This is a genomic window from Pelotomaculum terephthalicicum JT, from assembly GCF_022410535.1.
GTDB lineage: Bacteria > Bacillota > Desulfotomaculia > Desulfotomaculales > Pelotomaculaceae > Pelotomaculum_D > Pelotomaculum_D terephthalicicum.
The window spans coordinates 1-46,086 of record NZ_JAKNBL010000024.1 but is presented as its reverse complement, the minus strand read 5'-3'; the positions used below and the strand labels follow the sequence as shown (position 1 = coordinate 46,086).

Here is a 46,086-nt window from a genome sequence, read left to right as displayed (position 1 = left end):
GCTTCTTTGCCATGCCCATTTTTAGGAATGTCGTGAAAAGGACAGTCTTTTTAGCCTGGCATGCCAGAATTTCCAGTTGCTTTATTCCAGATTTAATGATTCCTCCCATCTAATGCCGAGAGCCTATCTGAGGATAAAGGAGGTAAAACGGATGATTAAGGCAGAAAAGGTCAGCAAGAAATTCCAGGATGCGGAAGCGCTTAAAAGTGTAAGCCTGTCGGTGCAAAGAAGCTCTATTTATGGTCTGGTCGGTTCCAACGGAGCCGGGAAAACGACACTGTTAAAACTCCTGGCCGGTATTTACAGGCAGAATTCAGGTGAAATCACGATAGATGCGCAGCCGGTATTTGAAAATGACGCCGTCAAAGCGCGTACAGTTTTTATTCCTGATCTTCTGTATTTTTTTCCAAACTTCTCAATTCGAGATACAGCTGATTACTATGCCCAAATATACCCTCAATGGAACCAGGCGCGTTTTGAAAAGCTTGAGGGCGTTTTTAATATCGAGGCCAAGCGGCGCATAAAAACACTGTCCAAGGGGATGCAGCGCCAGGTCTCATTTTGGCTGAGCTTGGCCCTGACGCCGGAGGTTATGCTCTTGGATGAGCCTATTGACGGACTGGATCCGGTGATGCGGCAAAAAGTAAAGAACCTGATTATTCAGGATGTGGCTGAAAGAGAAATGACCGTCATGATTTCTTCCCACAATTTACGCGATCTGGAAGACATCTGCGATTATATCGGCATTTTGCATCAGGGGGAAATGTTGATGCAGAAGGATTTGGACGACCTGAAAGCGGACGTGCATAAAATTCAAGTCGCCTTCAGCGGAGAAACACCCCCCGCCCTGCTGCAGGACATGCAGCCGCTTTACCAGGAAAAGAGAGGCAGCGTGCTGATTTTAATCGTACGCGGCGCCTATGCAGATATAATCAAACGCGTGCGGTCTTATCAGCCAGCCGTCCTGGATATCCTGCCGCTCACCCTGGAGGAAATATTCATATACGAAATGGGGGACAATGGTTATGAAATCAAAAACATCCTTGATCAATAGAGGCATACTGCTCAACGATTTTAAAAGATTCGCCTGGCTAGGCGCCGGATATTTGCTGGTACTGCTCTTAAGTCTCCCGCTTAAAGTGCTTATGCTGCACGGCAAGCTGGAAGAGGTAAGAATACAGCATATATATACGCTAACCCGCATGTTTCAGTTTGATACCAATCAATCTTTTTTAAATGTTATGGCGTTGATCCTCGTCCCCGTATTGACCGGCCTGCTGTTGTTCCGTTATTTGCAGGACAGCCAGGCGGCTGATGCGGCACACGCTTTGCCCGTCAGGCGGGAAACCCTGTACAATACCCACATTGCCGCCGGGATACTGCTCCTGTTTGCGCCGCTTATCCTCACCGCCCTGATTTCCTGGGCGCTGGCTGCCGGACTGGGAATTAATGAAATAAACGGCGCCATACTTTCCTGGTTATATATCAGCCTGCTGATTAATCTGCTTTTCTTTATGACGAGTGCGGCCGTCGGCATGATTACCGGCATGACCACCCTGCAGGGCGTGTTAAGCTATATTCTGCTCCTCCTGCCCAGCGGGCTGTCCCTATTGCTCCTGCACAATATTAACAGGTACATTTACGGTTTCGCATATGATTACTATTTAGAGAAAATAGAAAAACTTTCGCCCCTGATCAGGCTGACCGAGATTTCCATACGGCCTGTTCCCAATGTTGAAATCGCGGTTTACCTGTTAAGCAGCATCGCGCTGTATTTTGCGGGCAGGCATCTCTATCAGCGGCGTCACATAGAAACGGCCGGCAATGCCATTACTTTCGAGGCGCTGCGCCCTCTTTTCAAGTATTCAGCCACCTTTTGCTTTATGCTGCTACTCGGCAGTTACTTTAACAGCGCCCAGGACAGTCCGGGCTGGACATATTTCGGTTACTTTCTGGGCTCCATACTGGCTTATATGCTGATCGAAATTTTGTTGAACAAATCCCTGCAGGTCTTTCAGTGGCGCAGCATCCGGGGGTATGGTGTTTACGCCCTGATTATGATCGGGCTGATTGGTCTGCTTCATTACGATTTTACCGGCTATGAAAAAAGGCTGCCTGCGCTGAGTGAAGTGAAAAGCATATACCTGGATAATTCCTTTTACGCTTTAAATTTTGTGCCTGCTCAGGATCCGCTGGCTTCTGAGCACAACACCTATAGTCCCCTGCCCGTTAAGCTCATATTTACCGAAAAGGACAACATAGCCCGTATTTATTCGCTGCATCAAAAAATACTGGCCAATCGATTGGCAGAAAAAGATTTCTTCTTGTCACAACGTACGAAAGATTATTCCGAAGGGATTTGTCTGGCCTACGAGATGAAAAACGGCAGCCATATTTACCGGCAGTACAAGATTGCCGCGCCGGAGTACGCGGACATATTAAAACCCTTATATGAATCACAGGAATACAAGGAAATGCGTTATAGCATTCTCGGCACAAACCCTGCCGATGTGGACATGATCGAAATTAGCGCGTTTTATGCAAATAAAAAAGTGCGCTTCGTCGACCCGGAGCTCATCGCGCAGGCCGTCGACGCCCTGCGCCGCGACATTTATGATCAGACCTACGAAGAGATGCAGGCCAACGCCAACAAGCAATCCTGGGCCGGCATCACCGTTTATTTGAAGAATAATCGCACAGTCGACCTGAGCTGGGAAAAATCATATGCTGATTTCGAACAGTGGCTTAAAGAAACCGGGAGATACAACCAGGCCCGGCTGCTGCCGGGTGATGATATCACCAGCGCGTTTGTGTACAGGATGACCGACTTGGACAAACAGGAGCCGGACAAGCCGGGGGTTGCCATAAACCGGGATATTCCGATTCCGGAATTAGAAAAAAAACCAGGCGTCCTAAAGATCACCGACCCGGATAAGTTGGAGCTGTGTTTGCGAAATTACAGCATAAGCGGTAAACAGGCGGTATATAAAGTGGTTTTCCCGCAAAACAACGGCGAGATTATTTCCGGATTCTTTTCCGAAGCTGACGCGCCATCTTTTGTTAAAGAGCATTTTACCCCGGCAAAAGAGCCGTTTTAAGGCTGTCAGATAAATAACTCAACTTTCTTACATGTATAATGGCTCTTAAGCCTTGATATAACTAAGTTATTTCGACTTTTATTTGCAGAGAAAACACAAAAGACACCCTTTTCTTGGTAAAATAGAGTTGCAAAGACTACCAAACCAAGAAGAAAGGAAAAACATTACGCTCTGCCAACTTTCATAACACCTATAAAGGGGAAAAGGTCACTCTTGACACCCTCTATAAGGAACTTCTCAAAAAACGCGGTAGAGCTAGGATTTTGGCAAATGCCATCGTTCAAATCGGTATTGATTTAGAGGGTAATCACTGATGAAGAAATCATTCGGATTTACGGAAAACGCTGGGACATAGAAGTGTTCTTCAAAACCACTAAATCCTTTTTGAACTCGGAAATCTGTGTTTATGATGTTATGTTTTTCAATAGTTAGTACAATAGTCTAATGCTAAAATAAGGTGGCCAACTAAATTTGATAAAACAGTTTTCCATCCTTGCAGCATTAAACCAAAAAGACCAGGATTTTTTAGAATTCCCTACGTATTATGATGTCAAAAAGGTCAATATCTAAAATAGATTAGCGAGTTACCTAAGGGTATACTTGACAAGCTACCGGTAATTTTAATATGATATTACTTGTTAAAAGGAAGTAGCTTCTATTATAAATTCGACATACTGGTAGATTCACCTGACTTTATAACCATTATTGGTAAAGAGACTTTTAACATGCTGCTTAAAATTTTTTATCATAATTTCTGGATGAAAAGTGATAAAGGAGATTTTATTAAATGAATAAATATGTTGCGCATCCATGGCATGGTATACCATTAGACGAAGAACATCCTTATATCGTAAACGCATATATCGAGGTAACTCCAAGTGATACACTAAAATATGAATTAGATAAAACAACAGGGCTATTAAAAATTGATAGGCCTCAATTATTTTCTAATATCTGTCCAACTTTATATGGGCTAATACCTCAAACTTACTGCGGTGAAAGGGTAGCAAAACACTGCAGAACCAAATTTGTTAGAAAAGATATAATCGGAGATAAAGATCCTTTAGATATATGTGTTTTGACTGAAAAAATAGTAACACATGGAAATATTTTATTAAAAGCAATACCAATCGGAGGTATAAAATTAATAGACAATAACGAGGCGGATGATAAAATAGTAGCTGTTTTAAAAGATGATGCACTTTATGGAGAGTGGGAAAATATTAATCAATGCCCTAGTCGAGTTTTAGAAAGACTTGAACATTATTTTTTAACATATAAAAAAGCTCCCAAAAGTCAAAATAATAAATGTGAAATTGTTGATGTATATGGAAAAGACGAGGCCCTAAACATAATTAAATTGGCCAATGAAGATTACAAAGAACAATTTATAAAATAATTTAACCTACACATACAAAAAAGCCCGCAGGGCCAGCACCACTGGCGGGTTAGTTGTTTACTGAATATTAAGCGGCCGAAATGCCAGTAGCATAACCCGCAGATGTTACTCCGCGGGTTAATCATTGGAAAAAGCAAACGTTGAAAGAACGGCAAAAATAAGTGTCGTTAGTTGTCCAGAGCTTTCTTCGGCAAACCTGTAGGACCCAGTAGTCCATAGTTTTTCAGAATGAACAATACTAAAGCTGCCATCGCTGTCCAGACCACCTTGCTCCATCTTGACTGTTTATCCATATACATTACACTCCCTTCAATATTAAAGCCGCCCTTTGAATCAGGAGAGCGGCTTATTCGCTTTCAATTTTTATCCCTGCGCTAAAACTAATCAAATAATATCCACCGTCATGGTTTCCTCATCCCAGGTAACCGTTTTGCCTAGAGCCTCAGCTATTGCCTTTTCATCGACAATCCCAGAGACGCGCAAAACTGAAATCCAGCACTGTGGCTTTTTCTGTAATAAAACCCATTGTTTGGATGTTTACATATCCCCTAGTATGGTCAAAATATTAAAAAAAAAAGAGTTTACTGAATTGAAGACTCTTATATTGGGTGTTCCAGAAATAACCATTATCAAAGGAGGACTAGAAATGCTTTTGGCAAGAAGTGAAATTATGTCCGTTGCCAAGGAAGTTATAAACCAATACATAATGTTTATTCTTAAGAAGCTTGGCATCTGGGAGAAACCTGAAAACCTCATCGTTAAGCTTGGTGATTCATGCGACGATATGTTTGGAACATGCCTCACCTATTTTAAAGACCAGAAAAAAAATGAACTCGCAGGGGCTGTGGTGGTATTGTATATCAACAACATAACCTGTATAAAAATTTTAGACTGGTTTAGGCTGCCAAGACTATGTATGTTTTCTAAAAAACTACTAAAAAGAAAAATTCTACATGTCCTTGCCCACGAACTGAGACACTTCTGGCAATATTACACTGGGGAGCACAAAAAATACCCCAGGATGACCAAAGGTATATCTCAGAAGGTATATCTGCTGGAGGTGGATGCGGAGAACTGGGCGGAGGAATTTTTATCCGCTTATGTTCTGAAGCCCAAAATAGCAAGGCTTTCAATGTGACAGCATCGCCGGCAGATACAATGCTACCAAGAGAACCACGAAGTAACACCACCATGAGGGGAACATTTTTCCAGTTGTGCTGGTTCAAGGGTTCAATGGTTTCCTTAATGACAGTTAAACTCGGGGCAAGTAAAAATTTTCGCCAATTGTACCGGAAAGAATTTAAAAAACGATAGATCGCATCTTTCTCTGGCATTTCGGGATCAGTTTCAGTTTGCAATATGCGATAAAGGTTCTCACCGTTAAAGACAAGCAAAAAAATGAACTTGAACATGTAAAAACAGGTAAATCCTTTTTCTTTATGAAAGTTGGCAGAGCGTAATGTTTTTCCTAATTCGTATTTAGTACTATATCTTTCTTGTATACCCAGGCGTTCCCCAGCGGGCGCTGAACATAAACACTTCTATCTATAGAAACATGATATCAAATTTGCAGCGGGTATTAAAATAACCTGTCCCATTAACGTGCCCAATAATTTTGTACCCATTAGCAGAACAACCAGAGTTTTTACATCACCGTAAGGTCTGTCTCCTCTAAAGGCTTGATCTGTAATTATCGCGGACCTGGGGTCAACGACCAGGGTCAGTAGAATTGTCGCTACTCCGTTAATCATTCCTGAAGACGATGAGGCCGCCAGCTGATACTCGGGCGCGACTAATGTCGCGGAATAAAAGGCGGACAGCACGCCAACAGTATACACCGCTGTCAGCAGCGTATTGAATAATAATAATCTTTTCGGTATATCGCGGCACCGGATATTTTGAAATGTTTGTTTGGAAGGCAATACGCCATTTTTCGCAATGAGTTTAATATTATTAACGCTGAGAGCCTGAATAATAAGAAGCGGCACTGAACCGGTTGACTCCAGCCTGGCAACGGCATAAAGGAAAATCCTCAGAAATGTCGGTGTCAGGACTATACCCGCCAGCGTGCCTCCGGTTGAAGCAAATACAACTTTACGGATATCATTAATTGGATCAATCCCTGTTGTAACGCTTGTACCGATTAATACACCGATTAACGGCCCCTGCAACATATTTGCCGTGCGGGAAAAAAGAACAAAAATATTAAAAAGAGAAACAGATAAGGCAAATTGCCCGCTCTTAACCGAACTTAATCTAACTGAGTAAGAAAGCGTATCTGTCGTGTGGATAATAAAAGTCAACGCCATTAATCCGTACAAGTACATTTCCATGTATATTAACCTCAATGTAAACCTGCCGTCACCGCATTGGAATGTTTCATCAGGATGTTTTTTAATTAGGAACATTTCAGGGAGTCAATTTATCCGGCAGCCTGACCACCTGATAGCGGGGATTCACCTGAGTGTCGTATAAAAAAGCGACATATGGGCCGGATATAAGGGGTTGGGACTGCTTGCTACCATTATATGTAAACTGTCCCGATGGTTCTTGCCGCATCGGGTCCCGCGTTTCATTGCGGAGGTCGGCCCAAACGACATTCGCGCCTTCGACATCAAAGCCGGAGATGTGTTTTCCGCTGGTGGAAACGGTATTCTCATGGCCCGTTTCAAAATTATACACGCTCAATTTTGCGGTAGAGTCTGCCGGTGAATAATTTTGCACGGCGAGGCAAGGCGAACTTAAGGCCGCCTCCCTCCCCCGGAACTCTGCCGTGACAGGCAATACTTGTTTCTTAATACCTTGCACGGATTCAAGTATTGATCTTTGAATATTGAATGTTATTATCTGAATGTTGTCAAATATTGCTCTTTGTATGGGGATCGTAGAATATATACGACCCATGACATTGATAATTATACCAACAATCATTATGAAAACAAGCGTTATAAAAAGAATTCTCCTTATCAACTGCATCATCCCCTGCTCGGTACAGCGTATCTCCCATCCTCTCATTGCCCAACAGGTTTCCACCTTTACTGCCAATAAAATCAAGCCGGTCCGGTCGTCGCTGATGACAAATATAAACATAAATATACCGGTAAGAACGGTAATCTAATCTATCAAGCCTCAATATTATAGACGGTGTTGGGAACTAACCGGTTCACCAAAACTAACCATGTAAATTTACATCGGATCCCACGTTCTCCTCTACATCCTTCAGCCGCCTGTCGATTTTTTCCCAGCATTCTGGAAAACTATCATTTTTTACAACGATTGGGGTTTCTACCTGTACACAATTTTTCCGGAATTCATTTTCCGCTGCTGCTTTCCAGGATATGAATAGCATTGCACAATTATTTGCTTTGGCAATAACTGAAGTAGTATAATAAGTAGGAGTAAGATTGTTGCCGGAGGTAAGATTAATGCATAAAGTTACCATTTCGGAAAAAGGTCAAATATCTATTCCTGTTTTTTTGCGAAAACGATATGGTTTAAAAAAAGGTGATAAACTGGCTGTCGAAGAAATTGATGGATCAATTATACTACGGCCCCTGCCCAGGAATCCTCTGTTGAGCATTAGGGGTAAATACATGAGCAAAGACGAAAAATTAACAGACATGTTGCTCAAAGAGCGCAGGACAGAAAGAAAGCAGGAGAAGTATTGAGCCCCAAAAGATATGTATTTGATACCTATGCCGTCCTCGCCTTAATTGAGGACGAACCTGGCGCGCAAACCGTGGCTGAAATCATCACCGCTCAAGAGCCGGAGATTTTCATGAGCATTATTAGTCTGGGAGAGATTTATTACATCCTTTTGCGCAGGAAGGGTGAGCAGGTGGCTGAGGAAGTGGTAAAAAATACTTTGGCTGAAGAATCACTCGTCCTTGTCGAAGCAACCTGGACGAAGGTAAGAGATGCCGCCCGGATTAAAGCGAAAGGGAGATTGTCCTATGCCGATTCCTTTGTGCTCTCGTTAGGCAAAGAGCTAGATGCGCCGGTGGTCACCGGAGATCCCGAAATTCTAGCCTCTGCCGGGGGAATCGGTGTAGAGATTATCTGGATCGGTAAATGAAACAATCCTGTCCGGTCATCGCTGATGATAGACATGAAGTAATCTCCTCATTTTCAAAAGATACTCTACTGATTAATCCCTCTGAACATGATATGGTATAGCAAGATTTTACTATATGCTTTCAACCAAAATTTGTTTTTCTTTTTTTAATCGGTCTAGTTCTTGCTGACTTTTTTCCAACGCGCTTTTTAAAATTCCCAGAACGTCAGCCACCTTGTCTTTCTGTAAAACTGCATTTGCCAGCGAATTTTTTATTCTAGATTGAACAACCCAATCTACTATGAGCCCGTATAATTATTAGTTTTACAATAAGAGGATCAGTATTGACAATATTGGATTACGAATGTAATATTAGAATCAAACTTACAAATGTAATCATATGGAGGGGGCCTGAATGAAAGGATTGCCGCAAATTTCAGGATCCGAGTTGGAGGTCATGAAGATACTATGGGAGCTTGGCCACGCGACAAGTGCACAGATTGTACATAGACTGACAACTACCTCAGAATGGAAGCCCAAAACTATTCAGACGCTGATCACCCGCCTTGCCGCAAAGGGGGCAATAAAAGCTGAAAAAACTGAAACCAAGGCGTTTTTGTATTCGCCGCTGGTCGGCCAGAGCGAATACCGGGCCTACGCCGGCAAATCCTTTCTGCAAAAGGTGTACGACGGCTCGTTAAATCTGATGTTCGCCAGTTTTATCAAGGAGCAGAAGATATCCCAGACGGAGATAGACAGCTTAAAAAAGCTGCTGGATGAGGAGTTATGATTATGGCTGAAATTTTTCACTACGTTCTAACAGCTTCTTTTTATGCCACCATTACGGGGCTGGTGATTATTTTAATCAAAGGGGTATTGAAAAACAGATTAAGCGCCAAGTGGCACTATCTCATTTGGATAGTTATGGTATTGAAGCTTTTGATACCGTTTGGCCCCGAAAGCGCGGTAAGCCTTTTTAACACGGTGCCGGAGGTGCCGCGGCAGAATATGAGCGGGATCGCGAATCAAATGGAACAGCGGCACGAGGCTTCTTGGGAAGCCGGGAATTCACTGCCATATCAGCCGCCTGCCCAACAGCAAGCCGAGGCTTTTAAAACGGCGGCAATGATTGAGAGCCTGCTGCCCTACGCCTGGGCCGCCGGTGCGGCGTTAACAATGCTGTGTCTTGTTTTCACCTGCTATTCGCTGCATAGAAAGTTGCGCCGGGGCTCGCCGGTGCAAGATGAAAGGATATTACATATTTTTGACGTCTGTAAGGTTAAAATGGGGCTCGACAGGAGCACCGACATCTCACTTATTATTCAGGACTCGGTTGGCACACCCTCCCTGTTTGGTCTGAGATCGCCTAAAATTCTTTTATCCCCGGCGGTGTTGAATTTAAGCGACAAAGAGCTTGAATATATCCTGCTGCACGAACTGGCGCATTATAAAAGAAAAGATGTGCCGGTAAACTATCTTCTGCTGGTTTTACAGACTGTGCACTGGTTCAATCCGGTTATCTGGTATTGCTTCCGGCGCATCCGGCAGGATATGGAAGTCGCTACCGACGAGCTGGTGCTCTCTGTTTTGGAGAGTACGGAATACAAAGATTACGGCCGGGCGCTGCTGGCCGCGCTGGAGGGTTTTGCCGCGCCGGAGCTTGCCCCGAAGCTGCTCGGCATGGTGGACGACCGGAAGAATATTGAGCGGAGGATAAACATGATCAAGATGGCCGACTTTTTCAAGAGCCGCAGGAGACTGGCGCTGGTAATAGGATTGCTTTGTTTAGCGGTGTTGGGCCCCGTACTGCTGACAGACGGTCTGGCCGGGCGGAACCCCTCATCAGGTTTTGCCGGTTATAACGCGGAAGCGCTTTTTAAATATAAAACCGCTTACGTGGGAGACAACAGCAGGGTGGTCAACCTGATCAGCAACCTGCCGTATGCTGCTCAGCGCCGGGCGGTTTCGCTGCAGACCCAATCCGCTCCTTATGGCGTTACGGTTGACTACGATTTTAGCGGTGTCAATTTGGACATCCGGCAAGTTGAAGCGGCTCTCCGCGATAATGCGGTGATAATGTTCGCGTTGATTGACAACGTTGATGTGATCACCTTTAATGTCAAAGGGGCGGACCAACCCTCTGCATACCAGTACCAGTATTCAAGAGATGAAGTGCAGAAAAGCTATGATAATGACCTGCGGGAATACGCAAAGGATATCAATGCGCTTGAGACATTGTTAAAGAGTCTGGCCTTCCGGCTGCACGTGTACCCTGAAAAATACGCGCTGATCATGTCCAGTACGCCGGGGATACGGATTGCGGCGGAATACCGCGGTTCCGCCACCAAAGCGCGCTATGCAACAGAAAGCGGGACGCTTCTTACCTGGGAGGTCACTACCGGCAAGGTGTCAAAAAACTTGTCAACGATTGAACTGCCCTTGGATACCCCGGTCTATTGGTCGCCCGTCGCTCCGGCCGGCCAGCTCCCTGCGGACAGCCAAAGCCAGGTGACTGTCACTCTGCTGGACGCACAGGGGCAAAGGATAGATGAAAAGCAGGTGACGATTGTTTACGACGGCTTGATGTATTATACTGTCCAGCCGGGGATGGGTATGGTTATCGGGGAAGAAACCTTGTACTTAAACCAAAAACCAGGAGATATGGATAGCGCGGCAGGCATGGCTATAAAATCTCGAAGTTACGCGTACGGTGCGGGAGAAACAGTAACTGAAGGACACATCATCCTGGATAGCGAAGAGAACAACGGGACGGTTAAGGTATACACAATAGCGAGCATCGGGATTTTCGGCTTTGAAAACGGCATTTTCACCAAGGTCAGCGGCAGTGGAGCCATTCCAACGGTAATGATATTTTCCAAGGATGAAAACGGCGCGTACTCTTTATTGGATTATAAAGAGCCGCAGGATGGAGCGGGGTACGTGGACTCGCTAAAAAAAATGTTTCCCGGAAAACTTCAGGACAGAGTACTGTCCTCCCAGGGAGACTATGCGGATCTTGCCAGGCAGCAGGAGGCGCAGGCGGCGGAGTACTTAAAAGGCATCGGGAGAGCGGCGGAGGTCAGCGCGGCTCATGTGGCCAGGAAGCTGCCGGATATCAATGTGGACGCATCCAACAAGCTTTTCTTCGGATATAATACCAAATACGATGCATTTCTTAACAACTGCCCGTATTGGCTCGGCACCAGAGAAAGGATTGAAAACGGGGTCAGATATATCTACGAGACCTCCCAGGACAAAACCGTTGACGGTTATGAGCTTATAGTTTTCAGGAAAACCAGGGAAGATGGGGCTGTAGTGGAAGAGCGCCGGTATAAGATTGCGGGGAGCGAGCCGCAGCTTATTGAAAACGCTGAAAACTAAAGGTTTCCACAAAAGGCCCACATAATTATTTTTTAAACCTGAATGGTCCCATTAAAAATCGAGTAGGGGCAGCTAAACTGCCCCTCTCACAGAGCCGTGCGCAGGCGGGTCATCGCACAACGGCTCCTCCAAACCCTTACTCTGACCTTTGAGACACGAATTTCCGGCAGATAGATTTTAGCGAAATCAGCCCGATCTCCCTTAGCCATTTATTATCCAAGGTTGCGTGGACACCTGCCGACCCCAGTTCACTTTCGCTTCGTTCAGAGGTTAGCCTTCAAGCCTTCCGAACCTTACCGCACGGTGACGCTCTGCCTGTCCGCTTGTGCTTCCGGTTGTCTTTATTTTATTTCAAAATCAACCCTGATACTCTGGTTTTCTGGCAATAGAAGTTCAAAAGCCATATTGCCGGCGGGTTCGTTGATAGCCGGGAAGTTGACCCGGCAGGCATCAACCAGCTTTTCTTCATTCATACTGCCATGCCGGCTGAAAGAACCGGGATTCAATTCAATGCCGTTGCCATTTATCAGTTTCACATCATAGTTATCACCACCATCTTCTTTTCTGTCCTCTAAAGGATGAGTATATTCATAGTCAACCACCGTGGAAACTGGAGTAAAAACTATCTTTTTCAGCAGAAGTGTCCTTTCCCCATTATCCGCAGCTTTCATCACCGGCAATTCCTTGGTCTTTGCATCCGCATTGCTGCGCAATAGGGGGATTTTAAAGCGGTAAGGGCTTTTATTAATTTTTTCCATATCATCGGCCAATATCACCTCAAGGTCGATACTATCAGGGAAAGAGAATTCAGGGCCAGGGTGGAATTGCGTTAAGCCAACGTAAAGTTTATCGGATATCTTCTCGTAACTGGCTCCACCTCCCCCGGAAATACCTTGCCCGTTATAATAAAAATTCGCATGGAAAACCGTCTCGTCGGAAAGCTCTGCGCCGCTGACCACATATCCGACAGTGAAACCTGACTGGTCATAATAGGCTTCCCGAATCGCCACAGTAACCCCATGGTCGGTAATCTGCAGATCATCCAGCTTAGTTATATCTTCGCCATCTACATTTTCCAGACCGCTCCAAACAAACTTCTCCCTTTCGAATACCGAGCCGACAAACGGTATGTTTACCAACACCCTGGCCACCGAAGTTGACACAAAGCCGCTGCCCAGGATGCAAACACAGAGCAAGGCCACCGACATGCTCACCATTATTCGTTTTTTTATTATTAGCCGCCTTTTTCCTTTGTTGACGGCCTTTTGGATGACCATGTCCACTTGTTCCTCAGGAACCACTATATGGTTGAAATCATCTTGATAATTTTTACTCATTAATATCCCTCCTTCAGTTCCCGTCTTAAATAACGCAGTGCTTTATTCAGCCTGGTTTTGACCGTTCCAACCGGGCATGCCAGCACCTCCGCGACTTGGGACAGGGTTAGATCCTGAAAGTATTTTAAAATAACTACAGTTCGCTGTTCTATGCTGAGCTTGTCTATGGCATTGAATAAGTCAATGTTGGAGATGATTAGCTCCCCGTGATTTTGACTGTCGTCAGCAATTTGTTCCAATGCTCCAGGATCGTCATATTTTATTTCGAAGCCGGCAATTTTCTTGCTCTTTCTCAATTGATCGATACAGCAGTTTACCGTGATTCTGATCAACCAGGCATTAAAAAACTCCGGGGTTTTAAGCTTTTTCAGGGATATATACAGCTTGTAAACGACATCATGAAGCACATCCAGGGCATCCTCTCTATTCTTTACATAGGTGTATATCAGCTTGTATATATCGTCCTTTCTCTCCTGAATAAGTTCTAAAAAAGCGTCGGAGTCACCCCGGCACGCCTTTCTAACCCTATCCGGATCTACAACAACCATAAAATTCCTCCCGTTTTTCCGCGTTCAAAGCTTTAACCGGTTAAAAAGCCTATCACTTTATATAGACTTTTAAAACATGTGAACGGTTTTGCAATAGATAAGAAAAACGTCTATGGCTTATTAATCCATAGACGTTTTCTTATCTATTGCCCTATTGTTTCACATTTCCCGCACAACATTTAAAAACGGTCTTTTTGTTACGGCCAGCCACAATCCTCCGCAAAGCAATCCGAATATAATGTTCAGCGCGCCGACAATCAGAACTAAATTACCCAGACCCAGGGAAACGATTATCATTCCCACACTTCCCATCACTGTCGCGCACGAACTCATCAGCGACGATGCCGAACCGGCATCGCCTTTCTGCTGTTCCAGCATAAGATATGTGCTCGGCGGGCGGGTGCAGCTTCCCACGATCGTCGCGGGCAGCAGCAATACCGCAAACACCCACGGTCCGAGCCTTCCCAGCGCGCAAACCAGAAACCCGCTCAAGATCATAGCGGCGAAGCAGGCGTTAATGATCGAAAATCGTTTAAATTGAGCTGAAAGTCTCATGTAGAGCAGCGGTCCGATCAGCATGCCCGCGGCGTTGAAGGCAAAATAATAGCTGTATACCTGGCTGCTCAACCTGAAAGTGTCCTGATAGATGTAAGAAGATGACGATATGAATGCCATCCCTGGTATGGCCGTCATTGAGAAAATAATAAGCAAGGAAGAAAACCCGGGGTTTTTGAGCACCACGACAAGCCGCCCTAATGTATTAATGAGGTTGCCCCTGCTTCGCAACTTCAGCGTTTCCTGAAACACGACCGCTCCGGTGAAGGCAATGACGCCGATAATTACCTGAGCGACAAAAACTCCTCTCCAGGAGGTAAATGTCAGCAACAGCGCCCCTATGACCGGCGCCACGGCAGGTGAGATCACTACCATTGACTGTACCAGCGCCAGAATTGATTCACGTTTTCTGCCCAAATACATGTCTTTGACAATAGCCGTTGCCAAAGCGTTGGCGGCACTTCCACCGGCAGCCTGCAGAATCCGGAAAAATATCAGTTGGTAGACGTTCAACGAAACGGCGCACAAAACGCTTGCAATAGTATAGCCGGTTAGACCAACAAGCAAAACGGGCCTGCGCCCGTATTTATCGCTCAACGGCCCCCAGACCAAAGTTCCGAGACTGAAAAAAATAAAAAACAGAATCAGGGTAAGATTTGTCTGGAATTCGTGCACCTGGAAATAATCCGTCATGGTGGGTAAGGCAGGGAGATATAGGTCGGTTGAAAGCGGCACAAAAGCGCTTAGCAGCGCTAAAAATACAACTATGCCTTTATTACCCAGGTATTTCTGTTTTATTGTTGTTTTTATGGCAGAATTATCTCTGTCGTTATTGTCGTTCATTTTTTCTCGTTTTTTCTCGTGCTCAACTTTTATTATTTTTTACAGTATGAATAAGTCCACCCATTCGTCCGATATGATTATTACTTACATTTTCGACATTATTGTGTTTACACCTTCTCGCTATTGGTATCCCATGCAAAAGCCGGCCGTTGCTTACTCTTTATTACCATACCCAATTTTTTCTATCCGCTTTAGCGTGAACCTTTTCATGTCTTCCGTCGTCCATAATTTAAATACAATTTAGAGAAAGAGGAGAAAAAAATGAGACGCGCTTTCCTTATGTTTTTTTTGTTATCAGCTCTTCTAATAGCCCCGCACGCCGGCTTTGCCCGGGCACCCTTTGACGACATTCAGTCGCATCAAGCCTCCGCCGATATTGAAGCCGTTTACGAAAAAGGGATAATGCTCGGCACGGGGGATAATAAATTCAGCCCGGACGAGTTTGTTGACCGGGCGCAACTGGCGGTATGTTTAGTGAAAACCTTTGATTTGAATATAGATGATTTACAGTTTATCAAAGCGCCTGTCCCCGCCGACCTGTATGACGACGTGGAGGATAATTCATGGTACGGCAAGGCTGCCATGATTACAGGCTATAAAAATATCTTTAATACCGCTGACAGAAAATTTAGGCCCCATGAAACTATTGCCAGAGCCGAAGCAGCCAGCGCGATAGTCGATTCTTTTACGGCCAAAAAGCTGTCGGTAGTTACCACGATGATGTGGCCGGATTATACCGACACGACAAATTTGACCCAAAAACAACAATCCGACATCAGCTTTGTCTTCAACACCGGCATAATGAGGTACACCGGCAATGAATTCAGGCCTGACGGGAAAATAACGCGTGCGGAACTGGCAACCATTTTAAATCAAACTTTAAAAACCCTGGCTGTCGCCACGCCTGTTCAAGCGGCGGAACCAGGAAGTTCACCGGCCTCCGGCGATCCGGCAGCGAATCCCCGGATGTAAATACGGCGGCCTTCAAGGATCAAGGCGATCTGGCTTTCGTCCGGCAGGGTCTGCTTTAGGTGACGGGCGACTGGCGCTCATCCCTAACCGCGGCCGGAACAGGCGTATGCCAGCCGCTCTGGGCTAAAGATGGGGACCGCATCCTGTACGCGCGGGACAACACGCTCTGGATAATCAGGGCTGACGGCGGGCAGCCGGAAAAATTAGCGGAACTGCTTCCTGTAGGGAGGATCTTTTCGGTTTTCACGGCTATACTTCGTGTTGGGATTTCATGGCATATTATGTCGGTGAATAACGTATGGGGATTAGTTCTCTTTTAGAGGTTTCGCATATTCAAAATTTAGCTCCCCTGCAAAAGCCGGTATCATAACTTCATTTCTTTCCTGCGTTTCAACAGAAATGCCATATTCGTTAAGGATGTCGACAAGGCCGCCTTTTAATTCCAGCCTGCTCTTTATAGCGGAGGCATTGCCGATGGCGGTGATATGGTAAGGAGGTGAAATGGGAGTCCCGTTAACGTTGATGTGGCTGCCGGCCAAGCGTATCTCGCTGATGGGCGTGATCCGCTGGCCATTTATGGCTATGGCTTCCGAGCCCGCTTTGTTTAATTCGTTAACAATTTTTAAAAGATGTTCGTCGGTGATATCTTTTGGGGGCTGGACAGTACCGGGCCCATCCTGCTCCGGGTGAATTTGCGCAACCAATTCCACTCCCGGCCCGGACACCGGGGCTAAGCCGGCAAATCGTCTTATTCTGGCCAGTTCCCTTTCCAGCGCTTGCTCAGCCTCTCTTTGCCCTACCCCGGCCTGGTCCAGCCTGGCTGACAGATCGGAAATTTCTACCCGCATTTCATACAAATCCTCTACCAGGCTTTTTTTCTCCAAAGCCAATTCCTGCTCTCTATCCAGGGGGACAACATTATTGCCGGCGCTGGTGGCGCGAAACTGGTAGCCCAGGATCACTCCCGACAAAACGGCAACGAAGGAAATTGACAAGAAAAAAATCCTTTTCTTCAAACTTAAAACCTCTCTCTGAGCTCTTTTTTAAGATTGATTTAACGCGTTAAACTCAGTGTCAATATCCGCTTCTATTATATAATCCGACTTGATGCTTCCCGAATAAGCCGGGATTGTTAGCTGCTCCAGCTTTTTAACCGAAACCTGGATGCCAAAAAACTGCAAGTAGTCAATTACACCGCCCCTCATCTTCAAGGCGCTTTCCATGGTTTCAGGGCTGCCGATGGCAGTTATGACAAAAGGAGGAGCAAGCGCTTTTTTATTGATTCTGATAGCGGGGCCGTTGCAGCTGATCTCGGTGGCGGCTATCACGCGCTGCCCATTAATCGCGACAGCCTCGGCTCCTGCCGCTTTAAGTTCGTTCACTACTTTTAATATGTCTTCATCGTGCACGAGATAGGCGTTTGGATTGTCTATGAATTTTTGTGAAGCGTTGCTGTCTCTTAAGGTCACTTCCACACCGCTGCCGGTAAGCTTGGTCAAACCTGCGAAAATCGTCGCGAGCTCCATCTCTTCTTTAATTTGCGGCGAGAGAGACTCATTGGACAAACCTTCCAGTTGCCCGCGCATTCTGAGTAATTGCGCTTGCAGAACTTCGTGTTCTTTTTTCATCTGTTCCACCTGGTCCGCCAATTCTTGTGCTCTCTGGATAGCCTTATTATGCTGCACATCCCTGGTAATACGGAATTGCACAGATAGCATTACTCCAAGAACAAGGCCGACCAGGACCACTGACCAATAGTAACTTTTAAACCTCAAGCTACTCATCTCCGCCCGCTCTCTACAATTACTGAACTGACTAAACTTTTGCGATCAACATTTTTAAATTCATGTTTTGACCTTTGATAATACTTGTCCGGCAGTCTAACAACCTTGCAACGGGAATTCCCCTTGGTGTCAATACTGTTCGTCTTGCCAAGCTATCGTTTCAACTAATCTATTTCTCATGAGCTCTATATATAAGACGTTGTGAGAAACAGACAGGTTCACAAAACTAATCATAATGAACCATTCTTTGGGGAGCATTGTTCTGCTCTTGATGTATTGATAATCATATACAGCAAACATTTATTATTCAAAGAACGCTGGGAACTTAGAGACAAAAACAATAGAATTTCTTGGGGGGGGGGCATTAAAAAGCCCCTCTTTTTTCTCTTTACATAGTAGAGAGTTAATAAAATGCGTTTGGATTTGTAAGCTAATACATGAAACGCTAGCGCCTAATGAGTTGATTACAGGACTGTATGTTCTTAAGTTCAAAAGGCTTTTCGGAACGTACGCTAATTATGGAGTTCTAATTCAAATCGGCCCAAGCTAGACAAAGGAAATCCGAAGTTTGTTTCGCGCTTCCATGGCTATGATCCGTGAGTAATGCCAGGAATAAGTGATGTTGTAGCCAAAGTATGGTAATTGAGTGACAAACTATTTTAGATCTGGTTGAAAAATATGTAGAACTATTTTTTGCTTATAATCGTCTATATTATAGAATACCAGTTAAATATAGGAAATAAGACAAAACCTGTCGAAAGATAGAAGTGTAAAACATTGGATCTAAGGTATGTAATACCTTATAACAGTCCCGCCAATGTTTTTTGATCTGCACGTTTCTATACATATAGATACTTTTTATCTTCGAGAGGTGGTGATGGAATGCAGGATTTGTTTACTTATGCTACTCTTGGCACCCTAGCTGGCGCGGTGGCCGCGACTGTTCTGGTGGTTGATTCCATTAAGGATCTTGGTTTTTTGAAGCGTTTTTCCACTCGCTGTCTTGTGGTGGTGGTAGCTGAAGGAATCGTTTTTCTGGCCGATATCGCCGCAGGGAGTTTTACGATAAAAAATGTTCCGCTTTGTGTTCTTAATGGTTTGCTGGTGGCGGCTTCCGCCATGGGAAGCTGGCAGGTGATTCATGATCGATTGTTTGGTGGTTCTGAAAGGTAAAGGGAGGTTGAGTGACTTGGAAAGAAAAACCAAGTTCCATGAGTTAGTTGCAAGGGCTAAGAGTGGTGATGAGAAGGCTTTTGTTCAAATGGTTTATCGATTAAATCCGGCAGTTAAAAAATATAGCCGCAGATCGGGTCATTATTTTGAATGTTATTCAGATCTGGTAATTTGGTTAATGAACGCGATTCATCAATATCCCGCTTAAAAACTTGCAGATAAAAATAGAAAACTTTTTTAAGACAGGGGGGTATCAAAAAGCCTTCCTTTTTTCTCTTTATATGGTAAGAGGGCAAGTTAGTTACCATGATGGGAGGTGAGATTATTCATTGTACTTGACGGTTCTTCTGGAAAATCTGGTGTTCATGATTTTGATCCAGAGGAAGCCCGGGCAATTGCTTGGTTTTTAACCGGCCTGCGCCATGAAGCAATCAGATTAACTAAAAAGTACCGGCAACTGAATGAACACGAGCTTTTGCTCCTGAATGGTCCGGCGTCTCAAAGCGCTGATCCCGATAAGTTGACCATGATTGATGTCATTCCTGCTGCCGTAGATGTTCCCGGTGAAGCCGAGGGTATGATATTTGTCCAGGAAGCCCTCTTGTTGTTAACGCCACAAGAGCAAAGAGTGGTGCGGGCAACGATTCTGGATGGATTTACCGAGCGAGAGGCAGCCAAGAAACTGGGGATATCACAGCCTGTGGTTCATCGCGCGAAAGAGCGTGCGTTGAAAAAGTTGCGGAAGTATTTTGCCCTGGATAAATCCGCCGGCAAGTAGAGCCTCAACTACTGCAGCATCAATGTCTCATGTGAAGCAGAAGAGTCTGGTTTAGTCCAAATCGCCCTTTAATCGTTGTCTTCACTTTGGAAGAAAGTAATATAAGCAACTGTTTTAGAAAGCGCTATAAAAGGAGAAGCGGATTTGAGAGGCCGGGAATGTCCCGGCGGTGGTTCAGAAGGTGAAGAAGCGAGCGTTGAGCATAATGCGGCGCAAGCATTATGCAATGAGTAAGTTTACCCCTGAGTAAAGTTTATAATAGCTCAACATTAAACTAAAAAATTAAGGAGGTTTTGATTTATGCCATATTTATCCTATGAGTTTACAGGGCTGGTACCAGAACAGCCTATTGATACTAAAAATACATTTACTGTATCAGAAACGCAAGATGTTAGTGTTGTTTTAGTGCAATGGTCATATCTTTATGATAATCAGATCCCAGCCTGGCTTACTTACCAACTCATAGCAACAAGTGGTGGTCAAACCACTGGGGAGATACGGGTTGATGGTTTGTATACAAGTAAAAGTACGACAATTACGTTTAATAATGTAGCAGCAGGAACCTATAAAATGAGGATCTATAACAAAGGGGCTGGTCTTGCATACGGAAATGGCCATATATATTATCACTAAAGTGACAACCGGATAATAGGCTGAATTACTCCACCCTGAGCAGGGTGGAGTAATTCATAAAATCTAAACACAATACTTTAAGGATGCTCATTATTTTAGTGGAATTTTTATGTTTTGCTGTTGGCTGCCGGCTGTGTGAGGAACAAGAACAAGAAATTCTGGTATATTTTTGGGTGCCTCACATACTAATCGGGCAATCGTAATTTTCGTATCTCCTTTAATTTGGTGACTCAGTCTTATCGAAGCGCATTGCGGGATATTATTCTCTTTATCGTCCATTACAGCACTAAAATAAAATTCCTCTGTAAGTGGGCGAATTGATTCATACTCGATTAGCGTGCTTAACGGAGAAATCTTTACTTCTTTTACCATGACAGAGGTTTCTCCAAATGTCTCTTTTTTCATTGGTGAAAATGTCCTGGTGGCCGCATCTGTGTCTTTCCTTGACACAGGAATCGGCCCAAGCAGCCATTCTCCTTGTTCCTTTCCGATTTGATGAATCGCCACCTCCAGGTTGAATGTTTCAGGTAAATCATCACTGGGGTAGATTTCCACCAGCCCAACCCGACCGTTATCCATCTTTTCACACGTTGCCTGCGTAGTATTCTGAATAGGCTTACCATTGGCAAAAAACTGCATTCCCGGGGCTCCTAAAGGAAGGATCAAATCTCCGGGGAAAGTTTCAGGATTAAGGTTAGGTCTGGAAGTCGTGACTGTATATCCAATATCGATCCTCCCCTGATCATACAATACATCTGTTATGGTAACGGAAATATCCTTGTCCGTGGCCGTTAGGTTTGGCTGTGTAACGAAACCTTTATCGATTGCGTTCTGAATTCCCCTGTCTTCGACAAAATTAAACACCGCGTTGATAACGGGAATTTGCTCCAGCGCCCTGGCTATGGCCGGGGAAATAAAACCGGACATGATCACAAGTGCGCCGATTACAACTACGGCGGCAAAGCTGTAACAGATTTTGTGAATTACCGCATTCCTCTGAAAAGTTGTATTAGCGCTCGTATCGTCAAAAGCGCGCTCACGAATTTGGTCCCATGGAATGGAATGAACCTGGCAGTGACCGGCATCTTGTTGTATTCCCTGTTTAATCAACTCATCCATGAATCATTCACTCCTTTATAAATTGCTCTTTTAATGTTTGACCGTCGTCTTTAAGTTTTCTGACGAGCCGGCGACGCGCCTTGGCAAGCCGCCACTTATATGTGCCAAGACACCAGCCTGCCACAATCGCTGCTTCCCTGTCAGTTAAATCGCAAAAGTAGCGTAAAACCAGCGCAATTCTTTCCTGTTTGCCCAGATTAAGCATGGCTTCCCGTACCGCAATCCTGGTCTCTGTCTGATCAATCTTATCGGCAGGGTCCATGACCTCCATATCAGGCACGGATGCCGTATTCGGCCGGCGGCTCCACTGTTGGCGCGCCGCGTTCAGCAAAATCTGATAAAACCATACGCGGAACTTATTGGGATCCTTTAGCTGACTACGACACTTGTATAAATTGATGAAAGCGTTTTGCGCGGCTTCTTCCGCATCGTATTCATTGCGTAATACCAGCCAGCAGGTGCGAACGGCAGCCGCCCACTGCTCCCGGACAAATTCTTCATAAGCAGTGATATCTCCTGAGCAAATACGCGATATCATTTCAAGTGTGATGTATTGATCGCTTTTATTACCCACTCATCTTTCACCCCCTCATATAATATGATGCAGGAAAACGCTCCGACGGATGGTGCAAGTGTAAATTTTTTTTGAGAGGGGTATCAAAACGGCTTCCTTTTTTCTCTTTATATGGTAGAAAGGGTATATTAATTTCCCGGATAGCTAAATTGGTGGGATGATATAAAGAAGCGGCCTGTTCACCTGCAAGGGACGGGCCGTTTCTGTCACTGAAAAAATATATTGATTATTTTAGCTTGTTGCTGTGCTTGAGATTCTATATCATGCACCAACACTTGCGTAATATCCCGGTTTTTAATCTCCCCATAGATTAGAGGAAGCGGGGTACTCTCATCCCCGTCATCAGGAAAAAATTCAAAATATATTGCTTGCTCAATACCTGTGGAATACATTCCGCATTATAATTCTCCTTCACTACTGAAAGTTTACCGTGCACCGGACAGTTCTATCGTAACCGATTCCCCCGAAATATGATATCGCGGCGTTATACTGGGGACTTCCTTCCAGCGAAATCCTTGCTCTCACCACAGGCGGCTGAGACGGAGTTTGCTCGTCTCCCGGCCGCCCCGGCAGTTGCTCAAAATTGAACTCCTTCGCAAATTTCAGGCCGGGGCTTGCAAAATGCGTATTATCCTGGAAAGTATCAGCAAATTCCACGTTGAAAAAGCTGAATACCAATTCGTTATTTTCCTCGCTGTACTGCACAGTTGTTTCCGGCAGGGGATGGCCACCGGCAAGTACTTCTCCCGGCGCCGGCTTAAAGTCGAAATGAATAACGGGATCTTCTATTGCAAAATTGGTAATAACTTGCTTCCAGGTGCGTTTTCCGAAAGAAACCTGTTCCTGTTCATTTAAAGGCAAGAAAAGTTCCTCATTTCTCAACTCTTCTTTGACGGGATTGTAAATCAACAGGTAAGGAAACTGGAAGTAGCCGGTATCGCTGCCTCCTCTTGCCCTGAAGATGAGTTCTCCGTCTTTATATTCTTTAAACTCCGCAGTTTCAATAAAACCGACGATGAGTTTCATTCCGTCTGATGAAGGGTGATCGAGGTAGTAATTGTGATCACCATACGTTGTCCTGTCTATTAGCACGTAATTGTCGCCGACAGATCTGATTTCTCCCGCCTGTTCACTGGGGAAAGGCAGGGGGTGATACAACCCGCCCGGATGCCAGGCCAATACCTCGTCCCATTTATAGGCGCCGTAATAGCCCTGGGGGACATCCAGTTCCTCAAAAACTTTTCCAGCATTTTTTCCATCCGCCCCGGCCTGCCAGATCGAGGCTTTTTCCCCCTGCAGCCGCACCCACATCAGGCTTTCGCCGCCCTCGACCCACCAGGGGCTGCAGTCCAAGCAGCCGGGAACTTCACCGCTGCTGATCTGCCTCGCCCCGGCACCGTCCGGGCTGGCCAGCCAGATTGAAGACGGCGGCCACTCCTCGCGCCGGTCGCTAATCACTCGCGACGATTCCGACCGGCTGACCGCAATGAAATCACCCTTTGGCGACCAGGCCGGGTCGCGGTCGACGTACCCTTCGGGGGTGAGCATTGCCGCTTTTTCCGGACGGTTAATTGGCACCACGGAAAGCCGCTTGTTGAAAAAAGATTCCCTGCCGCCGCCTTCAATGAACGCCAGGCAGTCGCCGCCGGGAGACCAGTCAACCCAGTCGGGGTAAGCGAGTGCGGTCGCGAGTTGTTTGGGGTCATTTCCCATCATTGTTGTTGCATATAAAGGCACACCGTCGGCAGTCAGGGACGCTGAAAAAGGATAACTGAAAAAGCTGAAGTCAATGTTATTGGGAGAAAACGTAAGACCACCCAGATAAGCAGGGGCAGTTCCCGCATCCGGCAAAAATTCCGGCGCTACGTCAAGGAGCGTTTTGGTTTCGCCTCCGCTGACAGGCGTGACCTTGATAGTGAGATTTTCTTTTGCATTTGGATGCTCTTCCGCCCTTGTATAAACAAGCTTTTCGCCGGTGGGCTGCCAGCAAAAGCTCATTATTTTTTCAGACGCGTCCGCCAGCGCCAGAGGAGCTCCGGGGCCTTTGTCAGTGACTGCGGCCAGCTTGCATTCCCCGCTCCCAACACTTTCGCCCTGTTTTGCCGTAAGGTAGGCTATACTGTTCGCTGCCGGGGACCACCGGGCATCCAGCACCTGCTTTTCCGGCTCGATGCTGTAAATCCCTCCGCCGTCGGCGCGGGCAACCCACAAGGAGTAGTGTCTATTCCATTTTTCAGCGGGATCATATTTGAAAAAGAGCAGCCATTGCCCGTCCGGGGACCAGGCCGGGCAATGGCTGCAGCCGTCGCCGGTCAGCTGCAGCGGTTCCTTGCCGCTTTCCAGCACCCAAAGGTCTCCCTGGCTAATTACTGCCAGCCGCCCGGGGAATACAGGCAGATTTTCCAACGGTTTCAGCATAACGCGCACCCCGCCGGCAAGATCGTTTTCACCCGGCCCGCCGTCCTCACAGCCGCTTAAGAAAACGGCAAGCGCCAGGAACAAAAGAATAGCTCTTGCAAGAGTCCTTGAAAACATTTTATATTCCCCTACAGTTTATTTCCTGCCAAACCGTAAGCGTCAACGTCCAAACGCTTGCCGGCAAAACCTCATCGCGCTTCAGCTATTAAGACAACCTCTACATTAAAGACGTTGTAAGAAACAGACGGGTTCACAAATTAATCGTAACGGCTGAAAAATATGCGGAACTTTATTCGTCATCAAACTGTCTATATATTACAAACTAGTTAATAATAATTAAATCTTAATTTAAGTCGGAGGAAAAACGCGCCGTGAAAAAAATAATTTGTTTTTTACTCACATTAACCTTCTTTGCTTGTTCCGCCTGTTCCAACTCAAAACAGAAAGCCGCGAATGAGGCGGTATCCTCCATCAAAGTCGGTTCCGGTCCGGAAGATCTAAACTATATGGAACGTTCAGGCGCACTATTGGGTCCGGAATGTTTTTCCATAAAATCAGACGGTGGGTTTTATTTACTCGATACCGCGAAGAACAGAATTCTGTCTTTTGACTCCAGCGGGAAAAAAGATGACTCGTTTAAACTGCCGGACGACTTATCAGTGGTTAAAATAAGTGTCGGTCCGGATGACCGGTTATATGTACTTGACGCTTCTAAAGGAATTATCGGCACTGTGGAGTCAGAAAATATTATTCGCTACCAAATTAGCAGCTTAATGATTGAACCTCTAATTGATTTTGGCATTACAAAATCCAACATACCATATATAGTGTTAGCCGACCAGGAAGGTGGACAATCATATTTATTCAAACTGGAGAACCAGAGCGCGAATATCATCGAAATAAAAAAAGGCCGCCTGACCCCGGAAGAAAAGATATATAAGACATTATTAATTAAAGAAAAAGGATATGAAATCGGGCACGCCTGCATAATGCAAATTTACGATTTCAATAACAAGCTGGAAAATGAATTGCTCATTGAATCAGAAAACTGGCTGGTAGGAGCCAGCTATCTCGGCGAGGAAGATGATCAAATCATTGTGCAAACCCACGAGACTGATTCTGATACGGACAAGGCTAATTATAATGATCTGGTAAAAAAAATAAATAAGGACGGCAAAATTGCAGAAATATCAATTTTACCGCAGAAATACAAATATATCTCCAACGACACGGTCCAGAAAGGTTCTTCTTTATACCACCTAAATACAGGTGAACACGAGGTTACCCTTGAAAAATTAAATTTTGTTTCCGCCGATTCTTAATACATTAAAAGACACAAAAAAAATTTCATATACCGTTAATAAAATTTCGCCCGGCCTTACCTGGTCTTAAATGAAAATTGCAATCAATTTAGTTATGTAGTAACCGAGGACGATCCCGGCCGGTAATGCCAGGCAAGCGCCCATCCAGGAAAAGGTTTGCCAGCCGGCAGCAAGGCTGATCAGCAAAAATCCCGGAAGCATTAACAGAAACATGGATTTGCCGGCGGCCGCGCTCTTGTCCCCGGACTTCCATTGAAATAATTGTACAAAATCGGAGGAAACAACTTCTTTCCAGTATAAGCCAGCCAGGAAAGCCAGCAGGCAAGCCAACCCGGGCCAAATAATCCACTTCCACCAGAAGGGAAAAGACAATACGAGCAGTATACCGACTGCCACCATTTGCGCGTAAAACAAAAGACTTCTATTATTTCGCAAAACCGATTTAATACAGAGCTCAACCAATAAATTAACGGCATGGCGTTTCCGGAACAGGTGATTTGAATGGCGCAGGATTAAAGGACGCTTCTTTGGTGATTTTGGCCTTTTTACGTTTATACCCGACATGCTCAGCAAAAGAGAAGCATATCTTAACCGGTAACGCTGCTCCCGGGCGACATCGTCGAAGAAACTTCCCCTCACCTCAAGTCTCATTTTGGTCAAGAACCCGAGAGCAATTAAAAGCATTGCGCAGGCGTTCAAAAGCAAGCGGGGCTGGCCTAGAAGAAAAAGGACACCTTTAACGAAAACAAAGCTCATTAAAACAAATGCTATTTTCATGGCAATTACCTGTTTCCAGCCTTGAAAACGTAATTCAAAAAGCTGTCTGGCCATGCCTGTATTCGTTTTGAACAAAAAGACAAACCCAAGAAACAGGGCAAACTGGACTGCGGAAAGCTTATAATTGATGAATAATAGCGGGGCAAGCAAGGAAAAAACCAAAAGGCTCACTAAGAGATTGAGCATTGCGGTATAGCCGGCGCCGAACGCCATAATTCTTCTGATCCAGCTCCTGCGCTGCAGCAAGAAAAGCTGGTCTCCTTCTTCCAAAAACGTTCTGGTGCCGCCCGACCAGGCAAATAAATAAATAAGCGTTAAAAGCCAATAAAACGGCAGCGCCTCAATCCAGCCATATTGGTTTTTCCACAACGAGATATAGCCGTCCAGGCCAATCAGCACGGCGGGCAGCAAGATATATAAACCGACCGTCCAATCAATCGCGGTTTTCCACACCTTGTATTGAAATTTCCATTCCGATTTCACTCGTCTGAAAAACATTTGTGTTGCCGAAATCATGCTAAGTTCTCCAAGATCTTATTAAAGCAATCAAAAAGGGCAGCCCCCGGCATCCGGCAGATTTCACGGATCTGTGCCAGATTTCCTTGAGCAACCAGTTTTCCGTCAGCCAGTAAAACAAAGGAATCACAAATTTTTTCCGCCGTGTCCAGAACATGCGTCGACATCAGCACACCGGCGCCGCGCTTGCTTTCTTCTTTCAACAGGCTTAAAAAATCCCTTGTCGCTCTTGGATCAAGCCCGATAAAAGGCTCGTCCACGATATAAATGTCGGCTTTGATCAAGAAACCGATAATGAGCATGACCTTTTGCTGCATGCCCTTGGAAAAACTGCCCGGCAAATGGTGCCTTTCCTTTTGCAAGCGAAATATTTCAAGCAATTTCCCGCTCTCGGCCAGGAATTCACATTCTGCCATGCCGTATGCCGCCGCCGCCAGCTCCAGGTGTTCCCACAAAGTCAACTCGTCGTAGAAAACGGGGTTTTCAGGTATATAAGCATACCTGGCCTTCTGCCCTGCCGGCTTCACCTCTCCCTCCATCTCCGGCAACAATCCCAAAATAGCTTTAATCGTTGTGCTTTTCCCGGCTCCGTTGGGTCCGATTAACCCTGCCAGTTCGCCCTTCTTCAGAGAGAAGTTAATATTCTCAACAGCTTTTTTATTGCTTGCATAACCGGCATGTTTGATTTGAACCTGCAATATATCCACTTACACTTCCTCTTTCTTGTCAACCGCGTTCCGCAAGACGCGGCAGACTAGTCCCTACATAGATTATATTCGCGCATCAGCCCCATGGCAATCGGGCGCTTATGCCATAGGCAGACCATGAGACACAAAAAAGAAGGAGCTTAACCCCCTTCTCCCCTGCCGGCTTAATTTACTGAATCGACTCAACCATCCGCGAAACATGCATTGGGTGCAAATCATTTTTCATGCATTCACCAAAATAAACCCTGCAACCCCTATATTTACAATTCCCCAACAATTTCTCCCATTATTGAAGTATCATATCCACCCATTCCCTTTACTTCGTCTTTAAACTCAACTGACCTTAAGATGGATAGCAAGGTCTGGAAATTAGATTTTTCCAAATCATGTTTATATATAACTAAATCATAGCGTTCTCTCTTCAAAGGAACAAACTCTACTTTAGGTACCTGCAAAGCGGCTTTTTCGGTACCTAATCCGACATCGGCAATCCCTCTGGCAACTGCGCTGGCAACTGCTATATGGCTCATTCCTTCATTCGCGTAACCCTTGATTGAACGGGAATCAATGTTTAGATTACGCAAGCTCTCATCAATCAACACTCGCGCTCCAGACCCTTTATCACGGTTGAAAAATGTTATGTTCGGTCTGAGCAGGTCCGGCCAATCATAAATAGCCAGGGGATTGCCGGGAGCTACATAAAACCCCACGGTGCGGTAAACTAAATTGATAATTACAGTCCGTTGGCCTGGCAGCAATCTTCGGACATAGGGGATATTATATTCTCCCGTTTCGCCATCCCATAAGTGAGCTGCCGTGATATTTGCCGTTCCACGATAAAGCGACAGCAAACCATCAGTACTTCCAACATAAGCACGTAAAGAACGGAGCATCGGATTCTTTTTTTCCAGATATCTTGTCAGCACATCCAAGACGATATCCTGCCCGCAGATAATTAATCCCTGATTTTCTATAATCATTTGTTCCAATGAGCCCAGTTTAATTGGAGCAGTTGATTTTTGTACCGGATTCGTTGTATGCATATAAGCCTGCAGGTCGGTCTGACTTATTCTTATTTTTTTACCAACGCGATAGGAAGGGATTTCTCCACGCTTCAATAATTCGTAAACCGTTCCCTTGGATATTTTTAACAGCTTACATATCTCTTCCGGAGAATAGGACAATAAATCGGTCATATAATCACCTCAAACATTTCTGTCTAAGAATCAACCATGTTATTTAATACGAAATAATATAAAAATTTTTCTTGTCATCTATTATAACATATTGTAAGATTAATTATAGTATCAATTAGTATTAAATAGTATCATTTAATAACAGGATCCTGTTGTATTTAACACTGTTATGTATTACTAGTATTTGCTCAATATTAGGGAGGACTGATTAATGAATAAAAAACCCCTATATGCCTTGCTGACAAGCGCCCCTATCGGATGTTTGGGCGGGTTAATCGGCTTGGGCGGAGCGGAGTTCCGGCTGCCTGTATTGGTGGGTCTGTTCAAATACTCAGCCCGTCAGGCAGTGTCTCTTAACTTAGCCGCAAGTTTCATTACACTTTTATCATCTCTGATTTTTAGAATTCCCAGCGCACCATTTGCTAAATTATTGCCGCTTGCACCGGTGATTTTATCATTAATTGCGGGAGGAATGGGCGGCGCTTATATTGGGGCGCTTTATACCAAAAAAATATCCGAACATGCCTTGGAGAAGGTTATTTTGGCTCTGCTATTATCTATCGGGCTATTACTTATTGGGGAATCTTTTTATCCCTTTGCTGCCAGAGGAGTTCAAGCACCTTTGCCGGTTTTGCTGCTTATTGGTCTGGCATTTGGAACAGGAATCGGCATGATTAGCAGCCTGCTTGGAGTTGCCGGGGGAGAGTTAATTATTCCGACGTTAATTCTTGTTTTTGGCGCCGATATTAAACTGGCGGGAACCGCCGGCATCCTGATCAGTCTGCCAACCGTGATTATTGGACTTGGCAGACATTATGCCAATGGTGCCTTCACGCAAAAACAAGATATTAAAGAACTGGTGCTACCCATGGGGATAGGTTCGATCATTGGCTCATTTATCGGCGGAATGCTAATTCTTTATGTTTCCGGCGGGTCATTAAAGCTGATCCTGGGCTTAATATTGATAATCTCCGCAGTGAAAATATTTAACAAAGTACGTCGGGAAAATGTTCAATGATAATATCATCCTGTATACTCTATTCCTGCCGTCTTTAAATAATTGTTTACCTTTTCTCTGATAGATTGCTCCATTTCTTGACCCTTCCCCGTTTTGTGGTAGTTTAGAATCCTCTCGTGGTATTCTTGGGGGAAAATTTGTTTTATATCCGGCCAGTTATACGTGCCGTCGCGCGGCTGCCGGTGCCCAACGACCGTAAAACTGCCGTTCTCCTCTCTCATGGTTAGCGCCAAGGGCAGGAAACTCGCGCTGCGGGGACCGATGCCGACGCTCGGTTCAACCCCATATGTTCGTATGTCCGCCAACAGGTAGGCTGTTTTTTCGTTCCCGTTTTCGGATACCCCGAGCAGGTCGCAAGCCGCAAATGTCTTCACGCCGGGGGGTTCAGAAATGGGAATGATACTGTTTTCCAGGTACTCTGTTATCGCCTGGTCCATAGTAACAACTGTTTTCTTTCCCTGGCCGCCGGACAACTTCCCTTCCTCCACAGCGCAGCCGCTTATGAAGGCAAGTATTAATAGCGCGATAATCAGTCGAGTAATTTTCATTGCGGGCCTCCTTCCACAAATCACAACACCATATTAATTATTTTTAGAAAATCTGAAATGATACTTTATGGGAGTAGACCAATTAAGGAGCCCGTTATCCTCCCTGGTAGAGGGTCCGGCGTTGTGGATCAGCAGGGGAACCCCGTCCGCCCGCCTTTTGTCTGAAACTACTCCCACATGGTCGTGAGGCGGGCCGAACACCACAATGTCGCCGCCCTGCCATTGCTTTAAATTTTCCGCATCCCAAGGCTTAATCTGAGTGGTAAGCTGTTCGGCGTACTTCTTAAAAAAAGCCTCCTGGTTCGGCACCCGGCGGAAATCAATATTGGGCTCAGGCGCGCCTGCCACGCGGGGATAATCTTCCAGATGCTCCCGAATATCCCTGTCCATCATTCCTTTTAAGTCGTAGCCCGCGTTTTGCAGCGCCCGCCAGATCACGTCGGTGCAGACACCTTCGTTTTCCGGCGGGTATCCCCCGGCATAGTAGGCGTCCTTATATGCCGGTCTCGCCTCCAGATCCTTGCGCGCGCCCTGAACGATATCATCAAGGTCGTAGACCCCGTCACCGTCCTTGTCGTTGTACAGCACAACCTTTTCCACCACGCAAACCGGTCCGGTCAACCCACGCAGCTCCGCCGGCAGTTGATTAAAATCCATATTATGAAGAGTCAAAAATCCGGCCGGCAATAAAACAATTACAATACCAATGATTAATTTGAATGGTGAGGATAATCGCCACAAAGACCTTAGACCCATTTATTTTTTACCTCTCCCAGTAAATACTCAGCCATTCGGGATAGTAATTGCCGTAATAGCCATGGTCACCGGTCAGGCCGCTGATTAATTCCATCTCCTGGCCGCCGGTCAGGAGCTTTAAGCACAGGGAACCGCTGTCAAAACGGTTCAGCCGCAGGTACGCCAGGGTTTCTCCGTCCGGGGAAAGCTTGGGTGCGTAGTCGGCTGTGTCCGCCGGGCCGGAGGTAAGGCTTTTCACTTCTCCGCCGTCCGTCTTCAGCCAGATTCGCTGTCCCGGTACCAGTACCTCCGGGAAATTGTCGCCTCCCGCCCATTCGCCTCCTTCTTTACCGCGGCAGAACAGCAGGCTGTAAGGCTTATGCGGCGACCACACCGGCTGGGTGTCTACCTGGCCGGCGCTCCCGCAATCAGTGATTTTGCCGCCGTTCCGCAGGTCTGCCAGGTGCAGGCGCTTGTTTACCGTGGCGTCACGGCCACCGCCAGCGATATAGGCCAGCCGGGCGCTGTCGGGGGACCACGCCAGCCATTGGGCATATTTAAGCCCGCCGCCCAAATCCAGGAGCCGGTCGGATTGCTGCAAATCCAGCACCTGGACGGCCGCGCCGTCCGCCGCCAGGGAAGCTGAACCGGGCTCCAGGTAAAAAGCAAGATAGCGTCCATCCGGCGACCACTGCAAGCCGGATGCCGACCGGGTATAAAAAATATCCTCCGTCGTATTGGGTTCACTGTAGGTAAACAAGTTCGCGCTCTGTCCTTCTAAGGTAATCCGGTTAATCAGCAACGGCTGCTCCTTATTCCGGGGCAAAGATACGGCAATGCTCTGCCCGTCGGGCGCCCAGGCAAAGCTGGCGACATTGCTATGCTCAGGCAATAGCACGGTCACTGTTGCTTCTCCGGCGGCACTGCTATCACTACTATCGAAAACGGCAATCTTCAGGTTGCCGTCCGGCGCATGTTCTTGATCAGGGTCCCGAGTGCCGTAAGCAATGGCATCCGCCAGCGGAGACCAAGCCGGCGTATCCGCCACCGGTCGCCGGTCAACCTGGAAGGCACCTGTGCCGTCAGCTTTAACCACCCAGAGATAGGGGGGCTTGCTCCAGGAATCTTGCGCATCCCGGTGCAGGTACATCAGCCACCGGCCATCGGGAGACCAGCCCACAATCTCCGCATTCCCCGCGCTGGTGATCCGCACCGGCGCCGCACCGGCGCGGACGCCGTCCACCAGCCACAAATGCCCGTTATTGATTAAGGCCACTTTGGCCGGAAATGAAGAATTGCACACTCTTTCCGGCCGCTCGGGCGGCGCGCTGATTATTCTTGCCTTTTGTTCTATACAATTCCATTGAACCGTGGCCCCCAGGGATTCGGCCAGGAACCTCAGGGGCGCCAGGAACCTGTTTTCCACCACCCGCGCCGGCACATCCAGAGGAACCGGTTCGCCGTTCAGCAGGGCTTCATTGCTGCCGTCAACCAGCTTGACGCTCCTGCTTCCGCATGCTATTGTCGCCGTTTCAGTCGCCGGATCCCAGTCCACCCGCGCCCGGAGTGACTCCGCCAGGCTGCGCGCCGGTGCCATAACCCGGTCTTCCAGAAATACCGGCGGCACTTCCAGATCTAATTTTTGGCCGTCAACAACGACAGTTATCGCTGTCTGTTCGCCAAAAGCAGGCACAACGGGGGCAATCCCCGCAAACAACAAAAACAAGCAGATTAAGCCGCAAAATTTAAAGAATTTCATAGTGTTCCTCCCGTATCCGGCCATTTCTAATTCATCTCCAAAGTTACCGTTTTTCCAGTTAAGGCGTCGATATATCCCCTGCTTGCGCCGGCCTTTCAAATGATATTCCGGCCGCGCTGCCCGTAGTCTTTCAACCTGCTTCTGTTTTTACAATTTCCATGAGTCCGAACCCCTGTTTTTGCTTAATTATACCGCATACGATTAAAAACTAAAAAGGTTGTTGCACAATATAAGTCAAAAGTGTATTACAACTTCCCAACTCCTCTTCCATATCTTGCAAAAAGGTATTTGCCTTTAGGTAAAGAATTAACAGAAGGGAAAGGAGGAAGTAAAATGAAAACCCGTTTCGCAACCATTATTTTACTTGTCGTATTGGTTGTATTAGTTGGCTGCACAAATTTAATAAATCAAAAAACTACTACAACAAGTACAGATACAACAGATCACAATGGTCAAACAACTATTACAAAAAAAGAAGATTTTTTAAGTCTATATAAGGAATGGACATCACGGCTAGAAACTATAGCTAACAAAACTAATAACAACTATAGTGATTGGATTAATGGTAAAATTGACACTGAGCAATTCACAATTAATAATCAACAAATTTACAATGAAATAAAACAGCTAAAGAATGAAAGCGATTTAAAAACTGATTTTAATTTGGTAGAAAGCGATAAGCAAAAGGTTAACTTTGAAGCTGTAACAAATGCTTATATTAAAGCATGTAAAGATTTAAATGACTTTTTTTATTTTGTACCACACCTTTCAGATGACGAAATAAAATCTAAATATGAAGAACTAATTAAAGACAAGTATAATAGTGATGTTTCTGAACTAAAAGAACTTTTAAAGATGTAACATTCTTTTAACCGCCTAGTTTAGGCGGTTTTTTACATTTATGTCTCGTTCATTCCTTGCTACCTATGCTATCTATTACCAACTAATATCTAAAGTTATTTTTAACCTAGTTGTATAACTTGAACTCGCTGTCCGATTTATAATCACGCCAATTAATTTACCCTTCCACTTCTATAGCCACCGGGTTTATCGCGTCCTCAATATATGACCCCTCAGCCTTATCCAGATCGTCAGGCAGGTTGTCCAGCATTCGCTGGTGAATAACTTCCTCGGGTCCTTTACAAGAACATTTGTTCTGTAATATGATAAAGATTATAAGGAGCTGAGCGGGTTGGATGCTTTTCATAAGCTGCAAATATTGACCGGTGCGGCAAAATATGACGTGGCCTGTACTTCCAGCGGAGTGGCTAGAAAGGCGGCCGCCGGGGGTATTGGCAGCGCAGAGGCCTGCGGCATATGCCATAGCTTCGCGGCGGACGGGCGATGTGTTTCGCTGTTAAAGGTGCTGATGACCAATATCTGCGTCTATGATTGCCAATACTGCGTCAACCGCCGTTCTAACGACCTGCCGCGGACAACCTTTACACCTCGTGAGCTGGCGGAACTGACTTTCAATTTTTACCGCCGCAATTATATTGAAGGTCTTTTTCTAAGTTCCGGTGTGCTTAAAAATCCCGACTATACCTGTGAGCAAATGCTGGAAGCTCTGCGCATACTGCGGGAAGAGTACCGTTTTGCCGGGTATATTCATGCCAAGATTATTCCGGGCGCTGACAGCCAACTGATTGCCCGAATCGGCGCGCTGGCGGATCGGATCAGTGTAAATATTGAGCTTCCCTCTCAAAACAGTTTGCGGCTGCTGGCACCGGACAAATCAAAGCACGCTATTTTGGGACCGATGGGGTATATTCATAGCCACATAAAAGAGAGCTCCGCAGACAGGAAAAGATATCGGCATGGACCAAAGTTCGCCCCTGCCGGCCAGAGTACCCAGATGATTATAGGGGCCACGACGGACACAGATTTTCAGATTTTAAATTTAACCGAGAGCCTATATAAAAAATACAAGCTCAAGCGGGTTTTCTTTTCCGCTTATATGCCGGTAGCCGAAAACACCCTTTTGCCCGCCATGGGCACAAAACCGCAGCTTCTGCGGGAGCACCGCCTTTACCAGGCGGACTGGCTGCTGCGGTTTTACGGTTTTACCGCCCGCGAACTTTTGGACGAGCAGCACCAAAGCTTTAATCCCTATTTAGATCCCAAATGCCACTGGGCCCTTAACCATATGGAGCTTTTCCCAGTAGACGTAAACCGTGCCGCTTATAACGACCTGCTGCGGGTACCGGGCATCGGCGTAACAAGTGTTAAGCGGATTATCACTGCCCGCCGCACCACCACTCTTAATTTCGACGCGCTCAGAAAGCTGGGGGTTGTACTTAAACGTGCCCAGTATTTCATCACCTGCGGCGGTAAAACCGCGGACGGCATGATAATCACTCGGGATGCGGTGCTGAGGGCTTTGCTGTCTGAAAAAGCCTGGGCCATGTATAACGAGAGATTCCCTCTGCATCCGGAAGCGGAGCAGCTTTCTCTTTTTGATGAGCCGTCATCCTGTCAGGAGGATGTTCAGAAATGCTTAACCGGTCAAATATGATTTATCTTTACGACGGCAGCTTCAATGGGTTGCTGTGCTGCGTCTTTGAGAGTTATGACCAGAAAGAAATGCCGGTGGAAATTTTAGCGCCGGACATACCGCAAGCTACACTCTTTCCGGTTAAAGAAATTATGACCGATCCCCAAAAAGCGAACCGGGTACTGGTTTCTATTCCGAAAAAAATGGGGCATGAGGCCCTGGATTTCGTGCGGCAGGCCTTTTTAACCTGTCTTCCTCAAAAGGAACTGCATATCCTGCGGTTTATGCGCATGGGCTACTGTCACGGCCCCTCCGTGATGGCTATGCTGGCCAACGACGCAGTGCATATACTCTTTAAAGCCGTAAAGCATTTGAAAAACGAAAGCCACCTGCTGAAAGGGTTCCTGCGCTTTTCTGTTTTTAACAACGTCCTCGTAGGCGAGATAGAGCCGAAAAACTGTGTGCTCCCTTTGTTGAGGCAGCATTTCTGCCGGCGCTATCCGGAGGAACGCTTTTTAATTTTTGACAAAACCCATGGTATGGCGCTGGCGTACCACCCTTACCAGTCCGCAATTATTGCTGTTGAAGATCTGGTATTGCCCGAACCTGATCAAAAGGAACAATCTTTCCGCGAACTGTGGCGACTTTTTTACGAGACCATTGAGGTGAAGGGGCGTCACAACCCCCGGTGCCGTATGAGTCATATGCCAAAGCGCTACTGGAAGCACCTGACCGAGCTTAACCGTCCGCAGGAATCCCTGCCAATATCGGCATATCCCGGCTGTAAAAAGCTTCCTGACGGCGGCTCCGACGGGCAGCGTTAAAAAAGTATCTTGCCATTTCAGCCATAATTACGCTGATATATTAAGTATAGGCAGCCTCATCCGCGTCTCCCTAATTTATTAAACCTTTTTACAACACATAAATTCATACAAATACATAATATGGATAAAAATAGTAAAGGAAGAGGTTCTTCATGTCACGCGTCGTTTTATCTGACCAGTGTTTCGTCAAAGAGCCAATTGTCCTTGATAAACCAGCGGCCGACTTTACTGCCGAAGCTTATTACAGGGGACAACGGGTCGATGTTAAGCTCTCTGACTTTCGTAAAAAGTGGGTAATCCTGTTCTTTTATTCCAATGACTTCACCTTTGTCTGACCGACCGAGCTGGCAGCCGTGGCTGACCATTACGAAGAATTTGTACAATTAGGAGCAGAGGTCCTGGCAATCAGTACCGACAGCGTCTACTCACACAAAATTTTTGCTCAGGTATCGCCTTCAGCGAGAAAAGTTCAATACCCGCTCTTATCCGACCCGACCAATGAAATTTCTAAGTGCTATGGCGCCTACAACCCTGAAACAGGGTCAGCTTCCCGGACTACGTTGATTATTTCACCTGACGGCTTAATAAAGTTTTTTTGCAAGTATCCCAGGCCGGTAGGTCGTAATGTGCTGGAAATAATACGTGTCCTGCAAGCCCTCAGGTTTAGCGAAACTACCGGGTTAGGTGCTCCAGCCGGTTGGATGCCGGGTCAGCCAGGTATTCAGCGCGATTGGAACATGGTGGGGAGAATTTAACTATTCTCCAGCATAAGGTCTCTACTCTGTTCAACCGGAACAACTTCCGATTTACCGCAACCCGCCATAATTAAGAAACTAAGAAACCGGGCTTCAGCATATCTTTCAACGCTGAGAAATCAACCGGGAATTCCTGTATGCCGGCGGTATAGGGCCAATATTCATACTGCTGGAAGTAAACCACGACCGCGCTATCGGCAAGGTAAAAATCCTGGTCGTCCCTGATGGTCTCGAAGGGTTTGTTTTCCGACAATGTTCCTTCCTTAACCCGTTCGTTTACCTCATTCCTGACGGTATTGTTAATAAGAGAAACATAATCCGCGTCATTTTTCATCAAATCCTTGAGCTGGTATTCTTCACCTGTTTTCAGGTTGAAGGTATGGGAGCTTTGCACCGTCAGTCCGTGCGCCCCCCCGGCGTACTGGTAATCCATGCATACAACGCTCAGCAGTCCGCTTTGATTGTATTTCAACCGGTAGTCGAAATAGGTTTCACACTTGTTTGGACTGCCCGTATAACCCGACGCCCTGACCTTTTCCATTTCTTCAACATTTTTCAGCCCTTCATTCCTGGCATCCGTTGCTGATTTCTCGAAAATGGAGTTTATACTGTCCTGCACGGTTTTATCAGCCAACCCGTCGATCTGCGGGTATTGTATGGTTATTTTAATCTTATCGTCCTCAGAAGCTTCTTTCACTGTTTTTATGGAAATCGCGTTCTTTTTAACGCTTTCAAGCTGCATTATTCCATTTTGCCCGTCCCACCGGACTTTAAGCCCCAGGTTGTCGGAGAAAAAGTCCGCCCGCATGTACATTCTGTCTCCTATTGTTACGCTGCCGCCATAGAACCCCTTGGCTGAATAATCTCCGCCCATATAATAGACATGGTCATCCGCGGTTATTTTATCATTGCTCAAATCAATAACTATATTTTCCCCGGGTCTGGAAACGGAAACCGTCTGTTCCTCTCCCGACCACTGTATTTCATACCCTAGCGCTTCACCAACCGCCCGCAGCGGCAGGTAAACATCTCCTCCGTAAATATAGGCGCAAGCTTCAATGTTAGCACCGTCCAGCACAATTGCGGCTTGAATTTCTTTGGCCGCAAAGCCATAAGCACACGCAGAGAATAGCAGTGAGACAATGGTTCCTAACATAATTACCCTTTTTCTCATCACATCGACACTCCTTCGCCAGTACAATCACCAGCCATGCTTAATGCTTATCATCCGGGCTTTACAGATGTCAGCCCGCTAACCGGCGGGCTGACTCTCACCAAGTTTCTTTTTCAGTTTACCGATATCCGGTCCTTTCTATTTCACCTCCAAAGTCACCGTTTTTCCCGTCAAGGCGTCGATGTATTTTCCACCATAGCTGTAGTCCGGCAGGTAAACCAGGAGAGGCTTGGGTGCTTTCTGGCCGAAATATTCAGGCCAGACGTAAACCAGACGCAGCGGTTGGCTTTTCAGAAATTCAGCCTTGGCAGCTTCAGCCGTCACCACATTCCCGCTGTCCGGCAGGTTGACGGACGAACTGCCGTTTCCGCTGGAATAAGCAGTAATCCTGCCTGTAAGTCCGTCTACAGTAACATAGTTATAACGGTCCGAAACCGGGATGCCCTGGTGGGTAAGTGTGAAAGTAAAATGAAATTCCGGCCGCTGCTCATTGTCCGGGAGCTTGCTCCTGTCCACCCAGTCGGGAATGCTGTCTTCCTGCGCCTGGAAGCTCGACATGACCAACTCGACCGCGCCTTGCTCCAGATACCTTTGCACGAATTGCATAGCCGTTTCCTGCGCGGTTTCTCTGGTTACCGTCCCCTTTTGGCCGCGCCCGGATTCATCGTAGAGGCTGAAGCCGACAACCTGGCCTGTATCTGCCAGCGTGCTGATAGTTAAAAAACGATTTATGCCGCCCTGCTCCGTCTGGGGTTCGGAATGCCAGCTGTACTCTTTCACCTTAATCCCCGAATTAAGGTAATCTCCTTCCCTTATAAACTTCATCCCGGAAATATCTATGCCGGTTTCAGCGGCAAGCAGGGCGGCGGCTGCTTCGGGAGTCCCGGCAGCCAGTTTCTTGCCCTCTCCAGCCAGTCTGATCCGGCTGGTCAGCGGCTGCTCGTGAGATTCAGCCAGCGGCTTCCCTGTTACAGCGTCTATGAACGCATACATAGCAGGAGTAGGAGTATATATTAAAACCGGCCGGGTTTCGACCTCCTCATCGCCCAATATAGGGTAAGGGTACTGCATGGGCTGCCGCTCAACGTAGTTCAGCTTCATTTCCAGCAGCCCGGCATAAATCTCTGCCGCCGCTTCCTTCGTCACTGCCAGGGCGGGATCGGGGAACACCGCCGGATCCGGCCCGCTGTCTTTTATGCTGTCATTTCTCTTGTAGGATCCTTCCGTATAATATTCGGTAACATGCCCGGCGGCGTCGACACTCACCCGAATGCCGCTGTTTAAAAAGGGTATACCGTTGATCAGGCGCTCAAACTGCACATTCGCCGAGGCCCACCTTATCTCGTTCCCCTTGTCGTCCCGTGCGCCTCCACTGCCGTAGCCTATCTGATCGCTCATCTGATAGTCCTCCATTTTGTCTCCCAGAACCTGCCGGGCGAATTCAGCCGCCTTTTCCTTGGCCAACCCGGAAGCCGGAAACTCTACAGAAGCCCAATTCGGGTTCCGGATATCGAACCTGAGCAGTTCTCCCGTATCAGTTTTAAAGGTGAGGTTGGCGTGAGTTCGCCTAATGTCGGGTCCCACATCCCCGGTGTTGTCGTTCAGAACTACCCCCCAAGTGGCCTCCCCTTCGTTATACATGCCTTCCACGGAAAGTTCCTTTAGTTCGGGCACAATTTGGTAGATTTTTTCCAGCGCCTGCCGCTGCGATTCGTTTAACTCCGCCTTTGCCACCGGCTGTCCGGCGGCCCCGTCTTGCAACTCCACAGTTGCCGTACCGCCTTGTGCTGCCCGCCCGCCCGACGCCTCTTTTTCCGCCGCCCAGGCGGTCGTGGACAACAGCATGCCCACAGCCAGCACTACAACGGCTGCTCCCTTAACCCTTTTCAAAAGATCTCCTCCTTATTTATGTTGTTTCTTAATATAATTGGTTTCAGGATATGCTTGGTTTCTTGCAAAAATTATATGGAATATTAATTATATTTTTATGCTTATAGCTTTATCATCAGCATTTATAATGCCATTTTCAATGACGACTTTAGCATCATAGTCAACTCCTACTAAAGTTTGCTTTTCACCTGTCAATAAATTCATAATAGCTGATTCGCGAGTTTCATCCAAAGCTTTTGCTGACCAGAAGACGTAATTGTCTTTTACCATGTATTTAAAATTCAAGCCGCCGGAACGACCACCACTTGCGATTGCACGCTGCTCCTTGGTCTCAAGATTCATGCCGATAATTCTTATGGAGCCTTGGTTCCAGTCTGCACCGGCCAAGTATTCTTCTATCACAATCCAATTATTATCGGCAGGTGTGATATCGGTAACTCTGGTTAATACTTCTCTTCCGGCGCTATCAACTGCTATTAACGGTAGTTCTGTTATAAGTTTTGCATCCTTCTTATTTAGCGTGTTGCAAGATGAAAGGTAAATAGATGTAGATGTAATTGGGTGTGGGTATCCTTGTGTATCAAGCCCGCTACGATCAATTAGCTCACAATGAGACCAAACAGTTTGGTCATCAATAGCCGCATAAACCGTCTCATCGAACGTACTAATACCTTCTTTGTTTGAAAGTGAACAACCACTTAATAAAGACAACAAACAGCACCACGACATGAGCAAAAAAAACTTTTTCATGCAATAAGCTCCTTGCACCTTATATTTTTCCAGGCATGGAGACTAAAATCATTGCGGGAATCCTTCCGCAAATTCCACCACTGCGCTGGTCGCCGGGAGGCGGACTAAGACAGAGGGATAAACTATTTCCTGCGCCGTCACCTCCCCGGGCATCGGGCTGTCCATCCGGTAATAAACCTTCAACTTGCCGTTGCTTTCACCGCGAACGCCAATTATTCCCACTCTATAACCGGCGGCGGACTTTTCCCCGGCCGAGACGCAAGCATAGCTCCATTCACCCAGGGTTTTAACGCCGGTAAAGAAATCTTTGGCGTTGGCGGCCGCCCAATTTCTGATTTCCAGCGGCACGCTCTCGTCATCCGGGGACATGATCTTGAAAGGCACCCACGGATTAGTAGACCACGGTAAAAAATGATACGGTGATTCCATCCTTTCTGTAAGGTCTTTAATCCGGTCAAACTCTTTAATCAGGTCGTTCGCTTTTTCGACGGTGTCGCTCGCAGGGTACTCCGCCAATATTCTCTGCGGGTAAGCGGCGTCGCCGGTGTATGCGCCGAGCGCCAGCAGCGCGTCGTCGGCCATGCTGCTGTCCGGGTATTCTTCGACAAATTGCCGGTAGGTGGAAATGATTTTCCCCCGAATATCAGACGGGTTAAAGGCGAACATGGCGTCGTCCCCCCACTCGTCCAGGCCGATGTAGCAAAGGCCGGCGGAGTAAAGCGCCCTGGCCTTCAGCTCCGGCGCGGCGGACGGCTCCCGGTAGACCTGCTGGAAATACGGCAGGCTGTGGTTGCAGTTGATCATCTCCCGGACGAAAACAGCCATTTCCGCGGGCGCGTGTCCGTGGCCCGTGGTGTTGATAAATCCCAGCCAGTTGTATTCCTGCCGCTCCCCGGCCCACAAGTGGTTATAGTAAAGCATCTCGTTATGAAAGATCGCCGCCGCTAATTGGTATAAATCAGCCGGGTCCTTTGATTCTTCCCACTGGGACTGCAAACCGGCAAGCTTCTTTACCTCGGCCAGCTGCTTTTCGACTGAACCGCGCAAATCGTATTTATCCTTCTCGTTGAGATAGTCAAAATTGTTGAGATAATCAAAAGGCAAAATAAACTGTCCGGCTGTCAGAGCTTCCTCCTGTTTTAAAAAATCCTCCAGCCCGGCGGCAGCCCGCGCGTAATTATCCCGGCGGACTTCCCTTACAGCCAGGGAATAGCTGACAAACGCCTGCAGGGGCGGCTCCAGTTTTTCCGCGGCCAGCGCCTCCAGTTGCTCATAAGTCATCCGCACATCCAGGATGTAAACCAACCTGCCGGCTGCCGCGTAGCGAATGTCTCCGTCAGTCAAGAAACGGGCTTGCTGCATCGTCTTGACGGCATCGCTAAAACGTCCCTCGATCTCGTAACAGCGCGCCAGGCGGTAAGCCGCGTCGTCCGCGGCCGGGTGGCGGGGAAATTCCGCCAGGAATTTTTCCCAGCCGGGGATTTCCCGGTCCAGATCATACTCCTCGTCCCCGTACGGAGGCACCCAGACGCCGTTATATGATGGTTCCTCGGCACGCTCTATTTCAAAATAGGGTATCCCCCGCACTGCCTCATAGGACTCGACTCCCCGGGCCAGGTAGCTGCGCGGATATTTTTGGCAGGCATCCTTCAGCAACCGCCAGTCCGAGCCGCCAATTCTGAAAACATGATCCTCTTGCGTTAAGGCAGCCGTTCCGTTTTGGTCCGTATCCCGCACATACTGTTCCAGGGCCTTTTCCTGGCCTAAATCCATATAGAGGGCGGCAAGGCATGCCTGGCGGCAGTATGGCGACGCATCCGTTTCGGCGATTTTCCACAGCCAGTCAATCCAGCGCTCCCTATCGGTTTCCGCTAATCGCTGGTGAGCGATGCCGGCGATTCTATAAATCAAGCCGGCTCTAGCCCTGGCGGAAGCAAGGCTGGAATAGAGGCTACCTAACGTTTCCAACGCTTTCGTCTCTCCCAATTGATAGAGGGTGCAAAGCTGGTCGGAGCGGTAAACCGGATCCGGTTCCTTCTCCTGCGCGCGCCATAGCCAGCCGGTGACGGCCGCGCGGCCGGCATTGTCAATTTGTTTTTGAGCAAATCTCCCGACTGTGTCGACAAGACGCCGCTCAACGTACGGATCGTTTAGTTTAACGCAAGTCTCATCCAGCCATCGCACCAGATCGGCCGGATTGACAAAAACTATTTGCCAGGCCTGCTCAAAAAAACAATTGCCTTGCAGGGAAAGAACCGCACTGGTCAAATCATCCGGATTATTCATGCGGGCTGCCAGAACAGGAACCAGATACCGGTTGGCATTAGCGTCATTATAAGCGCCAATATCTTTAGCCAGTTGAGAAACTTGCTCCTCTGTCATCAACCTAATCAGGATATTACTGATGCTAAAGGCGTCATTTATATTTTTATCTCTCAGGTAGTCCAGTAAAACCTGCGCCGCGTCAGGGTCCGGCCCGGGCAGGGCGTCAAAAGCGCCAATAATATTTGCCATTTCATAATTGGTCGTAGCCTGCCACAGTTTTACCTTTAATTCATCTAATAACTCGCCGGCTGCCGCCGCTTCAGCCTCGTTGGCCGGCAGGCTTTGTTCAGCGGCCCAAAATTCATGGTCTTTGCCGGCCAACCCGGTGATAACAGCGAAAACCAATAAAAATACAACCGGGGAAACGGCAATCTTGCTGAATTTAATCATGTCAGCCACCTCCTGGCGCAATCTCTTCTATATTTTCTGTTTTAGGGAAATAATTTGCCATCTTTGTTTAAAACTGAATTGACTCCCTGCATTTCTTCGAATATGGTCAGCTCGTCAACCCTGGTTATCTTCCACTTATTTTGCTCCTTTTCCAGGTAAAGGTCCTGGCTGCCTTTTCCCCTTGTTTTAAGGTCAAGTAAGCATAGAAATGAAGAGGCTCAGCTTCCCTGTCTCCTTTCCTTAATATTGTTTCAGCCACGTCCAATTCCGCAGTAGCGTTATTTCCAGCAACGCTTGTAGCCGTTTTTCTCCGCCAGTTCAGCCAGTTGATAGGTACAGACGTATTTATTGTCCGCTTTTTTAAACTTAATATCTTGCAAGTTCAGAACGACAGGCCCGTTCTCATACTGTACCGGCCCGCCGGAAAACTCCAGACGCAATGGTTCATTAAAATTTTCAATCGGATCAAAGGTTAAAAGTATTTCACCTCCAGGCAATTCTGCCGGGTATTCTTGCTGGAAAGAGTTAAAGCCCAGATTCCGGTCCTCCCCGTCAAAAAGCTTGACGCAAAGCGGATCCACCGTTCCCCTGATATCTCCTTCAACGGCGGCAATCATAAACGTCCCCGTCCTGTCAAGCAGGATTTTTTCTATAGTAACCGTGGTTCCCTGGCAGTCCACGGCTCTGTTGACCACGGTAAATTGGCCGAGCCTTTCCGCCCGGTCAAAGCGGCCGGGCATCCCGGACCCGTCCGGCGCCACGGGCTGAGACGAGCAGCCTGTTACTGTGAAAGCGATTAAGGCAATAAGTGAAAAAACAACTGCGGTTTCCAAGTTGGTTATCTTAAACCGCATGAAACACCCCTCCAGATCACCGCATCGTCATCTTCATATCATCCCTTAGATCATTAACATACTGGGACACAGGCAGGAAAGGAAATCATGAACGCCATTATAACTTTGTTCTGTAATACATGACGTAAAAACCATAAAAAAAGATCATCCTTTTGCAAAAAAATTTAAAAAATCCCTGCGCAGGGATTTCCAGAAAGGGATTGACATATAGTTTGTCTCTTACAATATCCCACGCGCCGGGTACGGGATATCGCTGACGCCATTTCCGTTATAAGCTCTTAGCATTATCGGGCTAATCTCTTATCTTTTATCCATGCCACTTACCTTTCTTTCTGCCGCAAAAGGCTTGTTACTCTGCTTTCCTAGCTCTTTTATCTTCGATTATTTTTCTTATTTCCTTCAATTCTTTTTCCATCTCATCAATTTTGTTAATAGTACTCTTTTTGAAAAACCACGCTTTAAATATTAATACTAGAATACCAGCTACAAACAAAATCAATATAATTATGTGAAATATTTGTGCGACAAGAGTAGCGTTGGGGAAATGCTCCATACCAAACGACCTCTTTTTTATAAAATTTGTATTTTTAATATCTACATCGCAGATTTTTCATGGAGCACGACAAACCCATTTTTATCAAGTATTTCCTTGTCTGTCTTGGACAGCTTGATAAAAACCTTGCTGGTCATTTTGCTTAGCTCCGGAGCCAGCGGCAAAGTATCCATCTCAGGTTTTACGTTAACCGGAAACTGGCCATATACCGCAAATTTACTATCTTCGATAGCCTGCTGCCGCACAATTGTCCCCGCCTCCTCCCCCTTTTGCCCGGCGACCCGGCCGCAGCCGCCGGCGGCAGCGATGCCCAGCAGCACCAGCAAACAAATAGAAATCACCCATTGAAAAATTTTATCTTTCACGCTAAAAATTTTATCTTTCAACCTAAGTGTCATTCCTTTCGCTGTGCTCAAGGCACAAAATAGAATTAAAGTGGTAAAATCTTGTATAGCTCTGTGGTATGATTTTGTTGGATAAGCAGATATACTACAGAGCACGGGGAGGTGAGTGTGACGGTCACTGACCGTCCGTACGCTAAGATGTGCCGTCTGCCGTTTCAAGTACAAATAAGTGTGACTTAGATCACGGAACCTAATTCTTGAGGTAACAACTTCCCGTTTACCGGTGCGGCAGACAGTCAATGTCTGCTTATCCATTTAAATTTGAATGAGGGGAAGTGTATATGCTCAAAATCATTCACAAAATCTGCTGCGGCATTGATGTACACAAAAAGTTTGTCGTAGCAACCATTGGCACCACCAACGAAACAGGAATCACTGAATACCAAACTAAGCAATTTTCCACGTTTACCGTGGATCTATTGGCTTTGC

Annotated in this window: 46 protein-coding genes and 2 pseudogenes; 21 read left to right on the top strand and 27 right to left on the bottom strand. The window is 46.6% G+C overall.

What is annotated here, in order from left to right:
* Positions 1-151: 151 nt before the first annotated feature.
* From L9W92_RS13025 to L9W92_RS13010, 3 genes are all read left to right on the top strand, one after another.
* Positions 152-1,054: an ABC transporter ATP-binding protein gene (locus L9W92_RS13025; protein ID WP_240084187.1), complete on the top strand. Its 903-nt coding sequence runs from the start codon at positions 152-154 to the stop codon at positions 1,052-1,054.
* Positions 1,026-3,098, top strand: coding sequence for a DUF6449 domain-containing protein (locus L9W92_RS13020; protein WP_240084186.1), 2,073 nt, complete (start codon positions 1,026-1,028; stop codon positions 3,096-3,098). Before L9W92_RS13025 ends, L9W92_RS13020 begins: the two co-directional genes overlap by 29 nt.
* Before the next feature lie 787 nt (positions 3,099-3,885).
* Entirely contained in the window at positions 3,886-4,497 is a 612-nt protein-coding gene (locus L9W92_RS13010; protein ID WP_240084185.1) for an inorganic pyrophosphatase, read from the top strand.
* A gap of 117 nt (positions 4,498-4,614) precedes the next feature.
* Here L9W92_RS13010 and L9W92_RS13005 read toward each other — a convergent pair whose 3' ends face one another.
* Positions 4,615-4,773: a hypothetical protein gene (locus L9W92_RS13005; RefSeq protein WP_240084184.1), complete on the bottom strand. Its 159-nt coding sequence runs from the start codon at positions 4,771-4,773 to the stop codon at positions 4,615-4,617.
* Positions 4,774-5,026: 253 nt separating this feature from the next.
* On the opposite strand from L9W92_RS13005, the gene L9W92_RS13000 reads away from it, so the two are divergent.
* A complete protein-coding gene (locus tag L9W92_RS13000) occupies positions 5,027-5,635 on the top strand; it encodes a hypothetical protein (RefSeq protein WP_240084183.1) in 609 nt (202 codons plus the stop codon).
* 61 nt (positions 5,636-5,696) lie between these two features.
* On the opposite strand, the pseudogene L9W92_RS19520 reads toward L9W92_RS13000, so the two are convergent.
* The 3 genes and pseudogenes from L9W92_RS19520 to L9W92_RS12990 form a co-directional block, all read right to left on the bottom strand.
* A pseudogene (locus L9W92_RS19520) lies at positions 5,697-5,972 on the bottom strand (IS4 family transposase); the annotation flags it as partial.
* A gap of 66 nt (positions 5,973-6,038) precedes the next feature.
* On the bottom strand, positions 6,039-6,830 hold the full coding sequence (locus tag L9W92_RS12995) for a lipid II flippase Amj family protein (protein ID WP_240084188.1): 792 nt from the start codon (positions 6,828-6,830) through the stop codon (positions 6,039-6,041).
* Between the two features lie 76 nt (positions 6,831-6,906).
* Entirely contained in the window at positions 6,907-7,587 is a 681-nt protein-coding gene (locus L9W92_RS12990) for a hypothetical protein (RefSeq protein ID WP_240084182.1), read from the bottom strand.
* Between the two features lie 335 nt (positions 7,588-7,922).
* Between L9W92_RS12990 and L9W92_RS12985 the strand changes: the two genes are divergently transcribed.
* The 4 genes from L9W92_RS12985 (at position 7,923) to L9W92_RS12970 (ending at position 11,932) form a co-directional block, all read left to right on the top strand.
* On the top strand, positions 7,923-8,165 hold the full coding sequence (locus L9W92_RS12985; protein WP_240084181.1) for an AbrB/MazE/SpoVT family DNA-binding domain-containing protein: 243 nt from the start codon (positions 7,923-7,925) through the stop codon (positions 8,163-8,165).
* Complete coding sequence (locus tag L9W92_RS12980; RefSeq protein WP_240084180.1) at positions 8,162-8,572, top strand: type II toxin-antitoxin system VapC family toxin; 411 nt, start codon at positions 8,162-8,164, stop codon at positions 8,570-8,572. The genes L9W92_RS12985 and L9W92_RS12980 overlap by 4 nt, the downstream gene beginning before the upstream one ends.
* Positions 8,573-8,966: 394 nt before the next feature.
* Positions 8,967-9,341: a BlaI/MecI/CopY family transcriptional regulator gene (locus tag L9W92_RS12975; protein WP_240084179.1), complete on the top strand. Its 375-nt coding sequence runs from the start codon at positions 8,967-8,969 to the stop codon at positions 9,339-9,341.
* 2 nt (positions 9,342-9,343) lie between these two features.
* Positions 9,344-11,932 (top strand): M56 family metallopeptidase, encoded by a 2,589-nt coding sequence (locus L9W92_RS12970; protein ID WP_240084178.1) that lies wholly within the window; start codon positions 9,344-9,346, stop codon positions 11,930-11,932.
* A gap of 86 nt (positions 11,933-12,018) precedes the next feature.
* Here L9W92_RS12970 and L9W92_RS18935 read toward each other — a convergent pair whose 3' ends face one another.
* The 4 genes from L9W92_RS18935 to L9W92_RS12955 all read right to left on the bottom strand — a co-directional run bounded on the left by L9W92_RS18935 (position 12,019) and on the right by L9W92_RS12955 (position 15,215).
* Entirely contained in the window at positions 12,019-12,141 is a 123-nt protein-coding gene (locus tag L9W92_RS18935) for a hypothetical protein (RefSeq protein ID WP_282442363.1), read from the bottom strand.
* A gap of 132 nt (positions 12,142-12,273) precedes the next feature.
* On the bottom strand, positions 12,274-13,269 hold the full coding sequence (locus L9W92_RS12965; RefSeq protein ID WP_240084177.1) for a DUF4179 domain-containing protein: 996 nt from the start codon (positions 13,267-13,269) through the stop codon (positions 12,274-12,276).
* Entirely contained in the window at positions 13,269-13,817 is a 549-nt protein-coding gene (locus tag L9W92_RS12960; RefSeq protein WP_240084176.1) for a sigma-70 family RNA polymerase sigma factor, read from the bottom strand. Before L9W92_RS12960 ends, L9W92_RS12965 begins: the two co-directional genes overlap by 1 nt.
* Before the next feature lie 159 nt (positions 13,818-13,976).
* Positions 13,977-15,215, bottom strand: coding sequence for a multidrug effflux MFS transporter (locus tag L9W92_RS12955; RefSeq protein ID WP_240084175.1), 1,239 nt, complete (start codon positions 15,213-15,215; stop codon positions 13,977-13,979).
* Between the two features lie 279 nt (positions 15,216-15,494).
* Between L9W92_RS12955 and L9W92_RS12950 the strand changes: the two genes are divergently transcribed.
* Both L9W92_RS12950 and L9W92_RS12945 read left to right on the top strand, forming a co-directional pair.
* Entirely contained in the window at positions 15,495-16,187 is a 693-nt protein-coding gene (locus tag L9W92_RS12950) for an S-layer homology domain-containing protein (protein ID WP_240084174.1), read from the top strand.
* 59 nt (positions 16,188-16,246) lie between these two features.
* Entirely contained in the window at positions 16,247-16,507 is a 261-nt protein-coding gene (locus L9W92_RS12945) for a TolB-like translocation protein (protein WP_240084173.1), read from the top strand.
* Here L9W92_RS12945 and L9W92_RS12940 read toward each other — a convergent pair.
* Together L9W92_RS12940 and L9W92_RS12935 are read right to left on the bottom strand one after the other, a co-directional pair.
* Entirely contained in the window at positions 16,493-17,203 is a 711-nt protein-coding gene (locus tag L9W92_RS12940) for a DUF881 domain-containing protein (protein WP_240084172.1), read from the bottom strand. The two genes, L9W92_RS12945 and L9W92_RS12940, sit on opposite strands and share 15 nt — an antisense overlap.
* A 27-nt stretch (positions 17,204-17,230) precedes the next feature.
* Entirely contained in the window at positions 17,231-17,971 is a 741-nt protein-coding gene (locus L9W92_RS12935) for a DUF881 domain-containing protein (RefSeq protein ID WP_240084171.1), read from the bottom strand.
* A gap of 882 nt (positions 17,972-18,853) precedes the next feature.
* Between L9W92_RS12935 and L9W92_RS12930 the strand changes: the two genes are divergently transcribed.
* The 4 genes from L9W92_RS12930 (at position 18,854) to L9W92_RS12915 (ending at position 20,555) form a co-directional block, all read left to right on the top strand.
* Complete coding sequence (locus L9W92_RS12930; protein ID WP_240084170.1) at positions 18,854-19,144, top strand: hypothetical protein; 291 nt, start codon at positions 18,854-18,856, stop codon at positions 19,142-19,144.
* A 16-nt stretch (positions 19,145-19,160) separates the two neighbouring features.
* Complete coding sequence (locus tag L9W92_RS12925; RefSeq protein ID WP_240084169.1) at positions 19,161-19,352, top strand: helix-turn-helix domain-containing protein; 192 nt, start codon at positions 19,161-19,163, stop codon at positions 19,350-19,352.
* A gap of 108 nt (positions 19,353-19,460) precedes the next feature.
* On the top strand, positions 19,461-19,922 hold the full coding sequence (locus tag L9W92_RS12920) for a sigma-70 family RNA polymerase sigma factor (protein ID WP_240084168.1): 462 nt from the start codon (positions 19,461-19,463) through the stop codon (positions 19,920-19,922).
* 300 nt (positions 19,923-20,222) lie between these two features.
* Positions 20,223-20,555 carry a hypothetical protein gene (locus L9W92_RS12915; protein WP_240084167.1) on the top strand — a complete coding sequence of 111 codons (333 nt, stop codon included), beginning with the start codon at positions 20,223-20,225 and terminating at the stop codon, positions 20,553-20,555.
* A gap of 90 nt (positions 20,556-20,645) precedes the next feature.
* Here L9W92_RS12915 and L9W92_RS12910 read toward each other — a convergent pair whose 3' ends face one another.
* The 4 genes from L9W92_RS12910 to L9W92_RS12895 form a co-directional block, all read right to left on the bottom strand.
* A complete protein-coding gene (locus tag L9W92_RS12910) occupies positions 20,646-21,674 on the bottom strand; it encodes a DUF4179 domain-containing protein (RefSeq protein ID WP_240084166.1) in 1,029 nt (342 codons plus the stop codon).
* Positions 21,675-21,681: 7 nt separating this feature from the next.
* Positions 21,682-22,248 (bottom strand): RNA polymerase sigma factor, encoded by a 567-nt coding sequence (locus L9W92_RS12905; RefSeq protein WP_240084165.1) that lies wholly within the window; start codon positions 22,246-22,248, stop codon positions 21,682-21,684.
* Between the two features lie 206 nt (positions 22,249-22,454).
* Positions 22,455-22,640 (bottom strand): hypothetical protein, encoded by a 186-nt coding sequence (locus tag L9W92_RS12900; protein ID WP_240084164.1) that lies wholly within the window; start codon positions 22,638-22,640, stop codon positions 22,455-22,457.
* 22 nt (positions 22,641-22,662) lie between these two features.
* Entirely contained in the window at positions 22,663-24,783 is a 2,121-nt protein-coding gene (locus L9W92_RS12895; RefSeq protein WP_240084163.1) for a TolB family protein, read from the bottom strand.
* A 254-nt stretch (positions 24,784-25,037) separates the two neighbouring features.
* On the opposite strand from L9W92_RS12895, the gene L9W92_RS12890 reads away from it, so the two are divergent.
* The gene (locus tag L9W92_RS12890; RefSeq protein WP_240084162.1) at positions 25,038-25,988 is read left to right on the top strand and encodes an NHL repeat-containing protein; all 951 of its coding nucleotides are present in this window, start codon (positions 25,038-25,040) and stop codon (positions 25,986-25,988) included.
* A 66-nt stretch (positions 25,989-26,054) separates the two neighbouring features.
* On the opposite strand, the gene L9W92_RS12885 is transcribed toward L9W92_RS12890, so the two are convergent.
* The 3 genes from L9W92_RS12885 to L9W92_RS12875 form a co-directional block, all read right to left on the bottom strand.
* Positions 26,055-27,281, bottom strand: coding sequence for an ABC transporter permease (locus L9W92_RS12885; protein WP_240084161.1), 1,227 nt, complete (start codon positions 27,279-27,281; stop codon positions 26,055-26,057).
* Positions 27,278-27,988, bottom strand: coding sequence for an ABC transporter ATP-binding protein (locus tag L9W92_RS12880; protein WP_240084160.1), 711 nt, complete (start codon positions 27,986-27,988; stop codon positions 27,278-27,280). The genes L9W92_RS12885 and L9W92_RS12880 overlap by 4 nt, the downstream gene beginning before the upstream one ends.
* A 260-nt stretch (positions 27,989-28,248) precedes the next feature.
* The gene (locus L9W92_RS12875) at positions 28,249-29,184 is read right to left on the bottom strand and encodes a helix-turn-helix transcriptional regulator (protein ID WP_240084159.1); all 936 of its coding nucleotides are present in this window, start codon (positions 29,182-29,184) and stop codon (positions 28,249-28,251) included.
* 211 nt (positions 29,185-29,395) lie between these two features.
* Between L9W92_RS12875 and L9W92_RS12870 the strand changes: the two genes are divergently transcribed.
* Positions 29,396-30,202 carry a sulfite exporter TauE/SafE family protein gene (locus L9W92_RS12870; protein WP_282442362.1) on the top strand — a complete coding sequence of 269 codons (807 nt, stop codon included), beginning with the start codon at positions 29,396-29,398 and terminating at the stop codon, positions 30,200-30,202.
* A gap of 5 nt (positions 30,203-30,207) precedes the next feature.
* Here the strand turns inward: L9W92_RS12870 and L9W92_RS12865 are convergent, their stop codons facing one another.
* From L9W92_RS12865 to L9W92_RS12855, 3 genes are all read right to left on the bottom strand, one after another.
* Positions 30,208-30,750, bottom strand: a complete 543-nt coding sequence (locus tag L9W92_RS12865; protein ID WP_240084157.1) for a hypothetical protein — start codon at positions 30,748-30,750, stop codon at positions 30,208-30,210.
* A gap of 33 nt (positions 30,751-30,783) precedes the next feature.
* Entirely contained in the window at positions 30,784-31,407 is a 624-nt protein-coding gene (locus tag L9W92_RS12860) for a DUF1287 domain-containing protein (RefSeq protein ID WP_240084156.1), read from the bottom strand.
* Between the two features lie 106 nt (positions 31,408-31,513).
* Positions 31,514-33,244, bottom strand: a complete 1,731-nt coding sequence (locus L9W92_RS12855) for a stalk domain-containing protein (protein ID WP_240084155.1) — start codon at positions 33,242-33,244, stop codon at positions 31,514-31,516.
* Positions 33,245-33,577: 333 nt separating this feature from the next.
* Here L9W92_RS12855 and L9W92_RS12850 point away from each other — a divergent pair, with 333 nt between their 5' ends.
* From L9W92_RS12850 to L9W92_RS12835, 4 genes are all read left to right on the top strand, one after another.
* Positions 33,578-34,105, top strand: coding sequence for a hypothetical protein (locus tag L9W92_RS12850; protein ID WP_240084154.1), 528 nt, complete (start codon positions 33,578-33,580; stop codon positions 34,103-34,105).
* Between the two features lie 331 nt (positions 34,106-34,436).
* The gene (locus tag L9W92_RS12845; RefSeq protein ID WP_240084153.1) at positions 34,437-35,759 is read left to right on the top strand and encodes a putative DNA modification/repair radical SAM protein; all 1,323 of its coding nucleotides are present in this window, start codon (positions 34,437-34,439) and stop codon (positions 35,757-35,759) included.
* A complete protein-coding gene (locus L9W92_RS12840) occupies positions 35,738-36,562 on the top strand; it encodes a TIGR03915 family putative DNA repair protein (protein WP_240084152.1) in 825 nt (274 codons plus the stop codon). The genes L9W92_RS12845 and L9W92_RS12840 overlap by 22 nt, the downstream gene beginning before the upstream one ends.
* A 152-nt stretch (positions 36,563-36,714) precedes the next feature.
* Entirely contained in the window at positions 36,715-37,317 is a 603-nt protein-coding gene (locus tag L9W92_RS12835; RefSeq protein ID WP_240084151.1) for a peroxiredoxin, read from the top strand.
* 70 nt (positions 37,318-37,387) lie between these two features.
* Here L9W92_RS12835 and L9W92_RS12830 read toward each other — a convergent pair whose 3' ends face one another.
* From L9W92_RS12830 to L9W92_RS12800, 7 genes are all read right to left on the bottom strand, one after another.
* Positions 37,388-38,491 carry a PdaC/SigV domain-containing protein gene (locus L9W92_RS12830; RefSeq protein ID WP_240084150.1) on the bottom strand — a complete coding sequence of 368 codons (1,104 nt, stop codon included), beginning with the start codon at positions 38,489-38,491 and terminating at the stop codon, positions 37,388-37,390.
* A 138-nt stretch (positions 38,492-38,629) separates the two neighbouring features.
* On the bottom strand, positions 38,630-40,381 hold the full coding sequence (locus tag L9W92_RS12825; protein ID WP_240084149.1) for a YcdB/YcdC domain-containing protein: 1,752 nt from the start codon (positions 40,379-40,381) through the stop codon (positions 38,630-38,632).
* Between the two features lie 87 nt (positions 40,382-40,468).
* Complete coding sequence (locus tag L9W92_RS12820) at positions 40,469-41,131, bottom strand: hypothetical protein (protein ID WP_240084148.1); 663 nt, start codon at positions 41,129-41,131, stop codon at positions 40,469-40,471.
* A gap of 48 nt (positions 41,132-41,179) precedes the next feature.
* Positions 41,180-43,846, bottom strand: a complete 2,667-nt coding sequence (locus tag L9W92_RS12815; RefSeq protein WP_240084147.1) for a protease complex subunit PrcB family protein — start codon at positions 43,844-43,846, stop codon at positions 41,180-41,182.
* 278 nt (positions 43,847-44,124) lie between these two features.
* Entirely contained in the window at positions 44,125-44,700 is a 576-nt protein-coding gene (locus tag L9W92_RS12810; RefSeq protein ID WP_240084146.1) for a hypothetical protein, read from the bottom strand.
* Positions 44,701-45,049: 349 nt separating this feature from the next.
* On the bottom strand, positions 45,050-45,253 hold the full coding sequence (locus L9W92_RS12805; RefSeq protein ID WP_240084145.1) for a hypothetical protein: 204 nt from the start codon (positions 45,251-45,253) through the stop codon (positions 45,050-45,052).
* 41 nt (positions 45,254-45,294) lie between these two features.
* Entirely contained in the window at positions 45,295-45,639 is a 345-nt protein-coding gene (locus tag L9W92_RS12800) for a hypothetical protein (RefSeq protein ID WP_240084144.1), read from the bottom strand.
* 299 nt (positions 45,640-45,938) lie between these two features.
* On the opposite strand from L9W92_RS12800, the pseudogene L9W92_RS19515 reads away from it, so the two are divergent.
* Positions 45,939-46,086, top strand: a pseudogene (locus tag L9W92_RS19515) (IS110 family RNA-guided transposase); the annotation flags it as partial.

Coding starts and splice junctions, on each gene's coding strand:
- L9W92_RS12930 (WP_240084170.1), top strand. CDS start 18,854: ATGCAGGATTTGTTTACTTATGCTACTCTTGGCACCCTAGCTGGCGCG.
- L9W92_RS12820 (WP_240084148.1), bottom strand. CDS start 41,131: ATGAAAAAGTTTTTTTTGCTCATGTCGTGGTGCTGTTTGTTGTCTTTA.
- L9W92_RS12870 (WP_282442362.1), top strand. CDS start 29,396: ATGAATAAAAAACCCCTATATGCCTTGCTGACAAGCGCCCCTATCGGA.
- L9W92_RS12860 (WP_240084156.1), bottom strand. CDS start 31,407: ATGGATTTTAATCAACTGCCGGCGGAGCTGCGTGGGTTGACCGGACCG.
- L9W92_RS12865 (WP_240084157.1), bottom strand. CDS start 30,750: ATGAAAATTACTCGACTGATTATCGCGCTATTAATACTTGCCTTCATA.
- L9W92_RS13020 (WP_240084186.1), top strand. CDS start 1,026: ATGAAATCAAAAACATCCTTGATCAATAGAGGCATACTGCTCAACGAT.
- L9W92_RS12935 (WP_240084171.1), bottom strand. CDS start 17,971: ATGAGTAGCTTGAGGTTTAAAAGTTACTATTGGTCAGTGGTCCTGGTC.
- L9W92_RS12990 (WP_240084182.1), bottom strand. CDS start 7,587: ATGTTTATATTTGTCATCAGCGACGACCGGACCGGCTTGATTTTATTG.
- L9W92_RS13025 (WP_240084187.1), top strand. CDS start 152: ATGATTAAGGCAGAAAAGGTCAGCAAGAAATTCCAGGATGCGGAAGCG.
- L9W92_RS12975 (WP_240084179.1), top strand. CDS start 8,967: ATGAAAGGATTGCCGCAAATTTCAGGATCCGAGTTGGAGGTCATGAAG.
- L9W92_RS12815 (WP_240084147.1), bottom strand. CDS start 43,846: ATGATTAAATTCAGCAAGATTGCCGTTTCCCCGGTTGTATTTTTATTG.
- L9W92_RS12875 (WP_240084159.1), bottom strand. CDS start 29,184: ATGACCGATTTATTGTCCTATTCTCCGGAAGAGATATGTAAGCTGTTA.
- L9W92_RS12985 (WP_240084181.1), top strand. CDS start 7,923: ATGCATAAAGTTACCATTTCGGAAAAAGGTCAAATATCTATTCCTGTT.
- L9W92_RS12805 (WP_240084145.1), bottom strand. CDS start 45,253: ATGGAGCATTTCCCCAACGCTACTCTTGTCGCACAAATATTTCACATA.
- L9W92_RS12955 (WP_240084175.1), bottom strand. CDS start 15,215: ATGAACGACAATAACGACAGAGATAATTCTGCCATAAAAACAACAATA.
- L9W92_RS12995 (WP_240084188.1), bottom strand. CDS start 6,830: ATGGAAATGTACTTGTACGGATTAATGGCGTTGACTTTTATTATCCAC.
- L9W92_RS12885 (WP_240084161.1), bottom strand. CDS start 27,281: ATGATTTCGGCAACACAAATGTTTTTCAGACGAGTGAAATCGGAATGG.
- L9W92_RS12895 (WP_240084163.1), bottom strand. CDS start 24,783: ATGTTTTCAAGGACTCTTGCAAGAGCTATTCTTTTGTTCCTGGCGCTT.
- L9W92_RS12900 (WP_240084164.1), bottom strand. CDS start 22,640: ATGTATTCCACAGGTATTGAGCAAGCAATATATTTTGAATTTTTTCCT.
- L9W92_RS12950 (WP_240084174.1), top strand. CDS start 15,495: ATGTTTTTTTTGTTATCAGCTCTTCTAATAGCCCCGCACGCCGGCTTT.
- L9W92_RS18935 (WP_282442363.1), bottom strand. CDS start 12,141: ATGGCTAAGGGAGATCGGGCTGATTTCGCTAAAATCTATCTGCCGGAA.
- L9W92_RS12830 (WP_240084150.1), bottom strand. CDS start 38,491: ATGAGAAAAAGGGTAATTATGTTAGGAACCATTGTCTCACTGCTATTC.
- L9W92_RS12850 (WP_240084154.1), top strand. CDS start 33,578: ATGAAAACCCGTTTCGCAACCATTATTTTACTTGTCGTATTGGTTGTA.
- L9W92_RS12965 (WP_240084177.1), bottom strand. CDS start 13,269: ATGAGTAAAAATTATCAAGATGATTTCAACCATATAGTGGTTCCTGAG.
- L9W92_RS12915 (WP_240084167.1), top strand. CDS start 20,223: ATGCCATATTTATCCTATGAGTTTACAGGGCTGGTACCAGAACAGCCT.
- L9W92_RS12960 (WP_240084176.1), bottom strand. CDS start 13,817: ATGGTTGTTGTAGATCCGGATAGGGTTAGAAAGGCGTGCCGGGGTGAC.
- L9W92_RS12810 (WP_240084146.1), bottom strand. CDS start 44,700: ATGCGGTTTAAGATAACCAACTTGGAAACCGCAGTTGTTTTTTCACTT.
- L9W92_RS12970 (WP_240084178.1), top strand. CDS start 9,344: ATGGCTGAAATTTTTCACTACGTTCTAACAGCTTCTTTTTATGCCACC.
- L9W92_RS13010 (WP_240084185.1), top strand. CDS start 3,886: ATGAATAAATATGTTGCGCATCCATGGCATGGTATACCATTAGACGAA.
- L9W92_RS12840 (WP_240084152.1), top strand. CDS start 35,738: ATGCTTAACCGGTCAAATATGATTTATCTTTACGACGGCAGCTTCAAT.
- L9W92_RS12855 (WP_240084155.1), bottom strand. CDS start 33,244: ATGAAATTCTTTAAATTTTGCGGCTTAATCTGCTTGTTTTTGTTGTTT.
- L9W92_RS13005 (WP_240084184.1), bottom strand. CDS start 4,773: ATGGAGCAAGGTGGTCTGGACAGCGATGGCAGCTTTAGTATTGTTCAT.
- L9W92_RS12910 (WP_240084166.1), bottom strand. CDS start 21,674: ATGGATGAGTTGATTAAACAGGGAATACAACAAGATGCCGGTCACTGC.